45 protein-coding genes and 1 riboswitch (2 of these 46 running past the window's edge) are annotated in these 57,671 nt (G+C 47.2%); of the genes, 5 read left to right on the forward strand and 40 right to left on the reverse strand.

Annotated elements, in window-relative coordinates:
• The 13 genes from MKY98_RS18805 to MKY98_RS18865 form a co-directional block, all read right to left on the reverse strand.
• On the reverse strand, positions 1–557 hold the 5' portion of the coding sequence (locus tag MKY98_RS18805) for a DNA and RNA helicase (RefSeq protein ID WP_069012496.1). The gene continues 220 nt to the left of window position 1, outside the view; only the first 557 of its 777 coding nucleotides appear in the window; its start codon is at positions 555–557; the stop codon falls past the left edge of the window.
• A gap of 107 nt (positions 558–664) precedes the next feature.
• On the reverse strand, positions 665–1,243 hold the full coding sequence (locus MKY98_RS18810; protein ID WP_029515674.1) for an RDD family protein: 579 nt from the start codon (positions 1,241–1,243) through the stop codon (positions 665–667).
• A gap of 68 nt (positions 1,244–1,311) precedes the next feature.
• Positions 1,312–1,824 carry an RDD family protein gene (locus MKY98_RS18815; protein ID WP_029515675.1) on the reverse strand — a complete coding sequence of 171 codons (513 nt, stop codon included), beginning with the start codon at positions 1,822–1,824 and terminating at the stop codon, positions 1,312–1,314.
• Between the two features lie 62 nt (positions 1,825–1,886).
• Positions 1,887–4,538 (reverse strand): molecular chaperone, encoded by a 2,652-nt coding sequence (locus MKY98_RS18820; protein WP_029515676.1) that lies wholly within the window; start codon positions 4,536–4,538, stop codon positions 1,887–1,889.
• A gap of 31 nt (positions 4,539–4,569) precedes the next feature.
• On the reverse strand, positions 4,570–5,259 hold the full coding sequence (locus MKY98_RS18825; RefSeq protein WP_029515677.1) for a hypothetical protein: 690 nt from the start codon (positions 5,257–5,259) through the stop codon (positions 4,570–4,572).
• Positions 5,256–6,575, reverse strand: a complete 1,320-nt coding sequence (locus MKY98_RS18830) for a normocyte-binding protein (RefSeq protein WP_069012495.1) — start codon at positions 6,573–6,575, stop codon at positions 5,256–5,258. The genes MKY98_RS18825 and MKY98_RS18830 overlap by 4 nt, the downstream gene beginning before the upstream one ends.
• Positions 6,576–6,619: 44 nt before the next feature.
• Complete coding sequence (locus MKY98_RS18835; RefSeq protein ID WP_069012494.1) at positions 6,620–8,497, reverse strand: serine/threonine protein phosphatase; 1,878 nt, start codon at positions 8,495–8,497, stop codon at positions 6,620–6,622.
• A gap of 22 nt (positions 8,498–8,519) precedes the next feature.
• Positions 8,520–9,350 (reverse strand): PP2C family protein-serine/threonine phosphatase, encoded by an 831-nt coding sequence (locus tag MKY98_RS18840; RefSeq protein WP_069012542.1) that lies wholly within the window; start codon positions 9,348–9,350, stop codon positions 8,520–8,522.
• A gap of 35 nt (positions 9,351–9,385) precedes the next feature.
• Entirely contained in the window at positions 9,386–9,913 is a 528-nt protein-coding gene (locus tag MKY98_RS18845) for an FHA domain-containing protein (RefSeq protein WP_028542470.1), read from the reverse strand.
• 67 nt (positions 9,914–9,980) lie between these two features.
• The gene (locus tag MKY98_RS18850; RefSeq protein ID WP_069012493.1) at positions 9,981–10,529 is read right to left on the reverse strand and encodes an FHA domain-containing protein; all 549 of its coding nucleotides are present in this window, start codon (positions 10,527–10,529) and stop codon (positions 9,981–9,983) included.
• Between the two features lie 32 nt (positions 10,530–10,561).
• Positions 10,562–11,011, reverse strand: coding sequence for a J domain-containing protein (locus MKY98_RS18855; RefSeq protein WP_069012492.1), 450 nt, complete (start codon positions 11,009–11,011; stop codon positions 10,562–10,564).
• Between the two features lie 130 nt (positions 11,012–11,141).
• Positions 11,142–11,567, reverse strand: coding sequence for a hypothetical protein (locus tag MKY98_RS18860; protein ID WP_013311475.1), 426 nt, complete (start codon positions 11,565–11,567; stop codon positions 11,142–11,144).
• A 119-nt stretch (positions 11,568–11,686) separates the two neighbouring features.
• Entirely contained in the window at positions 11,687–13,855 is a 2,169-nt protein-coding gene (locus MKY98_RS18865; protein ID WP_023989860.1) for a hypothetical protein, read from the reverse strand.
• 638 nt (positions 13,856–14,493) lie between these two features.
• Here MKY98_RS18865 and MKY98_RS18870 point away from each other — a divergent pair.
• Entirely contained in the window at positions 14,494–16,581 is a 2,088-nt protein-coding gene (locus MKY98_RS18870; RefSeq protein WP_245231609.1) for a vWA domain-containing protein, read from the forward strand.
• A 43-nt stretch (positions 16,582–16,624) separates the two neighbouring features.
• Here the strand turns inward: MKY98_RS18870 and MKY98_RS18875 are convergent, their stop codons facing one another.
• The 15 genes from MKY98_RS18875 to gcvH all read right to left on the reverse strand — a co-directional run bounded on the left by MKY98_RS18875 (position 16,625) and on the right by gcvH (position 37,564).
• The gene (locus tag MKY98_RS18875; protein WP_029515684.1) at positions 16,625–17,536 is read right to left on the reverse strand and encodes a serine/threonine protein kinase; all 912 of its coding nucleotides are present in this window, start codon (positions 17,534–17,536) and stop codon (positions 16,625–16,627) included.
• 177 nt (positions 17,537–17,713) lie between these two features.
• Positions 17,714–18,967, reverse strand: coding sequence for an L-lactate MFS transporter (locus tag MKY98_RS18880; protein WP_069012491.1), 1,254 nt, complete (start codon positions 18,965–18,967; stop codon positions 17,714–17,716).
• 190 nt (positions 18,968–19,157) lie between these two features.
• On the reverse strand, positions 19,158–19,922 hold the full coding sequence (locus MKY98_RS18885; RefSeq protein ID WP_029515686.1) for a LytR/AlgR family response regulator transcription factor: 765 nt from the start codon (positions 19,920–19,922) through the stop codon (positions 19,158–19,160).
• Positions 19,919–21,580: a sensor histidine kinase gene (locus MKY98_RS18890; protein ID WP_176715758.1), complete on the reverse strand. Its 1,662-nt coding sequence runs from the start codon at positions 21,578–21,580 to the stop codon at positions 19,919–19,921. The genes MKY98_RS18885 and MKY98_RS18890 overlap by 4 nt, the downstream gene beginning before the upstream one ends.
• 42 nt (positions 21,581–21,622) lie before the next feature.
• The gene (locus tag MKY98_RS18895; protein ID WP_029515688.1) at positions 21,623–21,871 is read right to left on the reverse strand and encodes a hypothetical protein; all 249 of its coding nucleotides are present in this window, start codon (positions 21,869–21,871) and stop codon (positions 21,623–21,625) included.
• 189 nt (positions 21,872–22,060) lie between these two features.
• Positions 22,061–23,557, reverse strand: a complete 1,497-nt coding sequence (locus tag MKY98_RS18900) for a methyl-accepting chemotaxis protein (protein WP_029515689.1) — start codon at positions 23,555–23,557, stop codon at positions 22,061–22,063.
• A 284-nt stretch (positions 23,558–23,841) separates the two neighbouring features.
• Positions 23,842–24,483: a 50S ribosomal protein L25 gene (locus MKY98_RS18905; protein WP_029515690.1), complete on the reverse strand. Its 642-nt coding sequence runs from the start codon at positions 24,481–24,483 to the stop codon at positions 23,842–23,844.
• A gap of 232 nt (positions 24,484–24,715) precedes the next feature.
• Positions 24,716–27,250: a type I pullulanase gene (gene pulA, locus MKY98_RS18910; RefSeq protein ID WP_069012490.1), complete on the reverse strand. Its 2,535-nt coding sequence runs from the start codon at positions 27,248–27,250 to the stop codon at positions 24,716–24,718.
• 267 nt (positions 27,251–27,517) lie between these two features.
• A complete protein-coding gene (locus tag MKY98_RS18915; protein WP_069012489.1) occupies positions 27,518–29,173 on the reverse strand; it encodes an amino acid ABC transporter ATP-binding/permease protein in 1,656 nt (551 codons plus the stop codon).
• Positions 29,166–31,319 carry a DUF454 family protein gene (locus tag MKY98_RS18920; RefSeq protein ID WP_208332641.1) on the reverse strand — a complete coding sequence of 718 codons (2,154 nt, stop codon included), beginning with the start codon at positions 31,317–31,319 and terminating at the stop codon, positions 29,166–29,168. The genes MKY98_RS18915 and MKY98_RS18920 overlap by 8 nt, the downstream gene beginning before the upstream one ends.
• Positions 31,320–31,533: 214 nt before the next feature.
• Positions 31,534–32,679, reverse strand: a complete 1,146-nt coding sequence (locus MKY98_RS18925) for a mannitol-1-phosphate 5-dehydrogenase (RefSeq protein WP_069012488.1) — start codon at positions 32,677–32,679, stop codon at positions 31,534–31,536.
• Positions 32,676–33,110 carry a PTS sugar transporter subunit IIA gene (locus MKY98_RS18930; RefSeq protein WP_069012487.1) on the reverse strand — a complete coding sequence of 145 codons (435 nt, stop codon included), beginning with the start codon at positions 33,108–33,110 and terminating at the stop codon, positions 32,676–32,678. The genes MKY98_RS18925 and MKY98_RS18930 overlap by 4 nt, the downstream gene beginning before the upstream one ends.
• On the reverse strand, positions 33,107–35,185 hold the full coding sequence (locus tag MKY98_RS18935) for a BglG family transcription antiterminator (RefSeq protein ID WP_069012486.1): 2,079 nt from the start codon (positions 35,183–35,185) through the stop codon (positions 33,107–33,109). The genes MKY98_RS18930 and MKY98_RS18935 overlap by 4 nt, the downstream gene beginning before the upstream one ends.
• Positions 35,186–35,266: 81 nt before the next feature.
• On the reverse strand, positions 35,267–36,745 hold the full coding sequence (locus MKY98_RS18940; RefSeq protein WP_069012485.1) for a PTS mannitol transporter subunit IICB: 1,479 nt from the start codon (positions 36,743–36,745) through the stop codon (positions 35,267–35,269).
• 426 nt (positions 36,746–37,171) lie between these two features.
• Positions 37,172–37,564, reverse strand: a complete 393-nt coding sequence (gene gcvH / locus MKY98_RS18945) for a glycine cleavage system protein GcvH (RefSeq protein ID WP_069012484.1) — start codon at positions 37,562–37,564, stop codon at positions 37,172–37,174.
• Between the two features lie 392 nt (positions 37,565–37,956).
• A riboswitch (glycine riboswitch) is annotated at positions 37,957–38,056 on the forward strand.
• A 176-nt stretch (positions 38,057–38,232) separates the two neighbouring features.
• Between gcvH and gcvT the strand changes: the two genes are divergently transcribed.
• The 3 genes from gcvT (at position 38,233) to gcvPB (ending at position 42,307) form a co-directional block, all read left to right on the forward strand.
• Positions 38,233–39,333, forward strand: coding sequence for a glycine cleavage system aminomethyltransferase GcvT (gene gcvT / locus MKY98_RS18950; RefSeq protein ID WP_069012538.1), 1,101 nt, complete (start codon positions 38,233–38,235; stop codon positions 39,331–39,333).
• Between the two features lie 125 nt (positions 39,334–39,458).
• Positions 39,459–40,814 carry an aminomethyl-transferring glycine dehydrogenase subunit GcvPA gene (gcvPA, locus tag MKY98_RS18955; protein ID WP_029515700.1) on the forward strand — a complete coding sequence of 452 codons (1,356 nt, stop codon included), beginning with the start codon at positions 39,459–39,461 and terminating at the stop codon, positions 40,812–40,814.
• Complete coding sequence (gene gcvPB / locus MKY98_RS18960; protein WP_069012483.1) at positions 40,811–42,307, forward strand: aminomethyl-transferring glycine dehydrogenase subunit GcvPB; 1,497 nt, start codon at positions 40,811–40,813, stop codon at positions 42,305–42,307. The genes gcvPA and gcvPB overlap by 4 nt, the downstream gene beginning before the upstream one ends.
• Before the next feature lie 119 nt (positions 42,308–42,426).
• On the opposite strand, the gene ptsP is transcribed toward gcvPB, so the two are convergent.
• From ptsP to MKY98_RS19010, 10 genes are all read right to left on the reverse strand, one after another.
• Entirely contained in the window at positions 42,427–44,139 is a 1,713-nt protein-coding gene (gene ptsP, locus MKY98_RS18965) for a phosphoenolpyruvate--protein phosphotransferase (protein WP_029515702.1), read from the reverse strand.
• Positions 44,132–44,407: an HPr family phosphocarrier protein gene (locus tag MKY98_RS18970; RefSeq protein ID WP_013372579.1), complete on the reverse strand. Its 276-nt coding sequence runs from the start codon at positions 44,405–44,407 to the stop codon at positions 44,132–44,134. Before MKY98_RS18970 ends, ptsP begins: the two co-directional genes overlap by 8 nt.
• Before the next feature lie 110 nt (positions 44,408–44,517).
• On the reverse strand, positions 44,518–46,563 hold the full coding sequence (ptsG, locus tag MKY98_RS18975; RefSeq protein ID WP_069012482.1) for a glucose-specific PTS transporter subunit IIBC: 2,046 nt from the start codon (positions 46,561–46,563) through the stop codon (positions 44,518–44,520).
• 238 nt (positions 46,564–46,801) lie between these two features.
• Positions 46,802–47,677, reverse strand: a complete 876-nt coding sequence (glcT, locus tag MKY98_RS18980; protein WP_029515704.1) for a glucose PTS transporter transcription antiterminator GlcT — start codon at positions 47,675–47,677, stop codon at positions 46,802–46,804.
• 189 nt (positions 47,678–47,866) lie between these two features.
• Positions 47,867–49,402, reverse strand: coding sequence for a flotillin family protein (locus MKY98_RS18985; protein WP_069012481.1), 1,536 nt, complete (start codon positions 49,400–49,402; stop codon positions 47,867–47,869).
• Between the two features lie 48 nt (positions 49,403–49,450).
• Entirely contained in the window at positions 49,451–49,969 is a 519-nt protein-coding gene (locus MKY98_RS18990) for a protease (RefSeq protein WP_069012480.1), read from the reverse strand.
• A gap of 174 nt (positions 49,970–50,143) precedes the next feature.
• Positions 50,144–51,307, reverse strand: coding sequence for an iron-containing alcohol dehydrogenase (locus tag MKY98_RS18995; protein WP_069012479.1), 1,164 nt, complete (start codon positions 51,305–51,307; stop codon positions 50,144–50,146).
• 184 nt (positions 51,308–51,491) lie between these two features.
• Complete coding sequence (locus MKY98_RS19000) at positions 51,492–53,135, reverse strand: UDP-glucose--hexose-1-phosphate uridylyltransferase (protein WP_029515708.1); 1,644 nt, start codon at positions 53,133–53,135, stop codon at positions 51,492–51,494.
• A gap of 17 nt (positions 53,136–53,152) precedes the next feature.
• The gene (galE, locus tag MKY98_RS19005) at positions 53,153–54,142 is read right to left on the reverse strand and encodes a UDP-glucose 4-epimerase GalE (RefSeq protein ID WP_013311504.1); all 990 of its coding nucleotides are present in this window, start codon (positions 54,140–54,142) and stop codon (positions 53,153–53,155) included.
• Position 54,143: 1 nt separating this feature from the next.
• Positions 54,144–55,322: a galactokinase gene (locus MKY98_RS19010; protein ID WP_029515710.1), complete on the reverse strand. Its 1,179-nt coding sequence runs from the start codon at positions 55,320–55,322 to the stop codon at positions 54,144–54,146.
• Positions 55,323–55,541: 219 nt separating this feature from the next.
• Between MKY98_RS19010 and MKY98_RS19015 the strand changes: the two genes are divergently transcribed.
• Positions 55,542–56,408, forward strand: a complete 867-nt coding sequence (locus MKY98_RS19015; RefSeq protein WP_069012478.1) for an AraC family transcriptional regulator — start codon at positions 55,542–55,544, stop codon at positions 56,406–56,408.
• A gap of 126 nt (positions 56,409–56,534) precedes the next feature.
• Here MKY98_RS19015 and mgrA read toward each other — a convergent pair whose 3' ends face one another.
• Together mgrA and MKY98_RS19025 are read right to left on the reverse strand one after the other, a co-directional pair.
• Complete coding sequence (mgrA, locus tag MKY98_RS19020; protein WP_039272878.1) at positions 56,535–57,533, reverse strand: L-glyceraldehyde 3-phosphate reductase; 999 nt, start codon at positions 57,531–57,533, stop codon at positions 56,535–56,537.
• 84 nt (positions 57,534–57,617) lie between these two features.
• On the reverse strand, positions 57,618–57,671 hold the end of the coding sequence (locus MKY98_RS19025) for an NAD-dependent protein deacylase (protein WP_039272876.1). It continues 687 nt past the right edge of the window; the window shows 54 of its 741 coding nt (coding positions 688–741); the start codon falls outside the window, past its right edge; the stop codon is at positions 57,618–57,620.

Here is a 57,671-nt window from a genome sequence, read left to right on the forward strand (position 1 = left end):
GGATCTGATGCACCACTTTTAAGCAGCTCGGATGCGAAGTAGCGCATCGTCTCCGGGCGCAATGTACTCTGCTTCAAACCCGCAAAAGGAGCATGGATATCACTCCATGTATTGAATTCCGTTGCCATGTCGGCAAAATCCTGATAATCCGAGCGAAGCACGGCTCCCTCTTTGAGCTTGAATCGGCCCAGCTCCATCTCATCCAGACCGATTTCTGCCTCATCCTCCAGCACGATATCTGCATGATGGGCTGTGAAATCCGGGCGATCTGTTTGTTCCAAAAAGAGCAGCTTCAACACCGACAGCCGCCCTGTGGCCGCATACGACACTTCCTGCTCCTGCTCCAGCAGATACAATCTACCCTTGTGCTTCACGATGCCTCTACCAATGGTTAGCGTGTACTCCCCGACAGTTACGTTCATTCCTGTAATGATGCCATCCGAATAATCCTGATACCGGATATCGAGAAAGCTGCGGGGGTAGTCCCGCAGGTTCTCTAGCATCTCGGTTTTGAGAATACGGCCTTTCTCGAACTTCGGCACGATATGGGTTAACATGTGGTTTCCTCCTCTCCGTGCCGATTTCGGCACAAGTGTCGCCCGGCACCTCAGTAATGACATTGCGTAGCAACGTTATGCGCCAGCCGGGTCGCTCTGCGACGTCATTACTGCTCTTCTTTATTCAAGGGAACGGACAACCGATTCACACCGGGTGCAGGAGCCGGGACAGGCATCTCTGTCAGCGATGGATTTTGCTTAATATACTCAGAGTAGTCCAGCCAATTTTTGTTCACCACATAGGTACGAGCGATTTTGTCATGCAACGCCTGCTTTTTTTCAGTGAAAGCTGCCATGATATAGCCTACAAATATAGTGACTAAGCTAATGATTTTACCCCAGTAGCGGGCGTTGGCCCGTCCGAAAGATATTTTTTCATTATTTTCATCCGCAACGACAATCCCCGCAGCCAGCTTGCCGACCGTTCCTCTGCATTTTGATGATTCCATGATGGTGTGGTAAAGCCAATCCAATAAAAGAGGGCCAAAAATAATAATAGCTCCCAAAATTCTCACCGACACATCGTCTAAGTGTGAAACAAACTCCGAAAAATTCGGCATTTTTACGAACGCAGAGACAAACCCTATCGTCACAAACGGCAACGTATCAATCAAACGAATAGTCACAAATAAAATAGTATAATCTAGCAAATGGGCTAAAAATCTTTTCCAAAAACCAGCGTACATCCTACTGCTCCTCCTGTTTAAAGCCTGCTGTTCATCAGAATCTTTGAATCTGTGTGCCAACCTAAATGTTACATTCCAGCTCCGCGCCCAGCCTGCTCACGAAGGATATAATTCAGCTCGCGTTTGTCCACAACGTAGGTACGGGCAATCAGATCGTGGAGAGCCTGTTTTCTCGCCGTAAAGGCTGCCATAATAAAGCCGGCGAACAAAATGATGACTGATAGAAGCTTACTCCAGTAGCGGGCACTAGCACGTCCAAAGCTGAGCTTGTGATTAAACTCATCTACTACAACGATGCCGAGAGCCAGCTTGCCCACCGTGGCTTTGCATTTCGATGATTCCATAAGCGCATAATATAGCCATATAGCTCCCCAATTCAGCAAGGTCTGTCCTATTACTTTCATGGTAACAATAGAAGACGATCCGTCTGAGAGCAAAGAGCTTTCTGCCGGAGACGGTACCCAATCCCCTAAGGTCCGAATTACCATCCAGATCAATCCAAATATTAAAAATACAAACCATAGAATAAGGCCATCGATGATATAAGCCAAAGTTCGTTTCCAAAAACCTGCATACAGCACGTTATCCCCTCCAAGTGTTGTGTACTTTTCTAATTTCAGCATTTTGCAAAACCCTTAATTTACTATTTCGTGCCGTCAAAGAAATCCAGCTCGGAGAGATCATTCTCGAAGGCAAAAAAGCGTTTGGGTCCCAGATGCAGCAATTCATCTCGGCGAGTAATCGGCACTACATAAAAGCCCCAGCGGCTATCTCCGACAAAAACAAAATATTTCGTTTCCCCATTACGGATGGAGTCCGTATCATCCTGCGGGATATCCCGCCCGTACAGCACTGCAATTTCCTCATACGGCATGGGTTCAAAAGCTTCTGGCCGACTACGATACACATGGCGCTGACGCAGCTTGCCGCCGTCGGCCGTCAGGAAGAACTCCACCTCAGCCGCATGAGACGGCCGGGAAATAGAACCGCGTACCCGATTGCTTTCCAAACTCGCAATCAGCTCCTTCTCGCGTCCCGTATGCGTCCATGCGCTGACCGTGTACGGAATAGCCGGAATATGATTGGTAATGACAGGCTCAATCGTGCCCATTTTTTTAGCGTTCAGGTAACGGATAGCCCCGCGCAGACAGGCCATTTTCAACTCAGGTACCCGGCTGAGGTCCTCTGCCTTTTGACGAAACTCAATACTGCGCCCCGGTACAAATTCCTTGAGTGCTTCGCGAAATACGTCAATCCGGCAGGATTGCCCGGTTAGCTTGATAATCGAATAATCCTGCAAGCGTCCCTCCAGATAAAACTCATCCAGAAACTTGCGCACAATATTGTAGATGTCCGCCTTAAGAAGCTGCTGTATTTCCCGAATGTTAAACACCACATCAGGCAAACCATATTCATCACGAAACCGTCCGTTCTCGATGACTGAAACCAGCCAACGGTCCATCACTGCAATGTTCAGGTCGCTTTCAGCAGATAATACCTGCTCGGATTCGAAGCGGCTGCGCAAGATCCCCGTACGTAGAAAAAATTCCTTTTTCATATTTTCTGCCGCGCTCCACAACAGATGAAAATTACTCAGTACCCGCTGATATTCATCCCGTGTAGCATGCTCATACTGTTTGAACGCGGTAGGCAAGATGGCCTCTGCCTCTCGGTAGCGCTCCTCCAGTCCCGCATATACAGCATCTACACCAAACTCATCCACATGACGGTACAAATCTCCCGAAGGAATGCCGATCAGGGCATCAATATCGGTGTCAGGCAAACGCGTCTCGGCAGCATAATAACCTGCAAATACAATTTTCATAAACTGCATAATCCGATACGTCAGATTATTGCCGCCAAAGTTGGTATCCCCGTTTTCATATGTTGTGTGAATATCCAGCTTGTAAGCAATACGTCCGTCCTCAATTCGGAATCGGCAGGAAGACAAATCTGTCGTGCCTCCACCACAATCAATAACAAGTGCCTGGTACTCCTCACCGTCCGCAAAAGTCCCTCGTTCCATCTGGTCTGCCAGCGTGTTGTACAGCACAGCCAGCCCTTCGTCCAGCGCATCCTCCGCTTCAATCTGGTAATCAGGCAAAATATCACTAAACATCTCTATAAACTGGGGCTGCAGCTTTACCGGAGCAGAAAAGTGCAGGTTGCGGAACCGACACTTAAATTGCTGCTCGGCTGTAGCAATCACATAACGGATAAAAGCAGCTAAAATATCACTGCGGGAAGCGGTTGCTGTATTCCCCTCGGAATCCATTAATTCCTCAATTCTCTTATAATCGTTGACCCACCGCTTGATCCCCCGCAATACTGTTGCACGGCTTCCTGCCACGTCAGATCCACGTAGTGCATCCTCCCCAAATACATAAAGGATATGTTCTGGATTGGAGCAATCTGCGACGCGAATAGCAGTCGGCAATACTTCGATCCAGTCGCCTTCTGCCCCTTCTGGGCCGGGGAATGACACATAATTGATGGCGTTCAGCCTTACTGTGCTGCTCATACCTGTATCAGGAGCCGTAACGTAGGAGCTATCCAAATAAGCACCTGCTGTGGTGTTCGAGGTGCCAAAATCAATCGCAAGTACCGCATCTGTAGTTTCCGTGCCCCGAATGATCAGCTCTGCCACCGGAATCCGGTGACCTTGAAGCTTCAGCGGCAGCATTGGCTTATCTCCATAGTAGAGGTTATAAAAATATTCTGATTCCTGTCTTCGCAGAAACAGCAGGCTATAACTATGATTGGACGTCTCTCGCAGTTCAGCATCACGATGACGAGAAAGATAATATACGCCTGTTCGTGTCTCATCCTTCACCAAATTCAAAACACCGCACAGTTCTCCTGTTGCATTCACCAGCAGCACATTAGATGAGCTCAGCCAAGGCAAATCGGATTCAATCCGGTAGTTGTCCATGCGACCTGTGCGTACACCCTGATACAGCGTGATTTTGGCGGGAACCCGGATGCCGCTGCTCTCCTGCCGACGGTCGTTCCAGTTTCGCTGTAGTGCCGATTCCATGCGTTCAAAGCCGCCAGGATTTGGCCTTGTGATGAGTAAATGCTCTTCCGCGCTCCGAAAACGTAAAATCACGCGAATCAACTCTTCACGTGCCAGGCGATTGGCAAAGCCCTCGACCAGTCGTTCCTTATCGCATATTCCGCGTAACTGAAAGGTCGTCATTTGCTCCAATTCCGCCCGCGTGTATTTCGCCGTGAAGCGTATGCTTTTTCGATCGGTGAGCGGGTCTAGCAACCTGTATGTATAGGGTCCGTTCATCGTTCACATGTCCTTTCTTAGCCATTTAGCCTTAATAGAGGGCGATAGCGTCTATTTTCATCGTAGGATCTTCCTCCAAAATGCCGAAATGACTTGTCCAATACAATTCCGTCGTAAAACGTGCCGGAAGAAACAAATCCAGAATCAAATCCACTTTAATCCGTGACAATGGTGTCTCCTCTTGGCCGATATAGATGAGCAGTTCGTCTTTTTCCTCACAATTGGTGTAAATGATTGAGCGATGAAAGACGCGCCGCATCGTTTCTTTTAGCAAATGTACGGCTTCTCCCGTCTCATACAGGCGCAGCAATCCTTCAGCAATCACGTCCTGATCCTCACGGTTTAATTGTCCAAAGCCTTCCTTTACCTTCGGGCCAAAAATGCCCTCTGCAATATCACGCTGAACAAACCGGATATGGTACTCCCGCCGATTCATCCCTTGATACAAGTCCATTTCCGCCAGGAAATGCATCATAATATCAAATAGCGATTCTCTCAGCTCTAGATACTCTTCAGCATCCGGTGGAAACAGATCCCGAAAAATAGAATAAAAGCGGTAGTACGGATTGATTTCCACTACCTGCTCCAAATGGGAAGTATTCAACTCTGCCAGACTAAGCTCCATATACGGAGAGTAGCTGACAGCGGGTACGAAGCGGAATTTATCTACATCCAGCCCCTGTTCCCTCGCGCGCATGAGCAAATCCCAGACGTAATTCACACCCATTCTCCTTCACACTTGTACTCCGGAAAATACATCTGCACTTCTGATACTAGAAAGCTCATTAAATCGGATAAAATATAAGCAGGCGCAGTGGGCAAAACATCGTCAGAACCACGTCTGAACCCCAAACGCATGATCTGCTTGCCTTCCTCTGTCCGTACGTTATCGCTGACAAACGGATTTAACGGATACGTCTGGGTTTTGGTTAAAAGGTTGCTTACATCATTTCTCCCTGCACCTCCCCAGATGTCTACACGTTCCAGCTCAAGCCCCTGCGCTGCTTCAAACGAGTTTACGATGCGCATGATTTCCGCTTTGGCACGGACAATCACGGCCTGTTTTCCTGCATAGCGGCCCAAAAAGCTGTCCTGTCGCCGATTGGACAATAACGGATAAGTCTGACGACTAAGTCTCGTTGTAACAGGCTTCGTAACCTTCAACACATTCCATTCGCCAGACTTATCACGTGGTGTGACAATCGTCAGTTCCTCTTCTGTACGCTTGATATACCGGATATCGCCTTCAGTCCCGTCAATCAAGTAACCATGCTCAGGACCTGTTTTTCGCAAAGGTAGCACATGCTCATAATTCACACGATCCATAGCGGGTATAGGAAAGCCGCTGTTCTTTAGAGATAGCCTTTCAATGTTCCAAAGCGGAAAAACGTCACCCTTCTTAAAACCGTCGAATTCCTCCAATGAAATTGTAATTTCATGAATTTCTTCATGGGCGGCCGGCTCGCCGTCTCCACCAATCAATACACAGTCCACAAACTTATAAGCGTACGGGTGATTAATTGTTTTCCACGGCATGCCATTTTGCATAAACGTGTGATATAACTGCTCAATCTCTAAAATATAAGAACGGTTATGCTCCAGACGAAAACGAATCGGATAATTGCCGGTTTCCGTGACCAACATTCCTGAGAAAATTCGTTTGCTTCGCACCAGTGCTGAGATTCGTTCGGTCTCCATCTCAAGGAAAAGCGTAAACAGCGGCATCGATCCGCCTTCGCGTACCACCTCTGCCACATGGCTGATGTCAATCTGCTTTTCCTCCGTATCAGACGGTAACACAGGGTATAAAAATTCATGAATCGGGTCATAGTCCTCACGCGATGTCAATGACACGTACACATCAATCTTTTCTTCCGTATTCTCAATTTCCTCAAATACCCGCCGTTCTAGCTGGCGGGTCATTTCTTCCTGATATTCGACGAGGTTCATAAATACCCCCGCCATCATATTTTTCAGTAAACGTCTCTGCTCCAAATCGTCCATCTTGCTCAAACGGTCCTGTACCAGCTCTTTCACGACGTCTCACTCCTTTCGGCTCCAGCTTCATTGAACATAAAAACTTAACTTCCATTCGCAGCAGCCCGATCTTGGTTCTCTGAATCAGACGCTCCTTCTGCTTTAGAAGCGGAATCAGCAGTTCCTTGTTCTTTGCTGGTGCCCGCCTTGGCCGAAGAGGCATTTCCATCGCCCGTACCGCTATTTTTTGCCGCTGAAGAGACTTCCTTCTTCGCGGGTGTAGTTCCCGCTGAAGCCGTTGGCGTAGCCTTCGTTTGCGATTCTGCAGCAGGGGTTGCAGCGACGGAAGCTGAAGCATTACTCGCTGCGTCCCCTGCGTCCGTGTCGTTCAACGCTCCGTCAGACAATCCCAATCCAGCAGGAAGCTGACCGTTTTTCTGCTGCTCAGCGCTCTGCTTTTCCTCCGCCTTGGCTATGCTCCGCTCCAATGCCAGAACACTTTCGAGCTTATCGATCTCCTGATAAATTTCCTGTGCCCCGCTATAGGCATCAATGGCTCCTTCATAATCGAGATCCTTCATCATTCGATCTCCTTTAGCCTGAAGCTTGCCAGCTTGAATCTCCTTGAGCTGCTGCTGAATAGCAGTCAATTTATCGTTGGCCTCGGTAATTTTCTTCTCCAGTTCTTTTTGCGCAGACGTATAACCGGATTCCATCGCAGCCTTATTTGCTTTTTTGTACAGCTTGAGTGCATTCGTGTAATCGCCGCCCTGAAATTTCAAATCTCCGTCCTTCATCCAGCTCGCCGTCTCAGCATAGCTGTCCAGTTGGTCGATTTTATGCTCAATATCCTTCACATTGAAAGGCGGGTACAGACCAGCGCTTTTCCGTGCTTTCTCGTAGCTGGCTTCAGCTTTGGTAAAGTCCGCCTTTTCCACGTAGCCGTCTCCGTCCACCAGTAATTGAGATAGTTTCTGCTCGGCTGTATATAGTCGCTTATGAATCTTATCGTTAATTTTAACCGCCGCGTTTTTCGCTTCACTGTAGGACTTGAGTGCCTTCGCATAATCTCCTGCCCTGGCATAATCATCCGCGGCCTGAGCCGATTCGACCATCGTTTCCAGCGCAGCCGCCTTGTTCGCTGCCATACGCGCCAGTGTAATCCATGCTCCCCCTCCCACGATTACAAAGGCGAGCAACGCAATCAAAATCCGTTTGATCAGCTTACGGCGGTTTTTAGGCTTTTCCTGAAAAACTTTATTTACATAAATGGCCGCAGCCGTGTAATTGTTCACCGTCCGGTGCTGTTTGCTTAGCAGAACCTCTTCCAATGTGTCCGTCAGCATGGCCGGATCCTTCGCTTCCTCTAGCGCCCCCAGCATTTCCGCCAGCTCAACGTCCTCCCACATCCCGGATGTGGCGAGCAGGATTACATCTCCATCTGCAAGCTGGGTCTTTTTGGCGTAATGGGCATGAACTCCATTCGGATTTCCCAAGTATTCCAGCAGATTACCTCGTTCCTCATGTGTGCTGGTCGCTTCGTCTGGAATGCGTCCATCATCTGCCAATGACTGAGCCAGACTATGATCCTTGCTGCGAAAATTAAGCCTTCCATTGCGAAAATGATATAGCCGCACATTACCGCACGAAACGTACACCATTTTGTTGTAGTTGGTCACTACCATCAGCAGACTGGCTTTGAGCCGAACACGACGGCTTTCAAATTGCAGCCATTCCTGCGCTTCACGCAGATCTCTCATCAAGCGCCGCTTGGACATGGAAGGCTTCTCCATGAAGTTTTCAAGCACCGTTTTGACAACCATTTCTGCGCTGCGCAGCTCCTGATCCGAATCCAGACCGTCTGCGAGGACATAACAGGCCATGTCGTCCGTCTCCATGAATGCAAAATAGTCCCGGTTGTCTATGTAAGAGCCCGCTTCCGACACAAAGGCGGTACTAAAATCGCTGTTGTCCTTGCGCATCGCTACCCCCGTCTTTCTTGTTTCATCCTATCGCCAAAATAAGTACTGTTGCATTATCCTGACTTTTAAAGCCTTTATCATTAATGGCGTCGATCATGGCATCCGCTGTTTCCTGCGGTGTTCCACCCTTGCGCATAATCTCTTCCAATTCAATCTCCGTCAGCGCCTCCTGAATGCCATCGCTGCACAACAGCACATGATCGCCCGAATACAGACGAATCGGTGCACTCCCCAGTTCCATGCTCTCAAAGCCCTCATAGCCCAAGTAGTTGACCAGTTGATTGCGCACTGGACTCGTTTTGGCTTCCTCCGAGGTCATTTGTCCAGCAAGCACTCGTTCCTCCAGCAGTGTTTCTGCTGTATGCTTGGAATTGACTGTTTGGAAATGACCATTACGGTAAATCGTAATCAGGCTGTCACCCACCGCTCCGTAATGCAGCTGATATCCGCACACAATGACCGCAGCCAGCGTCGTTCCTCCACCCTGTCCATTCAAATTTTGCAAAATGCCGCGATTGCTTTGAGTTGCCGCCTCTGCAAAATATCCGTTCAAATTCGTTGCATCTTCCAGCTTGGCAAATGCCTTTGTAAAAGTCGTCACAGCCAAGGTACTGGACATACGTCCATTGGCCAGTCCACTAATACCGTCTGCGACAACAGCCAGCGTACCGACAGGTGTCGTCATACTGGAGAAATAATCATCCTGCTCGCTCCGGCTCCCGATCGTTTGACCATTTCCGATTTCAATTCCACTTACGGTACGGCTGCCGGAACTTCGCGTCAGTCGTATACGGATCATGAGAAGAACAGCGAATAGCACCGCAGCTCCACTTACAACAAAATAAGGCTGCATATCGTTACCTCCCTGCACCATTGCCCAATTCCATCCTAGTTTTCGTTATCCCACTCAAAATGGGCGCCACACAGCGGGATAAAGATAAATTTGCTGTGTCCCAGCTGAATCACGTCATAGGCAGCCAGCTCTGCTGGTGAATATACCGCCTCGTTATTGTGGTACGCTAAACCTGATGAATCGCCTGGCAGCAAGTAAAAGTTGCGTTTCTTCGGATCATACACAATGACCGCATGATTTCTGCGAGAAATCGTGTTGTCCCCGATAATGCGGACATGCATTTCCTCTGCGCGTCCGATAAAGTTCTTCTCTGCCATAATGCGATAGTCCTGACCCACCTGTGCTCCTTCGATGCATACCAGCCATCCAGTTACCGGATGAATACCCACCGTCTCACCCAAATACGGCATTGTTTTGTCATTATCTCCCGCGACGTTTGTTTTCGCTGCTGGCTCCGCGCTCTTGGGTGCAGCTATATTTACTACCGTGTTGCAATAAGGACACGTATTTCCGTGCTTTCGTGTACTGAACATGTGTCCGTTCGGGCATCTTGTCAAACTCATAGTCGGTTCCTTCCCCCATTGTCATGATTGTCTTTTCAGCGATCTGAGAATTTTGCAGCATCCTCATCTATTTAACGAGCACCCTCGTATTGGCAATATATAATAAGTCACCTGAGTAAATCCGGTATGGCTCACCGCTTTCCAACTTCTTGGTTACACTTTCGTTGGCAGACCGCAAGCCTGTACCATTACCGGAATCCACATCCTCTACAAACCAGTCGCTATTCACCCGGTTGAGTACCGCATGTTCCACACTTATCAGGGAGGCATAATCTGTACCTGCCAAATCAATATCCGCCTCCGAACGTGACGTCGTTTTGCCGATTAAGAGCGACGTTTCCCCTTCGATATACCATTCTTTAATGGACTCGCCCTCTTCATCAATCAACACCAGCTTGGCAATCCGCTGACGTTGTGCCCTTGACTTGGCCACAGGTACAACGGACACCAGGTTGCGCAGTATGTATACAAGCACGCCGATTCCAATACCTGTCGCGACCACGGTTTTCAAACCGCTGTAGCCTGTACGATTAAACACATAAAAGGCGATCGCCAGCATCAGCCCGAACATGGCAACATCTATGATGAAAACCCATCTGTTCTGCGCCGTTTTCACTGCTTGCTTCCCCCATTTCTATCCTGAAATCATCATTTTTTTCGAATACCAAAAAATTGGTTAAACATCGCTGAGGTATCCGTCGGATCACCGGATTTTTTCGTTTTTTTCCCTGGTGAGCCTTCCTTCGTTTTCGGATGAAAACCAAAAAATTGCTCAAAATCAGTTCCTATGTCAGCTGGATTGAATCCTTTGGCTGTCGTACGCGCACCACCGGAAGATGTATCCCCTCTCCCTCTCTCTTGCTGTTCCCCGCCAGCTCCCTCAGTTTTTCGGATGAGCTCGGCATCGTATGCCTGCCGCAATGCTTCGTCACGCAAGGTATTGTAAGCCTCGTGAATCAGCTTGAACTTGCGCGTTGCTTCCTCGCTTCCCTGGTTGGTATCAGGATGATACTTTTTGGCCAGTTTACGGTAAGCCTGCTTAATCTCTGCCTCCGAAGCATCCCGGCTGACACCGAGCAGCTCATAGTAGTTAGTCATTGTGTGATGTTCCCCTCTCCGAAAAAAATAAATATTAAGAGACCCGTAGGCCTCTTAATATTTATCCACCCTGCACTTATGTGCCGGGTGAGTGTGTGTTTAAGCTGCACTTAACGTGAAGACGTTAAGCTTAAACCGGATATCCGCCGTCGATTGTAGCCAGCTCGGTTTTGTCTTTCTTTTGTTTGATGTAGAGTGTAAATGCACCTACACCTTCTGTGTCGCCGAAGTGCTCGTTGTAGTCTACAACGAAAGCATTCGGGAAGTGGATTTTACGCACAACTTGATCAGCTGCGATAACTTCCAATGTTACTTTACGGTAGCTGTCTGCTTTTTCAGCAGGAACCAGAGACCACAAAGCCAGTTTCAGCGTGTCATCCGCGCTGTCACCGTCTACTGCTGTGATGATTTTACCGCTGATGCGCAGCGTGGAGCCTACGTCAGTGGAGCGTGCATTGGAATCGTCCGGTGTATCGGTGTCATAAATAACCGTTTGGATGTTATCCAAGCCCAGCTCAATTGTTTCTTGTCCTTCTACTTTCAATCTGAATCCCATGTGTGTTGCCTCCTTGAAATTAGGTAATATGATGGCGGAAGAAGCAGAGCTTCTTCGCGATTTATGTATAAAGGCGGTTCTGGAAAGAAACGCCTCTAACATCTTTCGTAGGGCTCGGATCATGATTTGACCGAGCTGGTTCCTTTAGTGATCATGACTTCCAGGTTCTTCACATTACCGTTGAAGACCAGGTCGATATGGCACATATTGCTTTTCTCATCAATAATGAAGCTCATATCGTCTCCGTCCTGAATGATCGAGTTAACAGATCCTCTGCTGCTCAGCCACTTGCTCTTCTGACTGCTCGGATTGTTACTGAAGAAACGGACGATATTCTCGTGTTTGAAGTCCCCTGTCTGGTAGCGCAAAATACGTTCAATATACGTGCTGACCAGCGTCTTGTAGATGGAGTCAAAACCGTCCTCGGACATCGCCATGCTTCTCGCCTTGTAGACGGTAATCCGGCGGATATCCTTATCCTGGATCTGTGCATTCTCCGACGAGAATACAAAGCCGAAGTTTTTACGGTTGATGGCATCCTTGATCGTGTTAGTGAAACCGGTGATCTCCTTGGCCATCGTCGTTACCGTGCGCAGACTGTTGTCTCCTGCTTCGATGTCGAAGCGTACGCCAGGGAAGTTCTTATTGACCGTTTTGAACGTCTCACGCAGGTATTCAGGACACTGATAGGAAGCAACCAAGCCGGCGGCAACGTAGGCTGCACCTACATAAACGCCCTCGATCCACAGCTTGAGAATATCCTCTTTCTCCTTAGAGAGCTGTACACCATCTTCGGTCTGTAGCATTTTGCTGTCGATAATGACACCCGATTTGTCCTTCGGAATAATCGTAAAGTTCGGTACACAAGGAATTGCAAATTCGCTATATTCTCTGCGAACGAGACTGGCGCATTTATCGACATATTTATCGATGCCTGCTGTTGCCATACTGTTGAAAGTCGTTTCTTCACCGGATTCAAAATTAAAGAACATTTGAATTTTGTAATCCTTCACGACTTGCAGCAACATCGAGAGCGATTCCATAGAATTTCCGCCCTGCTTAACGACCTTCTCGTTGCCCTTGAAGCGTTCACGTGAAACCTTTACCTTACCGGCTGCTTCCAGCTCGACGGATGGAACGATACCGAACCAGATCGTGTCGCTGAATTCATTCTTAGCATTCACAGTGTTCAGGTACGTTTCCAGGCGCGGAATATTGCTACTTTTTACCAGCATGTCCAGTTTGTTGTTCGCCACCAGCATTGTCGGCAGCATGCCTTTGCTCTTCGTTGCATATTGATCGAAGAACATTTTGACACCGAGAATTTTTTCCACAAGCGGCTTAACCGCCTTTACGAAATCGTCCTTGGCATTTTTATAGAACTCCAGATACGTGTTGTAGTTCTGAACCTCAACTGCTGTATCCACCTTGGTCTGAACAGCTGGCAGTGGCACAAACGTGCGAACTACCAAATCCTTCACATAATCAGAAGGCGTATCTGTGATAGAGTTATAATCTTCTTCGAATACTTGAGAGAGATCGCCAGTGCTGTTCTCATCCAACAACATCAGCTCAGTGCTGTCGCTCTTCGGCGCTTCAATAATTTTCAGTTCGCCGCTTTCCCCAATGGAGAGCATGCCCACCTGGATCAGTTCACCGGAGTTTTCCTCTTGCGCGCCACCGAGCAGAAGGCGGGTTTTGATGTCCTCAATTGCCAGTGGAAGCATAGCCATAACGTTGTTGTAGTTTTGACTCGCTTCCTCGAACATGCCATTCAGCTTGTCCCCCATGTCGAGTTTCTTCGGGTCACCATCATCCAGCTTGTCGTATTCACCGTACATATAGTGAATTTCTTTGCGGACTTGGCGAATATCATCCATGACCTTTTTCGGTGAAATCATATCCAGCAGATTTTCAAATTTGAAATCTACATTAGTGATTCCTTGACTCCGCTTGGTATCGATGAGCGTAAACAACATTTTCAGAAAGTCATTACTTTGATTTACACGAATTTCAGAAATGCTATCCTCATCAATTCCTTCTGGCTTTTTAAGGGTGTAGACGACTTTTTGATTGGCCGCGTTAAAAAACGAATACACGGTCGGCGAAAACTTATCCAAAAATTCGTCAAAGCTGCGCACCAGAAGGTGCTGATTAATTTCCTTGATCTTCTCATCGCTCAAGCTGTCAATACCCTTCACATCACCTACTATGGTGATCAGGTCCAGCTTTTCCGGGTTAATCTCTTCAAAAAGCATTGTCCGGTTGGTTTGATAAATGATTTCCATCGCTGTCGGCAAATGAATAAAGTATGAGTTATAGGTCCATTGCTCCATATACGGACACGGGATGTCCAATTTGAAACGGACGAATACTCATTTTTAGTTCTTTTGCCTCCTCCCCCCTACTTAACATTTAAATTCGTCAAAGGATTGAGCTTATACCACATTTACGGTACAGGCATGTAACCTCGAAAATCGGTCCGAAGCGTTATTCGGCTTTTAACGGCAAAGCATGCACATGAGATGTTTTTTCAAAATCAAAAGTCAGATAACACAGAAATTTCAAATTTATGATTTCGTATTCCTAACTTCAATCCCAATTTTTGCCGTTGATACGAGAGCTATCATACAAAGTACCCTTCAGTTTTGTCAATTTCTGTAGTCTCAGATTGAAATAGGGCATTTTGACTCATTTTATGCGTGAATACGTAATTTTCATGATATGTTAGACCTGTTTCTTCAGGGAAATATTCACAAATGGAACTTAATTACCGATAGAAGTCCATTGGATATTTCTGATAAGCGTAAAAGAATCAAATTCATGGCTAATGTGAGGGTTATCAGCTGTTTTGATCCTTTATCCCTTATATCCCAAGGATTAGGAGAGTTGATCCCCCATGTTGGCCTCGGCGATGGAGGAGCTTATGTTCAGAATAAGGAAACTAGGGATTATCATTTTCATGACTTTTGTACTATTTTTACAAATGGGCTTAAACGGGGTCATTTGCACTGTAAATCAGGCTAATGCAGCATCTTTAGGCGCTGTCCCGATCGAGGGTTATGATGCCGTTTTTGTATTGGATACCAGTTATTCCATGAGGGATACCGATCCTGAGGGCATTGCCGCGGAAGTCATCAATATGTTTATGGATTTGAGTGATGCAGACCGCACACGCGTCGGATTCGTTGCCTACAATCATAACGTGGTCGCCTCGAAACCACTAACTTCGATTGCCGTGGCAGCGCAAAAATCCCAGATCCAGCAGGAAATCAGAACACTTAACCGTTCCGGTTATACGGATTTGGGACTTGGGTTGCGCAAAGGCTCGGAGCTACTAGCGGCAGGAGCATCCCAAGGGCGTCAGCCTTTTATGATTCTATTGTCAGATGGAGAGACTGATTTTGGTGCCTCCTCTGGTTCCCGATCCAAAGGTGACTCCAATAACGATGTATCCTCTGTCATCAAATCTGCACAGACCAAAGGATATCCGGTGTACACGATTGGTCTGAACCATGATGGCACAGTGAACCGACAAGAACTCGAACGGATCGCTTCTCAAACGGGTGGAGCTTCTTTTATTACGAGTAGTGCCGAGGATCTGCCGGAAATTCTGAACCGTATTTTCGCCAGTCAAATTCGCTCCAAGCTCGTTCCAATTGCTGCAATTACGACCACTGGCGAGATGCAGGAATTAACTGTAACTCTACCTGATTCCAGTATGGAGGAAGCCAATCTGGTGCTTTTGTCGGAGCATCCCCTTCTGGAAACACAGCTATATTCCAATTCAGAAAATGTCCGCAGGTACAAGTCGAGCCGATATGCGATTTTAAAAATCGAGCATCCACAGGCAGGCAAAGTGAAGTTGAAACTACGGGGCATACGCGGGGATTTGGTGAAAATCAATTTACTTGGCAGCTACCGACTGGAAGCCGAAGCAACCATAGGAGGAAAGCAAGCATCAGCCACTCATGGCAACAAGCCTGTGCAGTTGCTGAAAGGTCAAGCCACACCGTTTCAAGCTCAGCTCCTGTTACCCGACAGTCAAAAGCTTACGGATGAAGCCGTATATACGTCTCTCCAAGCCCATATAATTGTTACTCCAAAGGGGGGCACAGCCAAAAAGGTGCCTATGACCTATAAGTCAGGAGCCTTCCATACCGAATATGCATTCCCTCAAACCGGGGATTATACATGGCAGCTATCTCTGGATAGTCCGCAATGGTACCGTAAGGGAACTGTACATAAAGTTCACGCGGCCAATGTAGCGCCACAGGTCTTAAAAGACCTGACGATTCACCTGGTGAAAGAAGACGGTGATTCCCGTCGAAGTGTATCGGATTTTATTGTTGACCCGAATCATGACAAGCTGAACTATAAGTTGGATTCAGAAGCCTTTGGGGATGCGATCCATGCTGAGATTAACGGTAATGATCTGCTGCTATCCGAGCTCCGCACAGGTGACTCTCAGCTAAAGATTACTGCCACCGATCCGGAAGGAGCATCCAGCAGCGCTACACTAACCGTTACCGTACAATCTCGGTATACAGCCATTAAATGGACAGTAGCCATCAGTATCGTGGTAGCCGCTCTTCTGTATTGGTTCTTGCGGCCGAAGCCGCAGTTTGCCGGAAGAATCGAAGGATATTTTCTCGCTACAGCAAGTGGGCAGGAGATTCCGGTAAAATCCTGGCCGCTCACCTCCTTTCCGGGTCGTAAGGTCAGCTTGCAGGAGTTGTTCCGTACGCTTGACGTTCACGAACCGTTGCCAGAAGCGGAACGGATCCTATTTTCCGCAGGTAAAAAAGGGAGCCTGATCGTGAAACATGATACACGCTGTGCCTTACAGCATGGAAAGATCAGATTAGCTCGCAACAAAAAAGCGGTCATGGAGTACAGTGACAAACTGTACATTACATTCGAGGATGGTGTCACTGAAATCGAGCTGCGATACAAAGCGATTAAACCAAATACTTCAGTGTACACCGACCATATCCAAGCTCCGACAGGATAATGTCGGTCACAACGTAAAAAAAGAGAAGCGCCGTCTCTTACGATTAACGAACCGTAAGAGTAGGGCGCTTCCCTTTTTTTATCCAATATTCCGCACGTAGTGCGGCTTTAAACCATCGAAGTGAGCGGCAGCGCTTGTTAGCCTGTACCTCCAGACCACGCCGAATGACATACGGCAGCAGAGAAAGTCCCGCATTTTCAATCTGAATCCGCTCAGCATGATCTGCAAATAATCGGCCTGGCACATCTGGCGGAGGTGTTCCTTTTCGGCAATAATACAGCGTAGCGGCCAAACTATAGATATCCGACACAGGTCCCTGCTGCGAACGATTAGAATAAAATTCCAGCGGAGAATAGCCCGCTGTGGTGAAAATCGGATGCTCTTTGCCTTCAAAATGCACAGCCGAACCAAAATCAATCAGCTTGACGTTGCCATTTTCCCCAATCATAATGTTGCCCGGCTTAATATCCCGATGAATAATTCCTTTGTCATGAATGTACTCCATGGCATCAATTAAAGGTAGCAGCGTATGGTACAAAAAAGTGGGGTCATACGTTGGCGCAGCCTCTTCTTTCATCATTCGATCCAAGGTCTTGCCTGCACAGTATTCCATGACCAGATAAGCAGTTCCATTTTCCTCAAAGTGATCTATATAACCGACAATTCCCGGATGACTTAACTCCTTCAACATTTGCCCTTCACGCAAAAAATAATGCATAAACTCCACATATTTGGATTGCATCGAAGCACCGCAAGTGACCGTTTTTCGATCCATCCCCCGCAAAGCCAGTGCATTCGGAAAAAATTCCTTCACAATGACTTTTTCTCGGTTGTCCAACAGCCTTGCCGTATACACGATGGCCAGCTCACTGCGGGACAAGGCGCTTCGAATTTGATATGTATTTCGCAGCTTCGTATTGCGGGCAAGCAGATTCCCGCTTGTATCCACGATCATGACTCGTCCTCCTGTCAGGTTCTTAGCTTATGTCTTTTGTATATATCGGCTTATTACATATCTTTTTATTATACCGTAAAATAGATTATTGGAAAAACAAATAACCTGCCATAATCTCCCTTAGAGAAATGATGACAGGTCTTTTGGCATTCATCTGGTTCTTTTTTCTCAAATCATTTAACCCAGTTTCGTTCCAGGCTTCATGCTGCGCACACTGTTCGTATTTTTCTTCCGTTCACTACGCAGTTTGCCTTTACCTTGTTCTGGAGTGCGAATGGTAAGGGCAATCAGGAACGATACGACGCACAGCACAGCAATTGTGGTAAAGGTCGGGATGAATCCGCCGAGCAAGGCTGCGATAAATGACCCCGCCAGCGCACCAAGGCCAAAGCCTTGATACACAATACCATAGTTTTTACTTTGATTTTTCAGTCCAAAGAAATCAGCTACGATGGCAGGAAAGACTGTAATGTTGCCGCCGAAGCAAAAAGCAATTCCTGCTACACAGGCAAAGAACAAACCATAATTCAGCGGTACCAAACTTAACACTGTAACTGCAGCCGCCGTTGCCAGCAACGCACCCGCTACTACTTTCAAACGACCTACTTTATCCGATAGCGCACCTAAAATGATCCGACCCGCCGTGTTGAAAATGGCGACCATAGCGACCGCATTAGCGGCTGTTGCTACATCCAGACCGGCCATCCGTACGCCGATATCTTTGACGACTCCAATCAGGTAGAGACCACTCATACAAGCGGTAAAGAACATGACGAACAGCAGGTATGCCTGCTTGGTGCGCAACATTTCTTTAACGGTGTAGTCCCGCTGTACGACCCCATTTTGTACCGAAGGCTTGTTCACGACTACAGCTTCTCTTACCAGGAAAGAACCACCCACAATCATGATCAGCACGATCATTCCCCAATATAAGAACGCTTGCGATACACCAACGGACTGAATCAACGAACCATTAATATACTTGAATATAAGACTGCCTGTTCCATATGCCCCAACCGAAATACCGGAAATAAGTCCTTTTTTCTCAGGAAACCATTTAATCAGATTAGAAAGTGATGTAATATATGCCGTTCCATCCGCAAAACCTACGACAATACCCGCCAAAATATATAGCAGGGATAACGAAGTTACCTGTGAACTGAGCATGAGCCCTGCTCCTAACACGACACCTGCACACAAAATCAAACGACGTAGTCCCCATTTATCCTGTAGTTTGCCTGCGAATAAGGTAGCAAACGCCAGTGCAAAACTGGTAATTGAAAATGTAATGGCAACCGAACTGAGGTTCCAGCCAAAGCGGTCCACCAACGGTTGATTAAATAAACTCCATGTGTAAATGGTTCCTAATCCCATTTGTACAATTATTGTTCCAAGTACGACAAGCCAACGATTTCCGCTGTTTGTTTTCATTTCAATCTCCTCTTTTCATTCCGGCTCTACAGCGTCAATTTGTGATTATGATAACCGGGAATCCAGTATACTTTGCGCCTGAGGAGGAGCAAGTCTGTAAGGATTCTCTCTACACGGGTTATTATAACCCTGCATGTCAGCCAGAAATCGTTTGAGGAATGAAATGCACATATAGCGGAATGAAATGCCTTTAAAGTCGCATAATTTGCCGAAATTCCTTGGCCTTGCTACGGCTTACTGGAATTTCAGCCTCTAGTCCACGCAAACGCAGGAGATACGTATGATTAAACCAAGGTACAATTTCACGGATCTGCGACAGATTAACTGTGTACGATCGGTGACAGCGGAAAAAGTCCTGCTGCGGCAACCGGCTATGAAATTCTGAAATGCTCATCGGCATCGTATATTCTTCGTGCCTAGTAAAGACACGGGTCACCTTTTCCTGCGCACACGCATAGTAAATATCGTTCGCATCCGTTACGATGATTTTGTCATTTTTCAGCAGATTAATACGACCTGGCGCAGCAACGGTGCTGGCTTCAGCAGCTCGGGGTTGCGCCGTCTGGACAGGCTCCTGTATTGGAACGTTCTGCTGCTCATAAGCATTTTCCAGCTTACGCAGCATAGATGCGATCCGTTTTTCATCATAGGGTTTGAGGATGTAGTCGAACGCCTCCAGTTCAAAAGCCTGCGCCGCATGTTCTTTATAGGCGGTCGTAAAAATAATATAGGGCTTTTTGGCAAATTTGCTAATGTTCTGTGCCAGCAGCATCCCGTCCAATGAAGGAATATTAATGTCCAGAAAGATCGCATCCGTCTCCTGATCTTGCAGAAACCGAAACACATCTAGCCCATCCTCGAAACTATCGGTCACCTCAATGTTGCTATGAGTCTGAATAAGATACTCCAGCTCTTCACGCGCCGGAAGTTCGTCTTCTACAATTATGGCCTTCATGACTTCTCCTTTGGTATGTCAAAATAAACTTCGGTGCCCGGCTCATGCTTCAGAATAATAACTCCTTCGCCGTACATAAGCTTGAGTCGTCTGTGCACATTGTACAAGCCGATCTGTTTAGCCGGAACCCGATCATGATACAGGTTATCCACAACATCATCGCGTATACCCACCCCGGTATCTGCCACAGAAATACGCACCTTTTCTCCACGATCCTTTACAGAAATGGTTACTGTACCTGCCCCCTTTTTCTTGAGGATTCCATGATTAATCGCATTCTCAACCAGGGGCTGGATAATAAGGCTTGGAATACGCACAGACACCTCATCCATTACATACTCTACCTGAAGCCGGTTGCCGAAGCGTGCTTTTTCAATTTCTACGTAATCAGACACCTGCTGAAGCTCCTTATGAATTTCAATCAAATCATCATTCAGCTCCAAATTATAGCGCAGATAACCCGATAAATTAATGATCAGCTCTCGTGCCTTATCCGGCTTGGTGCGTGTCGTCGAGGCAATGGCGTTCAGCGCGTTGAACAGAAAATGAGGATTGATCTTAGTCTGGAGTGCCTTTAACTCGGCCTTATTCGCCGCTTCCTTAATTTGCTCCACACGCGATACTTCCATTAACGTGGAAATGATTTGAGACAAGCCAATCGCCATCGTCTGCAACGGATACGTGATTTTATAAGCTTTGCGATAATAAATCTTCAACGTTCCGGTTACTTCTCCCCGCTCCTCTAACGGGATAATGAGCAGGGACTGGATTTGGGGTGTTTTATCGTCTGCAATATGATTGCGGATCGTGATTTTACCGCTGCGGATCGTCGATTTAGTCACATCGCTAATGATCTCATCTCCGATGTGATAACGCTCTTCGCCAAAACCGACATAGGCCAGCACATCTCTGGTATCCGTGATCGCCACCGCGTCTGCCTTAATATCTTCTTTTATGATCGAACAAATGGTATGCAAGGATTCGGCATTAATGGAGCGAAAATAAGGCAGCGTCTTGTTGGCAATATCCAGTGCCAGCTTGGCCTGTCTGGCCGCGATATTCTCCTTTTCCCCCTCCACACTCTGGATCAACAGAACGATTAAACCGATACTGACTTCTCCGATAATCATCGGTAGACCAATCTTGGAAACGATGTCCACTCCAAGGCTATGGGGTTGTGCCATCACCATAATGAGCAGCATCGTCAACGCTTCGCAGACCATACCTGCGGCGATACCGACCAGCCATCTCTTGGAACGATTGACCCGGCGGCCGATGTATCCTGACACCACACCTGCCAGAATACTCGTAATCAGACACGGAATCGAGGTCACTCCCCCGATATCAATCAGATAACGATGGATACCCGATATAATACCTGTAACGATCCCAACCCAGGGTCCAAACAAAATACCGCCTGCCATAATTGCTATGATTCGAACGTTAACAAGCGAACCTTCAACTTCAATCCCGGTGTAGGTGCCGAACAGTGCAAACATGCAAAAAATCAATGTTAGTATGGCCAGCTCTGCCGGAGAATGACTGTTCTTTTGCAAGGTTTCCTTAAACCGTGGGATACGTGTAATAAAAAATAAACAAATCAGCAACAATGCTGCGCGCTCAAATAGCTGCATCAGCATTTCCAACAAGGCATTCACATGCGTTCCTCCCAAATAAAAACGGATATGCCTACATAGTTGTTATCGTGTACGTCGTTCATACACACCATACCCAAGTATCATCAAGCCACATACGAATAAAATAATAACAAATATATTGTCAACAAAACTCGGCATATCAGGTTCTGACATAGAAATGCCCGAACTATTCAATTTAACAGGTACGGAATTCGCAGCCCATTGAATGACCGCTATAAAGCGCTCCATCGTATATATCACTCCGCTACCCAATAGGCTCAACACGCCGAATAACAAATATTTAAGCTCCATAAGAATTTATCCCCCCTTAGTTACAAAGCATTTAAACTGCCACAAATTATACCATCAACTTCCATCTAATTATAGCTTCTAGAAATCGCCTCTTCTTCATTTCCCTTCTTCAAACGCAGAAAAAAACCGGAGAGTACCGCTTGATAGCGATACTCCCCGGCTCTCTAGTCCGATGAAGAAGCTTGTCGGTTATTTGCTTTTGCTGATTTCGGTAGGACTGTTGTACTCCTTCTGATCATGTACCAGTTCTTTTAATTGGATAATCAACGCCTCTAGCTCACTAAACCCGGTCACCATATTGGAGGTTATATTTCGTTGTTCCTCTACTCCAGCCAAAATTTGTTCTGATGCTGCACTCGCCTGTTCCGTTACACTTGAAAATTCCGTCATCTCTTGAACAACCTGAGATGAATACTGCTGCATGCTATTCGTACTGTTTTCCACATCCACGGCCTGCATCAGCACTTTATTGGCGTTTTGCAGGATGTCTTCCAGTACAATTTCAGTCGAATGTGCCGATTCCATACTTTGCTGTAGCCTGTGCTGTCCCATGTCAAATTGGCTTACGACAGAATCCATCTGAGTTCTCAGTTGAGTCAAAATAGCTTCCATCGCCACCGAGGTGTTCCCTACCATTTCAGCCAAATTACGCACTTCGCCAGCTACGATGGCAAATCCTTTTCCATGCTCTCCCGCTCTGGCGGCCTCAATGGATGCATTCAAGGACAGCAAATTAGTTTGTTTCGAGATTTGAGTAATATCTTTAAGCATGGCAGACATGTTATCACTTTGTACTCTAAACTCGTCCAGTTCTTCTTTGGTACGACTCATGACTTGACCCAAATCCTTAATTTGAGACGTCAATGCAAGCAGTTGACTGCTCCCTCTGTCCCCGGCATTTTTCGTATCTTCGGAAAGCTGCTTCAGTTCTCGGGAATGATCAGCTACCTCTCGCACGTGCTGGTCAGATTGAGCCAAGTTATCCGTAACCTCGGTGATATTCGAAGCTTGCATTTCTACCCCTTTGGCAACCTCCTGAAATCCGATAGCGACTTCATTTGTCACGCTGCCCGTCGCATCTACTTGATTCCTGAATCGTTCTGTAAAGCTATGCAATCCAGCCACTGCTTGTCTAACTTGCTCAAACAGAAATTCAATTCGTTGCCTTGTAGCATCGATATCTTTATTTTGCTCTTCACTTTTCTTAAACTGCTTTTGATTTAACACCGATACCACTAACAGTAGCAAACCAATGAGTAAAACAATAATAAACTCATGCACATAGCGCAAAGAACCGGTAGCCGGGGGAATTGGGGGCGTACCGATTGTTATTTGCACAAATATATTACAGAGATTTAAGGTCATAGCTACCAGAAAATACCGGTAAGACGGATACAGCAAAAACAAAGAGCAAATTAATATGGTGGTCCCTACCTCGACGTTAGATAAGTTCAAAAATATACACATTAATACGCTAAAAAACGTAGTAATCCACGGAATAAGGCGGATTCCTTTCTTTTTCACATTCAGGATCGTTAAAACTGCCGCGACTACAAATCCTACACCATTAGATACCCACATCGAGGGATTAGATAATGCCGGGACGATGCCGCTCAAGGCCATAATCCAAAAAATAATGATCACCAATTTGTTTCTTTGCCACAACAATTCACTCGTTCTGTCCATGATTGTGTACGCGCTCCTTAGAATATATATTAGGTATTTATAAAATAAAAATGTAAATACCATACTTTATATATCGTCATATCAGAACACGTAGTGAATGAAAATCATGCAAACACTCCACATTCCCTTTAATCGTCAAATTACAACAGGACAACTCTTAAAGGGAAAGAGTATGTAATTGTAAATAAATGAATGCAAAGAATCGCCCCCCTGACAGGGAGCGATTTTGAATTCATTTTTGATGATCTTTGCAATTGGAAAAGGTTCATGTACCACTGATAATATTAGGATTCCTTGTTTTCAGAAGCCTCTTCAGCGCCTTCGGTTGCCGCTGCATCACCTTCCACAGCAGCATTTTCTACTTCAACTGCACGTGGAACGATAATAGAAGCAAGCAGTTCTTCTTCAGGGACGTGCAGTGTTACTCCTTTAGGGAGTTTCAAGTCGCTAGCGCTCAGCTTGTCACCAACATCCAGCGCGGATACATCCACCTCAATGGTAGATGGCAAATCAGCCGGAAGACCTTCGACCTCAACTTCCGTTTCCTGAACTTGCAGAATACCGCCTGTTTTTGTACCTGCAGGTGTACCCTGATAATCAATAGAAACACGCACGCGAAGCGGTTTGTTTTTGGAGATTTTCAGAAAGTCGGCATGCAACCATTGGTTATCACGCTGTTGATAATCTTTAATAATAACTGGAATGGTTTCTCCACCCTCTACTGTGAGGTTAAACACCTCTGAACGTCCGGTTTTGACTACTTTATTAAATTCCTTGGCATCGACATGTACAGGGGTTCCTTCAAGCTCAGAGCCGTAAACCACAGCTGGAATCCGTCCTTTTAACCTCAATCCACGAATGGCCGAACCCTTCTTCTCTGTTCTCGGCTGGGCGGTCAGTTGAATACTTCCTCCATTAGAACTCATGATATACAACCTCCTTCAGGTTACCTTACAAATGATTTTCCTCCAAGAATCTTGCCTGTTTACCAGTCGTACTACAGGATGTAAGCCAGCTAGCTGGCAAAACTAAACAAGTCCATAATTCTATTTTACCCCTTTTTTCTGAAACTGACACACGTTTGCATAAAAAAATAGCATTTCTCGAAATGATCGAAAAATGCTATTTTTGTGTATATACGCAACCAAGCACGCAAGTCTAACCGGCCCGATTATCATTTACCAGTAACAAATATTCTTCTCTGCCACTATGAATCAGTACCTGCATCACAGACTGGTTCTGGTCTATATCAATATATCGATCTGCCTCAACATCCTTGGCATCCCAGTGATTAAGCCGGACAATGTAGCCAATTCGCTGTATATCAGGAGCCACCTGAATACGCGCTATTGCACGACCGTCATCCAAATCCCGAAATTCGACATGTCCGTCGCGATGCCCAGTTCCCCATACCCATACGTTCCAGCCAGTGTATTGCCGATCCGTACGCTCGTAGATCAGTTCAATCGTACGAAATGGAGCGACTTCATTATCGTTTCCAAGCTGCACATCTGTCAAAGCCATGGCTGTACCTGCAATTTCTTGATCTGTTCCCTCATCCGAGTCTTCCAATTCGTTCTCCGCCTGACGATTAGCCTGATCTTGTTCAGTCAAAAAGGAGACTCGTGCAGGTTCTTCCTGATCATATAACACCATCATTGACCAGCGCGATACAGTTACACGATGGCCTACGACTTCATACCGTGTCTCATTACCAGCCCCGTGTGCGTCCACGACCACATGCCAACGATCCGATTCCGCAGGCAATACTATCGTCTGCTCCGTATCCGAGCCGTTATAAATCACCACAATATGATTCCAGGCATCGCCGTTAGCATGGTGCCTCAAAGCAAAGGCCACCACATGCCCACTGCTTTGCAGCACTTCCATGTGCTGCTCCACCAGCTCACGTTGGTCCATTCGGAATGCTGGGTGGCTGCGTCGCAAAGCAATTAAGCCTTGGTAGTAATCAAACACGGGGCGAAACCTCGCCTTGTTATCCCAATGAATGGCATTGACCACATCTGAGCTCCGGTAACTATTGTGGTCTCCATATTTGGAGCGCAACAGTTCATCCCCTGCATGAATAAAAGGAATACCTTGAGATGTGAGTACCATGCCGTTGGCCAACAGGGACTTGCGCACGGTTTCGTCCTCTAGCAGGTTATTTTCATCCAGTTCCCCATACGGATCTGCTTCGGCAACAGCATGTTCAGGTGTCCTCCCATCCTGTGGCTTCCCCTGCTCCCATTGTGGAAAACGACAGTGCTCCCGCAAATGTCTTACCGTCAAAATTTTATCCCACAGATTGAGATTATCGTGGGCAGTTACATAATTGACGGTCTCCGATGGCTGAGCTGTGAAATCATGAATAGCCCCAAAAGCACCTTTGAGCACCTGCTCCTCCTGATGTTCTGCCCCCGTGGCAAACCCGCTTCCAGTACCGTCGCTATCCCCCTTAATAGCAGAACGGTAGTTGTCGTTAAAAACAGCAAAGCCTTTGTCCCGTTGTGTTCCTTTTAGCGTAAGCAAGGGTTGTGGAGATTCTCCTCCCGTCCAAGGCTCACCATAGATCAGCAGATCCGGACGCACTTCAGAGCGAAGTTCTTGCGTAAGCTGCACCACGGTTGGTGTATCAATCAGACCCATCAGATCAAATCGAAAGCCGTCTATATGATATTCCTCTGCCCAATAGCGTAGTGAATCCTTGATATACTTGCGCACCATCGGACGTTCGGTTGCCACCTCATTGCCTACACCTGATCCATTGGTGAGCTGCCCTTGTTCATCCGTGCGGTAATAATATCCAGGTACAACAGGCTCAAATGGCCCCTGTTCCACCGAATACGTATGGTTGTATACAACGTCCATAATGACACCGATGCCGGCAGAATGCAAAGACTTTACCAGCAGTTTCAGCTCTCGTATACGTGCCTCTGGATCAGCCGGATTGGAAGAATAAGACCCCTCCGGCACATTATAATGCTGGGGATCATAGCCCCAGTTATATTCAGTATCTAATTCCGCAAAGTCATTCACCGTATGAAAATCAGCTACTGGAAGCAAATGAACATGTGTAATGCCCAGTTCCAGCAGATGATCCAGCCCGATACTGTTCCCCTCAGGATCCTTCAATCCCGTATACGTAAAGGCCTCAAACCGTCCCTGAGCAGCAGATAAGTCTTTTTTCCCTGTATTAAAATGGGTATCCATCGAAAAATCACGCACATGAACCTCATAGAGAATGGCATCCGTCGGCCGCTTAAGGGTAGGCCCCGCATCCAATTCCCATCCATCCGGGTTGGTTTGAGCCAAATCAATGATCGCTGTACGTTGCCCGTTGGCTGATACCGCTGTGGCATATGGATCGGCAGCATAATGAACAGTGTTGTCCGCCCACTCCAGCCTGTACATGTAATAATATTTGTTCCAGTCACCTTCCAGCTCTATAGACCATACCCCTTGATCATCACGGATCATGAGAAATTCCTGACCCCCGCCGTGCTCCTGAACGTTCCCCTCCTGATCGTACGCCCCCGCATCGCTATACAACGCTATATGGACCTGCTTCGCAGTCGGGGCCCATACCTTGAACTTGCTGCCCGCAGGCGTATAAGTAAGACCCAAATCATAGCCTTCATATATGGGATATTTTGTGTGCTCAAGCTCTTTAAGCTGATTGAAATCTGACATTTCTGTTCACCACCCATTTCTGTACATCGGCTTACAGCCTCTGTTCATCCATCATTTATGATGTTTATGACTTGTCAATATACCTCAGGATTTGCAAAATCCTCACCTCATAGGCTATCAAAATAAGACAAGCTTGAAAAGCTGGATGATTTAAATAAGGATGACGCTCCCATTTCAACACGCACACTCCATTTTATGACAAAACGATGAACAGGCTACAGCTTTCGCCTTCAAAGCATCACATTTATTTCCCAGCTTTCATCACGTTCAGGAGAGTCGGCGGTTATCCATTTGAAAAATTTCGTCAGCCATTCGCATAGTAGAGCTTCGATGCGAAACAAGGATGATCGTTTTGTCTTGCTGCTGTTCTTTTAACGATTTTAAAATAATCGCTTCGTTCAAACTGTCCAAATTGCTAGTTGGTTCGTCTAGCAGTAAGAGGGGCGCATCATGAACAAAGGCTCTGGCCAGCCCCAAGCGCTGGCGTTCACCACCAGACAGCCTGTCCCCCAACTCTCCGACCCGGCTGTCATATCCTTGAGGCAATGTCATAATAAAATCGTGTACTGATGCCTTACGGGCTGCTTCCACAACCTGTTGATGTGTAGCATCCGGCTTTCCAATTTTGATATTAGCTGCAATGGAATCGTCAAACAGGAATGTATGCTGATCGACATAGCTCTGTAAGCCTCTCAAATGTCGGGTTCCAATTTCCTTCAAATCGTGTCCGGATAGCAAAATTTCACCTTGCTGCGGGTCCCTAAATCGCATCAGCAACTTCAGCAGTGTAGACTTGCCAGAGCCGCTTTTACCCTGAATGCCTAAAATCCGCTTATGCGGTATCATGAGACTTACATCATTCAGCACCGTTTGACCATCGTATGAAAAAGTCACCTTGTCTACTCGTGCCCCAGTAAAGGCGACACTCATCCCGTCGATATTTTCCTCTACCTCCGGAGTTTCCTCCAATAGACTCAACACTCGTTCCCCGCTCGCCAGCGTTTGAAGCAAATTGTTGGACAGATTGCTCAGTGCGATGACCGGACCAAATGAACTAAACAGGGCAATGACAGAAATCAGCATACCTGTAAAGTCAACCTGACCATTAGACATACCGTACAATCCAGCCAGCAGCATCAAGAATGAGAATCCAACTACAGCCGCATCTGTGATGGCTCTTGTGATGCCTTCATGATGCTTTAAGTCCTTCTGCTTGGCATCCAACTGATCCGTACGACGGTTAATCTCATTCAAACGTTGTTCTCCTTGTCCATATTGCACAATTTCCTTCATCCCCCGTAAGCTGTCCAAAAAATAACTGCTCAGCTTGCCAAAGCTGCTGCGGTATTCCATCCCCTGACGCTTGCCCATACGTGACGTGAGCAGAGGAATAAATAAACCGACAGTTAGGTAAGCAAGCGCAGCAAGCCAGCCTAGCAGAGGCTCATAAGAACCGATAAAAAACACCATGAGCAGTGAGGTGATGATGCCAATCATAACAGGAGCTATCGTATGCGCATAAAATACTTCCAGCAACTCAATATCACTTGTAATGAGTGAGATCAGATTTCCCTTGTCCTTGCCTTCCAATTTGGCTGGAGCGAGTCTTCGCAGGGCTTGAAGCATCTTGTCACGTAGTACAGCCAGCAGCTTGAAAGCGAGATAGTGACCACTCATTTGCTCGCCATAACGGAATACCCCGCGCAGTACGGCGCAAACCACGATCGTTGTCAGCAAAAACGATAGGGTGTAGCCTGTCGTGATGCCCGTTGCTGTAAGCAGAGCCAGGGCTCCAAACACTATAATGCCAATAGCACAAACAAAACCAAGCACTCCTGTAACAATCGTGATGAGCAGCACAGGTAAAAGAGGTCCCGCCAGTACCAATAATTGGCCCATGATCCGTAATCCGTGTCTACGCATATACAGCCCCTCCTTTTCCAAACTGCTCTACCCGGTGTTGACTGAGATACATCTCCGCATAATGCCCCTGCTGGCTCAACAGCTCATGGTGCGTCCCGGATTCTGCCACCAAACCGTTTTGCAGCACATAGATACAGTCGGATTGGACTACGTTTTCCAGTCTGTGAGAGATAAGAATCACTGTTTTTTGACCTGCCAGCGCATGTATAACCTCCATAATGCCTTCCTCACTTTCACTGTCAATGTTAGAGGTGGCCTCGTCAAAAATGTAGACACGACTATCATGTAGCAATGCTCTGGCTAGTGCTAGCCGTTGGCGCTGTCCTCCTGACAGATTTGCTCCCTGCTCTTCCAGTTCTGCTTCCAGACCTCCTTCTGAGAGGATAAAATCATACAGCTTCACTTGTCGCAAAGCTTCCAGCATGTGTTGCTCATCCGCGTGCTCATTGCCCATTTTTAAATTTGCTTCCACGGTGCCTTTAAAAATATAGCTGTTAAAACCGATCCAGGTCATATGACGCATGCGGCTTTCTTCCGAAATATCGGTAAGCTCGGTTCCTCCAATCGTCAGGCTTCCTCGATACCCCTCGTGATGCCCAACAATCAATCCGGCTACCGTACTTTTACCAGAGCCTGATTCCCCAACAATGGATACAAAGCTGCCCTGGGGAATATCCATGGATACATTTCGTAAGGTATCTCTTTCGTCGTAGGCGAAACTCACCTGTTCCAGACGAATATCTGTGGTTTCTATGCTTTTTTGTCCTTGGATAAGGTCCTCTGTGCTCAACATTTGGAATATTTTGTCACTTGCAGCCATTCCGTTCATGGCGATATGAAAGTAAGAACCCAGAAGACGCAGAGGAATAAAAAATTCTGCCGACAGCAAAACAATGATGATTGCTCCTGCCAAGCCAATTCGTCCAGAAGAATATTCGCTTACCGCGACCAGTACACCCGCAGCGGCACCACCAAATGCGATAAGATCCATAATGGCCACGGAGTTAAGCTGCATAGTCAGCACTTTCATCGTCATTTTGCGAAAATCTTCAGCTGCTGTGTTCATTTCCTGATGTTTATCCTGGTCTGTTCCGTACATTTTGAGCGTAGTCAGACCTTGCACATTCTCCAAAAAGCTGTGGCCCAAATTGACGTAACTACCCCAATATTTCCGAAAAAGCTTTTTAGCCATCCTCATAATGACAATGATCGACACTGGAATTAAGGGAACGCAGATCAATAGTATAATGGCTGCTTTGAAGCTGACAAAAGAGAGGGTAATGAATAACGTTACGGGGGCAAGCAGACTGTAAAATAGCTGAGGCATATATCTACCGAAATAGGTTTCAAGCTGCTCTACCCCTTCTACAGCAACCTGAATAACCCCCGAGGTGGAGGTATGATCTGTATATGCGGGCCCTATCTTCAGCAACTTGCTGTAAATTTGCGAGCGCAGCGTTTTTTTAGCATTTACCGAAGCACGATAGGATAACATACTGGCTGCATAATTGCTCAGGCAGCGAACTGCAATAGCAGCAATAACAATGACCGTCATAGATAGAATCAGCTTGCGAGTCACTTGTCCTTCCCATGCCTGCTGCATAACAAAGGCCATAGACAACACAGCGGCTATACTCCCCAAAAGACCGATCCACTGCACAAGCACACCCCATACGATATATTTTCGAGAATGTTCCACTAGACCGAGCAGACGGCTGTCGACCATTTTAGACTTTTTTTTTGGAGTAGGTGCAGGTGAAGATGATGGTGTTATTTTTGCTGCAGCGTTTCTCACTGTTCCGATTCGGAATATAAAGTAATAATATTTAAAAAGGATGACCAAGACGATGAGCGTTTTGCCCCACACATTAGGGGTGAAAATAAAGCCTATAATCAGCATCGTTGACGCTAAGCCCAATGTCGTGATTTTCGTAGACAGCTTCAACGACCTTGTTTGAACAAAACTCTCTAGATGCTTTTGGTACAGAGAGGTATTCGAAAACCACTGGTGAATCCTTTCGGACCCCCGCATAAAGAAAAAGGTCGCGAGCAGCAGAAACGGTGTAGTCGGTAGCAACGGTAGCACTACACCAATAACTCCAAGCGCTAAAAATAAAAACCCTAAGGTAATATAGATCGGTTTCACTATAATCCTCCCTAATAGTTATAATAGTAATGGTTTCATTTTATAGATAATGATAATCATTATCAATATAAACAATTTAAGCAGGTTGTTATGTGATGTAAATCACGCATATAAAAATCCTCTTGAAGCACATCTCTACAGAACACGCTAGTGTTGATGTGGATGCTTTGTCTTCAAGAGGATTATCGAAATTTAATGTTAGTAATCCGTTGTTTTATGAATTTATAATATCATATTGCTCCAATATCTGCCGATGTAACGGGTGGTCTGCGGTTATGGAAGTATAACGCGTCAGCGCCACACCCAGCCCTTCGTTGCGGATCACCTGCTGAAGCTCGACTGCCTCGGGGTCTTCCGTAATATCAAATTTACAGGCAGCAGCCATTCCTAACGCCAGATGATCCGTCGGAATGCCATACTCCTGCGCTTGGAGCGCGGGACGTACAAGACGGTCATTGGGAGACAGCTTGCGTAATGGTGAACGTCCGACCCGAGTAACATCGTCTATTAGATTAGGGTTGCGGAAGCGATCCAAAATTTTAGAGATGTACTTCCTATGCTCCTCTTGATCCAAACCGAAGCGCTTCACAAGCACCGCTCCCGTTTCCTCCAGTGACCCTTGTATCGAATCCACCACCTTGCTATCCTTCATGGCCTCCTGAATGGTAGCATAACCTGCGGTATAACCAAGATAAGCTGCCACGCAATGTCCCGTATTTACCGTGAACAGCTTTCGTTCAATGTAAGGCTCTAGATCCTGCACGTACAGGATACCTTCGATTTCTTCATGCTCAGATGCCATTTGCGAACGATCCACCACCCACTCGTAAAAAGGCTCTACCTGCACATGTAACGGGTCCTCGTGTTGCTGGATCGGCACAATCCGGTCTACGGCAGCATTTGGAAAATACACCGAAGCCTCAGCCTTGGCACGGGTCGCCTCATCTAATAGCGCAAAAACATGCTCTTTCAGTTGCGCACTACCTCCGATTGCATTTTCACAGGCAATCACATGCAGCGGCCTCGCTCCTCTCTCTACCCGCCGCTTGATTCCTTCCGCAATACCTGCTGCTATGTGCTTGAGGATGCTGACCCCTACCGCGGTCGTTACCAGATCTGCGTGGTCTACTGCATCGGCTACAGCCGCTGCATCCTTGCCGTCAATCGCCGTCACATTCGTGACCAGCTCCGTATCCTTTGTATCATTGGCTAATTCTACGGTGTATTGTTTACGACGGCGTAACTCGGATACAAGGGTGTCGTTGACATCTGAAAAAACAACCTCATAGCCTGCACGCGACAGAATCAATCCGATAAAGCCGCGACCGATATTTCCTGCTCCAAAGTGGACGGCTCTCATAGCTCCAGCTCACTTTCGAACAGATCTATAATTTCCTGTGGGGTCACCGCATTGCGAAGTTTATCCATATTTTCTTCCTCCGCACACACCACAGCGATACTCGTCAAAATCTCCATATGATCGCCGCCTTGTGCTGCAATGCCGATTACCATGTATGCTTTTTCTCCCCCAAAATCTACGCCTTGCGGAAACTGGACGATGGAAATGCCTGTGGATTGAATAAGCGTCTTGGATTCCTTGGTGCCATGTGGAATAGCCAGCCCGTTCCCGATATAGGTGGACACGATCTCCTCGCGTTCCAGCATCTTGTCAATGTACTCACTTGAAATATGTCCTGCATCCAGCAGGATTTGTCCAGCCATACGAATCGCCTCATATTTGTCTTTGGCGGTTGCATTCATTTTTACTTTGTCTATCGTCATAATACTCACGGTAGGTTCCTCCCTGTCCCTAATTTACTGTGTAAAAATCCAGCTAGCTCACTCGATATATAATTGACAATATGATCCCTGCTACCGTGTTCCAGTAGCGTAACCATGTCTTCCTGCAAGAGTAATGCACTAATCTCGCTCAATACCTCCAAGCTTTCTCTCGGCAGCTCACGAGGTCCCAACATGAGCAGCACGCATTCTACCTGTTCGCCTGTATCCGCCAACAGCGGCTCTGCCAGCTTATACAAGGTAAGCGAAGGTTTGCGAATATAGTGGCTACGCGTATGAACTAAAGCAATGGAGGTATCAGAGATCACCTGACTACCTTGGCGCTCTCTTTCCATGAGTTGTGCAGCAACCGCAGAAGGCTCTGTAACATTCCCCCGCCCCGCCTCCAACATGCATATAGCCTCTACGGTCGCCGCCATATCCATCTCCTGATTTTCCAGCGGGTACACTTGAAATTGCTGTACAATGTGTACAATTTCATCGAGACTTTTCCGCAGACCGGTAAGCCACTCCATGTCCTGACCGGGCTGAACGACGTGTTCCTGCTGATGGTCATCAGGATGATTGAGTGTAATATGCTGGATAAATTGACGCAGGCGATCACTCTCCTCCTGCGTCAGCAGCGGGCTGATCTTAAGATAGCGATCTGGTTCAAGCGGTAGCTCTACTGTCGAAATGATCAGATCATAATCCTCCTTGGGGATCCGCGCCGCCTCGTACCATGAGGCCCTATCCACAATTTTGATCTGTGGCAGCTCTTTGGCGAGCCTTGTTGCCAGAAGTCTGGATGAACCAATGCCGCTCGTGCAGACTACGATGGCCCGCACCTCCCGCCGCAATTGTCGCAGCCGCTCCAGCGAAGCGCCGAAATGCATGACGAGAAATCCGATCTCTTCATCAGGGACTTTCATTTCTGTCATGTCCGCCGCAGCCTTTTTCACTGAGTCGAATAAGCTGCTGTAATCCTTGCGGATTTGCTGAAGGAGGGGATTACGAATCGACTTGCCTTCCTTCAAACGTTTGAATACCGGAGCCATATGGGCAATCAGTCCTTCACGCAGAACACGGTCCTCTTCCAATGGCGTGCCTGTTTCTTCCTCCACACGACGAATCAACTCATGAACCGACTCCAGCAGTACAAGATCATCGAGCGGCAGCAGCCGGGTAGAATGATCCTCGGCATCACGGAACAGCAGCCTGAAATAAGATCGTTCCGGGTCCGGAAAGTTAATATCCAGCGCCGCTGACAATTCTGCGCATATGCGTTCTACCATAGCTGTACGCAGCATGATATTCTCATCCGAATCTGTTTTTAAATAGGAGAGAAGAGGATCCATAACATACCCGAGTCGTAGACGTGCCAGCGAAACGCAAATCTGAATCAGCAACTCCATATATTTGCTTTCCACCATGTTTTCCAGCCACTTTTCATGGGGCTGCCAGAGGGCCTTTTCCACGATCAGCAAGTTCCCTCTGCCAATCATCTCCAGCAATTTGTCGGAGACACGAGTCACAGAACGAACCTCTCCCTGGCTGGAAAACAGATCAGATTCATCCAAATGTTCGAGGGCCAGCTCGGAAATCGCCCGTCTTTTGTCTATCTCCCGTCCGGTAATCTCGACACCATATCCCCGTCTGCGGACAAGCACGAGCCCTCGATCTCCGATCCAGTCTTGTAATTCGTCCAGATCATGACTGACCGTAGTTACCGTGACTTTCAGATCTGAAGCCAGCGCCAGCAGCTTGATCGGCTCCCGTGTATCCAGCAGCATGCAGAGAACCACGATCTTTCTCTCCTCAGCCGAATATTCGTCTGGATTCGTATACAGCAATTGCTTTCGCAGGCATACAAGCTGAGCTGGGTCTGCATCTATACAGATACCAATCCCTGACTTTTTCTCCAGCTTCACCTCATGAGTTGCCAGCCAATGCTCGACTGCGCCCAGTTCCCGATGAACCGTCCTTGTGCTGACATTGATCTTCGTGGCAATTTCCCCGGCAGTAACCTCTTTGGACTGCTCCAGAAGATATTCCACGATGTCACGTTGTCGTTTCGTAATATTCATAAGCGCATACCGTTCCTTCCCAAGCTCATCCCTCCAGCAGGAGACGTACACTGCATACAGTCCGCCTGACTATGACGGGGATTAAGAATCGGATTTCAGACGTTCAACCAGCGCTTCGTATTCAGGACTCTTCAGAAAATTGTCAATGGAAATGTGTTCAGCATTCGGGACTACTGTTTTAGCCCGGTCTGTCAACGTTTTTTGCGTAATGACAATATCCGCATCCTGTGGAATTTCACTGATTGCCGTATTCGTAACTGTTACGCCTACGCCCGCCTGCTTCATTTTTTTGCGTAAAATCGAGGCACCCATCGCGCTTGAACCCATACCTGCATCACAGGAAAAGACAATCTTGTTCACTTCGGATTTATCCTTGAGCGTTCGATCTGCGACAATCTCGGCAGCACGATCAGATTCGTGGTTATCTTCCATTACAGTGGCGTTAGCACTGGCACTCTTGCTTTGACTTTTCATATCTTTCAGGCGAGATGCAGCTTCCTCCAGCCCCTCTTCTTGTTGCTTACCTGTCTTGAGTAACACTGCTGCAACAGCAAAGGATACGACCGCAGCAGCGATCACCCCGCTCAGCATTGGCAAATATCCACCTTTTGGCGTCATTAGAAAATAGGCGATGATACTACCCGGTGAAGGAGCAGCAACCAGTCCGGCACCTGTCAACATGAAACAGAAGGTTCCCACAACACCGCCAGCTATAGCTGCAAGAATCAGAATCGGCTTCATCAAAATATAAGGGAAATAAATTTCATGAATCCCGCCGAAAAAATGAATGATGACTGCGCCAGGAGCTGACGACTTCGCAGAGCCTTTACCGAACAGACAGTAGGCCAGCAAAATACCAAGCCCCGGCCCAGGGTTGGATTCCAGCATGAACAGTACGGATTTGCCTGTTCTTGCAGCTTCCTCCAACGCAATCGGACTCAATACTCCGTGATTCAGCGCGTTGTTTAAAAATAATACTTTTCCGGGCTCAATAATGAGGTTGACAAGCGGCAATAGCCCCGCGTTCACGAGGAACTGTACCCCTGCCGACAACACTTGACTGATCATTTGTACAACCGGGCCGATCGCCACATGGGCAAGCAGTGCTAGAATGGCACCGATAATCCCGGCCGAAAAATTATTGACCAGCATTTCAAAGCCTGATCTGACTTTGCCTTCAATGGCCTTGTCGAACTTCTTCAATATCCACGCAGCCAGCGGACCAGCTACCATCGCGCCCAGGAACATCGGGATATCGGCTCCTACTATGACACCCATCGTCATGATGGCACCGATCACACCTCCACGCTGTCCGTGAATCATCGTGCCCCCTGTATAACCAATCAGCAGCGGCAACAAATAATTTTTCATCGGATCAACCAACTGTGCAAAACCTTCGTTCGGGAACCATCCGGTCGGAATAAAGAGTGCCGTAATCAACCCCCACGCAATAAAGGCTCCCATATTGGGCATAACCATACCGCTAAGAAAACGGCCAAAACGCTGTACGGCGACACGAGTGCCTCCTTTTGAACTTGGCTTTGCGTCCAATGTACTCATATTCAAATCCTCCTTGTAGGTAAGCATCACTACCTTTTCTTAAAATTCATACTAAATGACAGCGCTATCTTCATCAACGAAATGAAAACGTACTTTCGTCATGAACGTTGATGACAACATTTAAATTTAAATTATCCAGGAAGATATTATACCTGCATAATTCTTCTTAATATGACCTGTAGCTATAGAAATTAGTCGAAAAACCGCGCTGGATTATGTATGATTCCTATATGGGGACAACCCACTATATCAGAACAACACACGTAATTACGTTTTCAAAAAAAGACAAAAAAATAGCCGCTACGTCAAATCATAGCGACTATTTTATACAAAAATCGAGCAAACTAACGATGCTCTTATTCAATTAAAAATCAATATAAAATTCCGAATAACACGCTATTATTTCATGCTGCATTGCTCTATTTATTACTCCGAAATCAACTGCTCATACTGATCCGCCGACAGTAGTTTGCCCAATGATTCCTCCACATCTTTATCCATCTCTACTTCTACCATCCAACCTTTGTCATATGGAGATTCATTCACTAGCTCAGGTGTACCTTCCAGCGCTTCATTCACTTTTAATATGGTTCCCGTCACCGGAGCAAAAAGGTCGGATACCGTCTTCACCGATTCAATCGTACCGATCTCCGCTCCCTGCTCAATCGTTACTCCCGCCTCAGGTAATTCTACAAAAACAATATCACCCAGTTGGTGCTGTGCAAAGTCTGTAATACCAATCCGCACCGTTCCATTCTCTGTCCGCTGAACCCACTCATGTTCGTCTGTATACCAAAGTTGCTGCTTCACTTCACCCATTCTGTTCCCCTCACTTCCATATGAATAAAATCGCATTTGCTCACCTGTATTAGACAGGTTAAGATTATGACAATACGAACACTCATGTCAATAATACTAACAAAAATACTTCATATCACCTCCTATAGCGCTCTATATAAAAATATAATAATTTATAACAAACGCTTACATATCCTTATTTATATATTAAATGTTTTTTCTATTGTTTTTGATGACATTTTTATTGACATTTTGAATGAATTTGCGTATTAATGGGTTATAGCAAATACTTTGGGAAACACCCGACAACTGCAAACGCGGATGAACGCAGAGGGAGAGACTGCCAAAAAGATTCGCATAGCTGTTGCCGCTTGTGAGACAGTTGTGCACGCGAATCGGATCAAGTTGTTATCTGCAAAGCCAGGTAATATACTGCTGATCCCGAAGGTAGCGCCGAAGGAGTAAGCCTGCATTGCAGGTGAATCTCTCAGGCAAAAGGACCTCTGCCGGACGCATCTCTGGAGAGCATTCGCTATTGGAGCGGATCACCCAAGAGGAAACCCGGTACATACCGGGGTAACTTTCTGGTATCAAGGACAGAGCTGAAAAAAGAGTATAGACTGCTGTCTATACGTTTTTTTCGGCCTGTCTTTTTTGTTTTGCCGATCACACCGGATAGGAGTGGAAACATGACTAATTTGCGAAAAACACCGCTATATTCGTCCTACGGGACGCAGTCTGGGGTTCGTTGTATTGACTTTGGCGGCTGGGAGCTCCCCGTTCAGTTTAGCGGTATCCAAAAGGAGCATGAGGCCGTCCGGCAACGTGCGGGTTTATTCGATGTATCGCATATGGGTGAGTTTTTGGTTGAAGGCAAAGAGGCCGAAGCTTTTCTACAAAGGGTGACCACGAATGATGTCAGCCAGTTGGAACCAGGTCAGGCACAATATTCACTCCTGTGTTACCCCGATGGAGGTGTAGTAGACGACCTGCTTATTTACTGCAAAGGACCGGAGCGCTACATGCTCGTTGTGAACGCCTCCAACATTGATAAGGATTGGGATTGGTTACTTCGTCATGTGCCTGCATCCGTTCACATGGAGAATGTGTCTGATGCAATAGCATTGCTGGCATTGCAGGGACCGGAAGCAGCACGTATTGCCGCAGCCGTGGCAGATACGGATATTACGAATCTGGCATCTTTCCACTTTCATGAGAACGTGCCATTGTTCGGAGCAAAAGCACTCGTCTCACGAACCGGATATACGGGCGAAGACGGTTTTGAATTTTATGTACCTGCTGCGGAAGCACCCGCCGTATGGGAGGGTTTGCTTCGTTCCGGTGAGTCGTATGGGCTGATTCCCGCTGGACTTGGTGCTCGGGATACACTACGCTTTGAGGCTCGGTTGCCGCTGTACGGACAGGAGCTATCTGCCACGATTTCACCACTTGAAGCCGGTCTAGGGTACTTCGTCAAGCTGAATAAAGGAGATTTTATCGGTAGAGAAGCACTGCAACGTCAGAAAGATCAAGGGATTCCTCGTAAATTGATCGGGCTGGAAATGATTGATCGCGGCATCCCACGCGCCCATTATCCGGTATTCGCAGAAGGACAACGCATCGGTGAGGTCACAACGGGGACTCAGTCGCCCACCTTGAAGCGTAATCTGGGCCTCGCCTTGGTGGACAGTCGTTTTAGTGCCCTCTCCACACCGCTGGAGGTTGAGATTCGTGGCAAACGCCTGCGTGCCGAGGTAGTGGCAGCACCCTTTTATAAACGCCCGCGCTAATCTTAAACTCTCTTCATTCCAATAAAGCAAACATGTCAGATATGAACTTCCGGGTTTTTCAGCTCACACTTTTTTATTAGCTAATTACGATTTAAAATTTTGCTTTTCGAAAGGAGCCAGAACCTATGAAGCAGCATCGTTATCTCCCTATGACTGAACAAGATCAAACCGAAATGCTGCGTGTGGTGGGTGTATCATCCATTGATGATTTATTCAGTGACATTCCAGAGGCCATTCGATATCAAGGGGAACTCCCTCTTTCTTCTCGACTCGATGAGAAAGCCTTAACCCGCCACTTGGCCGAGCTGGCTGGACACAACGCCAATACAGACACACATGCCAGCTTTCTTGGCGCAGGAATTTATGATCATCATATTCCGTCGGTCATCCAGCACATCACTTCACGCTCGGAATTCTATACAGCCTACACCCCCTATCAGCCGGAAGTAAGCCAAGGCGAGCTACAAGCCATTTTCGAATTTCAGTCGTATATTTGCGAATTGACGGGCATGGCTGTAGCTAATGCCAGCATGTACGACGGAGCGACTGCACTGGCGGAAGCGGGCTCACTGTCCGCCGCAGCTACCCGCCGTAAACAGCTTATCGTATCGAGGTCCGTCCATCCAGAGGCACGTCAGGTATTGGCAACCTATGCACGCGGATTGAATTTGGACATCGTGGAGATCGGCTGTTCGGACGGTGTAACGGATGCTGATGCGTTAGCGGCGGCCGTATCGGAACAGACCGCGGCTGTTTTGGTCCAAAGCCCCAACTTTTTCGGAGCCGTGGAAAATCTACAGCCGATGGCTGACCTCATCCATGCACACAAAGGTCTTTTGGTCGTCAGTGCCAACCCACTGGCACTTGGCTTGCTGGAGACACCCGGCAAACAGGGCGCGGATATTGTGGTAGGAGACGCGCAGCCACTTGGCATCTCCTCTTCTCTCGGCGGTCCGACCTGTGGATACTTTGCCGTTTCTCAGGCACATATGCGCCGTATCCCCGGCCGTATTGTGGGTCAGACCACTGATCGCAATGGTAAACGCGGCTTCGTGCTGACCTTGCAAGCGCGCGAACAGCATATCCGCCGCGAAAAGGCCACCTCTAACATTTGTTCCAATCAAGCGTTGCTAGCTTTATCTGCATCTGTATACTTGTCTGTTATGGGTAGACAGGGGATCAAGGAAGTAGCCGAGCTAAATTTGCATAAAAGCCGGTATGCTTTAGAGCAATTGCTGAGCTTGAAGGGCGTAACTGCCTCGTTTAACGCACCGACCTTTAACGAGTTTGCCCTGAGACTGCCTGAGGGTACAGATATGAGCAGACTCCAGGCCGAGCTGCTAGCTGCTGGATTTATCGCTGGCTACGATTTGGGCCGGGACTATGAGGAACTTGCTGGTCACATGTTGATTGCCGTGACGGAGCAAAGAACCAAAGAAGAGATTGACCAATTTGTGCACACCTTGGGGGGATTGCTATGACACATACCGGACAGGATCAGAAACAAGAGCTGTTAAAGGAACACGATCAAGCGCTCATTTTTGAATTGAGCCGTCCGGGTCGCATCGCCTATTCCCTTCCCGAGTGCGACGTTCCCCGTCGCCCGGTGGCAGAGCTTTTGCCAGACTATACGCTGCGCAGCGAACCTGCAGCATTACCCGAGGTATCCGAAGTAGACGTTATTCGGCATTATACCGCCTTGTCCCGGCGCAATTTTGGCGTGGACAATGGATTTTATCCGCTCGGCTCCTGTACGATGAAATACAATCCGAAGGTGAATGAGGATGTCGCCCGATATACAGGCTTCGCCAAAATCCATCCATATCAGCCCGAGGAGAGCATCCAGGGTGCCATGGAGTTGCTGCATACGCTCCAAAATGATTTGGCTGCGTTAACTGGCATGGATGCCGTCACGCTTCAGCCCGCCGCGGGCGCCCATGGCGAATGGACCGGGCTGATGATGATTCGCTCATACCACGAAGCACGTAGTGAGCGACGTACCAAGGTGCTCGTGCCGGATTCGTCGCACGGAACGAACCCCGCCAGTGCAACCGTCGCAGGCTTCGAAACAGTCACCCTTCCTTCCACCCCTGAGGGGCTAGTGGATCTGGATGCGCTGCGTCAAGCCGTAGGCAACGACACTGCTGCGCTCATGCTGACCAACCCGAACACGCTTGGGCTGTTCGAGAAGCAAATCACTGACATTGCTGCCATCGTGCATGACGCGGGGGGTCTGCTCTACTATGACGGGGCGAACTCCAACGCCATCATGGGGATTACCCGTCCCGGAGATATGGGCTTCGATGTAGTGCATCTCAATTTGCACAAAACGATGAGTACCCCGCATGGTGGCGGTGGCCCCGGCGCTGGGCCTGTCGGCGTAAAGCAACGGCTCATCCCTTATTTGCCCAAGCCGCTTGTCGCACGGGATCCACAGGGGGTGTACCACTGGGACCGGGAACAGGGAGATTCTATTGGACGGGTTAAAGCCTTTTACGGGAACTTCGGTATTCTCGTCCGTGCCTATGCCTATATCCGTAGCTACGGTCCTGATGGCTTAAAGCGTGTATCGGAATGTGCTGTACTCAATGCCAATTACATGATGCATCGGCTCGCTCCATATTTTGATCTGCCCTACCCTGGACATTGCAAACACGAATTCGTGATGTCAGGGCGAGGCTTGAAAAAATTTGGAGTGCGCACGCTTGATGTAGCCAAACGTCTGCTTGATTTCGGCTACCATCCACCTACAATTTACTTCCCGCTGAATGTAGAGGAGTGCATCATGATCGAGCCCACGGAAACAGAAAGTAAGGAAACACTTGATGCTTTTGTCGACACTATGATTCATATTGCGCGGGAAGCAGAAGAGAACCCTGAGCTGGTGCTCAATGCACCATATACTACTCCAGTCACACGATTGGACGAAACTACTGCAGCCCGCAAACCTGTACTGAATTGCTCATGCAGTTGAAAACAAATTCTACTTAAAGGATGCAAAAAAGCCGGTATCTAATTAGATACCGGCTGCTGTATGTACACAGCAATTTTTTGTTGGAAAAAGATATAACCTTTGAAATGTAATACCCTTCCTTAGCCTTCGATGCTTTGAACCAATTCAACAACCTGTTCTGCTGTTTGCATGTCCAGAGCTTTTGTAGCCAGTTTTTCCATGTCCGCACGGGACAACTTGGAAATTTGACTACGTGCTGGCAGAATGGAAGTGGCGCTCATACTGAACTCATCAAGTCCGAGACCCAGCAGCAACGGAATTGCTGTTGTATCTCCTGCCATTTCGCCACACATACCAACCCAACGTCCTTCACGGTGAGCGGCATCAATAACCATTTTCACCAGACGCAGAATGGATGGATTGTATGGTTGATACAGGTAAGAAACCCGCTCGTTCATGCGATCCGCTGCCATTGTGTATTGAATCAGATCGTTTGTACCGATACTGAAGAAATCTACTTCTTTTGCGAATTGGTCAGCCAATACCGCTGTAGAAGGAATTTCTACCATGATGCCCAGTTGAATTTCTTCGGATACGGATACACCCTCAGCTACCAATTTTTCCTTTTCTTCCAACAAAACAGCTTTAGCTTCACGGAATTCGTTCAGCGTAGCAATCATTGGGAACATGATGCGCAAGTTACCATGCACACTCGCACGCAACAAAGCACGCAATTGAGTGCGGAAAATATCCTGGCGATCCAGACACAGGCGAATAGCACGGAATCCGAGGAACGGATTCATTTCTTTCGGCAGGTCCAGATAAGGAAGTTCTTTGTCACCACCGATATCCAAAGTACGGACTACAACCGGTTTACCTTCCATTCTTTCCAGAACAGTTTTGTACGCTGTATACTGTACTTCTTCGGATGGAAGCTTATCGCGTCCCATGTACAAGAACTCCGTACGGTACAAGCCAACGCCTTCACCACCGTTGTCCAGGACACCAGCTACATCATTAGGCGTACCAATATTGGCTGCCAGTTCGACATGGACACCATCGACAGAAACCGTAGCTTCGCCGCGCAGCTTGCGCCACTCTTCGCGTTGCTTGTCGTATGCCACTTGTTTAGCACGGTATTCTGCAACAATCTCTTCGGTAGGGTTCACGAATACGTGACCATCCAAACCATCAACGATAATCAAATCGCCGCTTTTAGCTTGAGACAATATATTTTTCGTTCCCACAACTGCAGGAATTTCAAGTGAGCGAGCCATAATAGCCGAATGCGAAGTACGTCCGCCGATATTCGTTGCAAAACCTTTAACAAATTCACGGTTCAGCTGAGCTGTGTCGGAAGGTGTCAAATCTTCTGCAAGCACAATCGTTTCTTCGGCAATTTCTGCAGGACTAACAAAATGAACACCAAGCAGGTGATTCAGGATCCGCTTGGTTACATCACGCATGTCCGATGCGCGTTCTTGCAAATAGGCACTTTTCATGTTTTCAAACATGGAAATGAACTGTGTAGCTACTTCATTCAAAGCATAGTCAGCATTAAGCTGCTCGTCTCTGATTTTAGCTTTAACCGGATCGATCAATTCAGGGTCATTCAAAATGAGCAGGTGAGATGCAAAAATTTCTGCTTTTTTCTCTCCCAGTTCCTTAAGCGTTTTCTCCTTAATCGATTCCAATTCGGTTTGAGATTGTGCCAAAGCCGCATCCAATCTTGCGATTTCAGCTTCAACATCACCAACCGCGCGTCTCTCTACAGCGTAATTCGGATGCTCCAAGATAAACGCCCGGGCAATGGCTATGCCTGCCGAAGCGGCAATCCCAGAAATCTTAAGCATGAACTTCGCCCAGCCCTTCGTTGACGATTACATTTTCAAGAGCTTTCAGTGCTTCGGCAGCTTCAGCGCCTTCGCAGATAATGTTAATAGTATCGCCTTGTTCCAGACCCAGAGACAATACACCCAGAATGGATTTCAAAGTTACTTTTTTACCGTTAGCTTCGGCAAAAGATTCAGCACCGCTGAATTTGTTAGCTGTATTTACCAGCGCAGTTGCAGGACGTGCATGGATACCGTCTTCATCCGTAATTCTAAAAGTTGTTTGCATAATTTGTTCCTCCCACTTTCCTAAAGATAATATTTGTTTACACGCAGTATACCGAATAATTGATCAGACGGCCTAAGCCGCCTAATCAACTAATCCGAAACACATAGAGTTTATTTTATCGTAATTATACCATCTTCGCCAGCCTTCAATACTCCAGTTTTGTTTAAAGTTACCGAAGAACCTTCAGGAAGGTTAGTAAAAATGACAGGTGAGATGATGGATTTAGCGTTTGCCTTCACGTATTCCAGGTCTACTTTCATAATAGGCTGGCCAGCTGACACAAGATCGCCTTCGTTCACCAAAACGTCAAATCCTTGACCTTTAAGCTTCACTGTATTCACCCCGATATGAACAAGCACTTCTTTACCGCCATCGGATTGGATACCAACCGCATGCTTGCTCGGGAATACATTGAATACTTTGCCGTAAACAGGGGACACAATCGTTCCATCATTTGGCACGACCGCAAAGCCGTCACCTGTCATACGTTCTGCAAATACCGGATCGGGAACCGTCGAGATATCAACCAATTCGCCGTTAACAGGCATTACAATATCTTCTACAATAATGGTTTGTTGTTCTTCTCCAGCTTCCTTCTCCTCTTGTGGAGCAGGTTGCGCCGGAGCTGGTGCAGGTGTACGTCCAGCCATGATATCAGCCATTTGAGTTTTAATGGTGTCGGAACGTGTACCGAAAATTGCCTGTACATTGTTACCGACTTCAAGGACACCCGATGCGCCAAGTTGTTTCAAACGAGCTTTGTCAACGTTCGATTTCTCATTAACCTCGATCCGAAGACGTGTGATACAAGCATCCAGATGCTTGATATTCGATGAACCGCCGAAAGCTGCCAAAATGTTGTGTGGGAGCTCGTCACTACTACCAGTTGCTGCGCCATCCACATTTTCTGTGGCTTCTTCACGCCCTGGTGTTTTCAAGTTGAATTTCCGTATGATGAATCGGAATCCGAAGTAATAAATAACTGCCAAAATCAGACCGACGATGATTACATACCACCAAGGCGTACGGGTTGGAATAATCCCGAAAATCAGGAAGTCAATAAATCCGCCTGAGAAGGTCATACCGATTTTGACATGTAAAATTTGCATGGTCATAAATGACAGACCTGCGAATATACAGTGTACTGCAAACAGCAGTGGAGCTACGAACAGGAAGGAAAATTCCAGTGGCTCCGTAATACCTGTCAAGAACGAAGTCAATGCTGCTGAACCCATAATACCTGCTACATATTTTTTGTGTTCTGGTCTTGCTTCATGGTACATCGCAAGCGCTGCTGCTGGCAAACCGAACATCATGAATGGGAATTTACCCACTTGGAACGTACTTGCTGTCAAAGCCACTCCGTCGCGAAGCTGGCTGAAGAAGATCTGCTGGTCACCGTGAACAGTTTGACCTGCTTTGTTAACATATTCACCAAACTCAAACCAGAACGGTGAATACCAAATGTGATGCAAACCAAATGGAATCAGCGCGCGTTCGATAACCCCGAACAGGAACGCCGACAAAGTCGGGTTGGAATACACCATAAAGTGAGATACTGCGTTAAGTCCTTGTTGAACTGGAGGCCAGATCAGAACCAGTGCTAGTCCGACAATAAGTGAGGATACCGCCGTTGCAATTGGAACGAAACGCTTACCCGCGAAAAAGCCCAGATACGAAGGAAGCTCAATTTTGAAAAAGCGGTTGTACATGGCTGCGGCCAGTATACCGATGATTATCCCGCCGAACACCCCGGTTTGAAGCGTTGGAATTCCCAACACGTTCGCATAACCCGGTATTTTTTGAGCAATCAGACCAGGTGTGACACCCACGGCTGTACCCAGAGTAATGTTCATAACGAGGTAACCGATGATGGCAGCCAGACCTGCTACACCTTCACCGCCCGCCAGACCGACGGCTACGCCGACTGCGAACAACAGTGCCAGATTATCAAAAACGATTTGTCCGGCATTCATCATGATCGTCGCAACCGATTGAACCCAGCCCGCATTTAATGCCGGAATATACTGGAGAAAATCAGGATTGACCAGCATGTTACCGATACCCAATAAAAGCCCCGCAGCTGGCAAAATCGCTACAGGAAGCATTAATGCTTTACCGACACGCTGTAAAACGCCGAAAAGCTTTTTAAACATACCTTCCACATCCTTCTCTGAAATTTAGAACAGAGGCAAAACAACAAAAAAGGCATGAGCCGATTTAAGTATGTTTGAAAACAACCTTGGGATATAGCTTACCCCAGTAGGCTGTAAACAATCATAACTTAAAACAACTCATGCCTGATCGAATCAGTAACACGTTAAATGTTCAGTTGTTGTCTTCCTCATTGCAAAATTGATTATAGCACCCCACTAAATGCGAGGCAATACTTTTTTATTCCGGTTTTATCACTTTTTGTTGCTCCCCCTGCTCTTTGCGTTGGGACAACCGCTGCAGATGCATTGTCAAATAACTAACCTCAGCCGGATAAACAGGTTTACGTAGCCTTTTCTCCATAATCTTCGTCAGTTTCCAGGACAGCATATACATTTCTGGATATTCTTCATTCAAAAGCTTGTCCAATCGATAAATCTCCTGCACAATCTCTCCCCGGCGCACACGTTCAATCGCAAACCTCAGATGAGTCAGCAGTCGAGAATAATCAAGGGATTGGAGAGGAATTCGATAATCCAGTGTCGTCTCGACAACCTGAACCATATCAGCAATCAGACGAGAATCCTTCCTAACCTCGGAAATATGCTGGTTTGTCATGGCGCTATAAATATGCAGGGCCACGAATCCGATTTCATCTTCTCCCAGATCTACATTCATCTTATCCCTGATTAAAGCAACAGCCTGCTCAGCCATCTTGTATTCCTGAGGATATATTTCCCTAGTCTCATACAAAAACGGATTATGAATCGTAATTCCCTGTTTATGACGGTTGATGGAAAAAGCGATATGGTCAGTTAAAGCAATCAGAATGTGCTCATTTAGAGGCTTCTTTGCTTGAAGCTGAACAAGATGAAGCACCTCACCGATGACCTCGATGAGCTTTTCATCCAGCTCAGGAAGCAACCGTTTGTATTGCTCCTGTTCTTCATGGCTTTTTAATATAAATAATTTTTCAACTGAATCCAACGGCATAAGATCGCCGGGTCTGCGATTGAAACCGATTCCTTTTCCAATCACGACAACCTCATCATGCTCGGGGTGCATTCCTATAATCACATTGTTATTCAGCGCTTTGGCCACTTTTAGGCTGCTCACATCCGCACCTCTTTTATCAGAACCTTGATCCTAAGAATTATAGCATGAAGCTCAGAGGAATCCACGTTAAAGTACCAAATATTCGGCTAAAGGTCAATAAAAAGAAAACGCTTTTCATCACATTGCCGGAAAATGCTGTGATGAAAAGCGGTCTTTTGGTTAGGGATAGAAGCTCCCAAAGACTTATCGTTATTCTTTATCTGTTAGTGCTGCCTCCACCGAGGCTGGAAGAGGCTGCTTGTTCGCTTCACCGGAGGACGGCACGGAATGAAGGCCTTTTTTCCCAGTGGTAAGCCCCTTGATTAACTGTTCCACATCAATACCGGATACACTCTTCAGCATCTCGGGCGCCGTAGCCATCAGTTCGGTGACATAATTACTGACACGCGCTGCTCCTTCTCCTTTTCCTGTATCAACTACGGTGAGTTTATCAATGGACGCAATCGGTTCGGCAATACGTCCAGCCAGATCAGGCAACATTTTTACGATAATATCAAGCACGGCAGCCTCTCCAAACTTCTGGAACGCCTCCGCCAGTTTTTCCTTGGCCTCCGCTTCTGCAAGTCCACGCAAACGGATGACATCTGCGTCTGCCGTACCTTTGGCGCGTTCGGCATCCGCTTCTGCTTGCCCGTTTAGACGTTTTTGTTCAGCTGACGCTTTAGCCTGTGTCTCAATCGAGTATTGCAGTGATTCAGCCTCACGCATTTTACGCGATTTATCTGCTTCCGCCGCTTGTTCGACCGCATACCGATCGGCTTCTGCCTTCTTTTTCACTTCCGCATCATATTGCTTTTCACGTACCTGTATTTCCTTGGATTGAAGGTCAATTTCCCGTTCTTTGCGCACCAGCTCGACCTTCATCTGCTCCTCGACGGCAGTCTGCTTGGCACGGGCCTCCTGGATGTGATAAGCCTGATCGGCTTCTGCCTTCGCTGTATCCTGTTCTTTTTTAAACGAAGCCACTTTCAGTTCTTTCTCTTTGGCTGCCTCGGCAATGTTGGTATCTCGCAGCAGTTCGGCCTTCTGGCCTTCCTGTTCCGCACGCGCCTTCTGAATCCGGGCATCCCGCACAGCTTCGGCTTCCGCAATCTCAGCATCCCGTTTCACAGCGGCAATTCTCGGCTTACCAAGCGCATCCAGATATCCGTGCTTATCACGCACATCTTTGATGGTGAATGAAACAATTTGCAAGCCCATTTTTTTTAGATCACGAGCAGCCACGCCCTGTACTTCCTGCGCAAACCGATCCCGATTACGATAAACTTCCTCCACTGTCATCGAGCCGAGGATTGCGCGTAAATGCCCTTCCAGCACTTCCTGAGCCTCTCCCCTAAGAGCCTCCAGTGGCTTCCCGATGAACTGTTCGGCTGCTGTAGCCACATCTTCAATAGAACTGCCGACCTTGATGATCGCCACACCATCCGCAATCACGGGAACTCCTTGCTCCGTATACACTTCCGGTGTGGTTACGTCCAGTTTATGGGATAACAGAGAGATGAATTCGGACTGCTGGAAAATAGGCCAAATGAAGGCCCCCCCGCCGCGTACAATTTTAATTTTACGTCCAGAGTCATCCTCGGAAATATTTTTATTTCCCAGAAAAGAACCCGTCACAATCATTCCTTCATCCGGCCCTACCGTTTTGTAGCGGGCCCAAAAGGCGATCCCTAATATGACAATAACGATAACAACAATCCCAGGGACCAGCACAATATCTTGCAAATTTGACACTCCCGATCACGCTCCCTTCAAGTTAAGCGAATGCGCCGTCTAGGTGTCCAGGTACGCTACGCGGACGACGCCCTCTGCGACCTCAACCACGACGATACGGGTTCCCGCAGCAAGCGGTTTGTGATCGAAGCTCGATGCTGTATGTATGGTGTTGCCTGCACCCAAGCGGATCATAACCTCCCCGTAACCAACCTCAGGAACAGGAATGGTGACCTCACCAATCCGGCCATTCAGCTCACGCATGGAGAAGCCGCTGGAAACCTCCGAATTCGTCATGGGTTTGATAAACGCAAAGAACACGAGTATTCCGATGACAAACGAAATCCCTAAAGCAAGCACGACGACCCATCCCGTGCTCAGCCCGGTATACTTTGTCAGCAGTACTCCAGCTCCGCCAAAAGCGGTCATGGCTCCAAGTAAAACGACAGGTCTGAACCAATCAAGGCCCGGCAGCTCCAATGCACCATCCAGCCAACTACCGAGTACATCCCCGATCAGCACACTGACCACGGTAAAGATAGCGCCCCCTGCCAATAGCCACCAAAATATGATTTCCATTCGACTCCTCCTTCCATGTACCTTTTCAGTCTGGTTTCCAGTCTATAACTATGTTTACGTATTCAATCTTAAAAAGTTTCAAAATTTTCCTCCAATATCCCAAATCAAACCCAAAAAAGCACGTTCGTACGTCTAATGACGCACAAACGTGCTTTAAATGATACAAATGTCGTTTTACAGGGATGCTTTGTAAATTTCGACTACATCTTCGCGATTGAGCTTGTTAAAGCCACCAAAAGATCCGAATTTCACAGCTTTATCAGCCATAACATCGATTTTGGACGCATCAATCTCGTAATCAGCCAGACGGCTTGGTGCACCAATCGAGTTCCAGAAATCACGCAACGCCTGAATACCTTCCAGCGCCACTTCCTCATCACTCTTGCCTTCTGGGTTTACATGGAACACATTGACCGCCAATTGTTTGAAGCGTTCAGGCTTCACATGCAGATTGTGTTTCATCCAGTTCGGGAACAGAATAGCCAGTCCTCCACCATGTGGAATATCATAAACAGCAGACACCGCATGCTCGATATTGTGAGTAGCCCAGTCACCTGTTAGCCCCATGTTCAGGAAGCCGTTCAGCGCCATCGTACCACAATACATAATTGTTTCACGCAGCTCGTAGTTTTCCAGATCGTTGACCAGACCTGGAGCCGCGTCCATTACCGTACGCAAAATCGTTTCGCACCAGCCAAGTTGGACCGGAGTATTGGATTCCAGATGGAAATAATGCTCCAGCGTGTGTGACATCATATCTACGATTCCGTAAACCGTTTGATTTTGCGGCAGTGAGTATGTGTTCACTGGATCAAGAATAGAAAACGCAGGGAACGCAAATACGCTGCCCCAGCCCAATTTTTCCTGTGTTTTTTCATTTGTAATAACAGAACCCGCATTCATTTCAGAACCAGTGGCTGCCATAGTTAAAACCGTACCTAATGGCAATGCTGCCTGTGGTGCCGCTTTACGCTCTGCAAAATCCCACATGTCGCCATCATATTTTGCACCAACAGCAATGGCTTTGGAACAATCCAGCACACTACCGCCTCCTACAGCCAGAACGAGGTCGATTTGATGTGTTTTACACAATTCCACGCCTTTATGTACTGTAGATAAGCGAGGATTCGGTTCCACACCAGCCAGTTCCGTTACCTCTGCACCGATTTCACCAAGCAAACCTATTACATTATCATACAAGCCGCTGCGCTTAATGCTGCCGCCGCCATATACAAGCAATACACGTTTACCATATTTAGGAACTTCACGCTTGAGAGCCTCCAATTGTCCTTTACCGAAGATCAATTGTGTAGGATTATAAAATTCGAATGCTTTCATCGCAAACGCTCGCCTCCAATAGTTCTAAAGTTTAATATTAAGAAACTACTCTATTATAACCTTTTCGGTTACAGGAAACAAATCTGCTTTGTTTTCAGAAAAAAACCACACTCCTTGAGGAGCATGGTTCCATGTCATATCTTGGGAGGGTTCTCGTAGTATAGTATGTGCTTCGCAAGCAATTTTATTCTCCCAAAGTATATCCCAATTGTTTCATAAAACGACCAAAGGCCTGCTGTCCGGACGGATTCCGTTTATATACTCCTGCATGCTCTAAAATTTCACTGAATTTCAGTCCAACCTCATTTTGTATGGTACGAACAGCCGTCTCCTTGTCAGGCAAACGACCGAACCGAGTGTTTAACTGGTAAATCCAGTCTGCATGCTTAAACAGCGGATGTCCTTCTTGCTGTACAGCCACAGCCAGTTTGTCATCCCCACACAAAATATCTGCAATTCCATCCAGTTCATCCTTGAGCCGCCCCGGTAATATGGCAAGTCCCATAACTTCGATCAGACCGATATTTTCCTTCTTGATGTGATGCATCTCGCGGTGAGGATGAAAAATACCTTCCGGGTACTCTTCACTCGTTCGGTTGTTGCGCAGTACGAGATCCATCTGATACCTGCCTTCGGAATCACGGCGCACAATCGGCGTCACAGTATTATGCGGAATCGTTTCCCCCTCTTGCTCTGTATGAGAGAGGACATCAGCTACAGGATCACTATAAGCTTTCCAGGCTTCAAAAGCAGCATTTCCCGCTTCCAACAGCGCCTCGGCATCTGTTGACGTAAAACGGATGACCGACATCGGCCAATTTACAATCCCTGCTGTAACCTGCGGGAACGCTTCATTATGGTATACGCCGTCCACACCCGCTTTTTCAATTGGGAATGTATGACGACCACCCTGAAAATGATCATGGGTCAGAATCGATCCGCCGACAATCGGCAGATCCGCATTGGAGCCAATAAAATAATGCGGAAACGCTTTCGTAAAGGCCAGTAATCGGCGCAGTGTATCCTTCGTGAGCTTCATCGGTACATGATTATGATGGAACACGATGCAATGCTCGTTGTAATACACATAGGGTGAATATTGAAAAAACCACGGTTCCCCATTCAATTCCACCGGAATGATACGCAAATTTTGACGGGACGGATGATTTACTCTTCCTGCATATCCAACGTTTTCACGGCATAATTGACACTTGGGATAAACAGGCGGCGGCAAAAGCTTCGCCATCGCAATTTCCTTGGGACTTTTTTCTGGCTTGGACAAATTAATCGTAATTTCCATATCTCCGTAAGATGTCGACTGATTCCAGTACACATTGCTGGCAACCCGATCCATTCGGATGTAGTTCGAATCGATAGATAATTGATAAAAAGCATCAGTCGCCGCCTCTATGCCACGTTCAGCCTCCGTTTGATGAAAGTCACGGATGACTTCAGATGGTCTCGCCATCAGTAGGCCCATAATTTTGGAATCCAGCAAATCACGATACGTATCTGTGTTTTCGGGGATAAGGCCTATGGCAAAACCATAATCTATCAATACATTAAGCACAGGCTGGAGGGCTTCAGGGGCCATAATGCCCCCTACATCCCTACCTGAATAAGGCTCGGAAAAACCAAACTGATCCAATAACAAATTACGGCTGTAATCTGTGTCTTGCGGACCGACCAAGCCCTTATTTTGTGCGAATGCAACCAGTTGCTCCACCGCATATAGAGCCGACTGCTGTACAGTTTCGTCGATGTCATGGGCCAGATGCCGGGAATGTTCCCGGCCTTGGCCTTTATCTGCAGATTGGCGCTCGCTCATATGTCATCGTCTCCCGTCTATTCGTCGCCGTAGCCGTGAGGGTGCGACTGATGCCATCCCCATGCTCCGCTAATAATATCCTCCAGTTGGGTACGCGCTGGACTCCAGCCCAACACCGAACGAGCCTTGTCAGAAGATGCAACCAATATCGCTGGATCGCCTGCGCGGCGAGGTTCTGTCACAACTGGAATCTCGAGCCCGGTGACCTTGCGTGCTGTCTCAATTACTTCTTTCACAGAGAAGCCCTGTCCGTTGCCCAGATTGAACACGTTGCTGTCATTGCCTTCGCGCAAATAATTTACTGCACGCACATGAGCATCCGCCAGATCACTTACGTGAATGTAATCCCGAACACATGTGCCGTCAGGTGTCGCATAGTCCTCACCAAACACAGCGATGTGTGGACGCTGTTTCAAGGCTGTCTGGAGCACCAATGGGATCAGATGACTTTCTGGTCGGTGATCTTCGCCGATCTTGCCGCTCTCATGCGCACCAGCCGCATTAAAATACCGTAAAGACACATATTTGATGCCTAAAACTTTATCAAACCACGACATCATGCGCTCCATCATCAGCTTTGTTTCACCATACACGTTGGTTGGCTCTGTACGGTCACCCTCTTCAATCGGTACCTTTTCCGGTTCGCCGTAGGTAGCCGCAGTAGAGGAAAATACAATTCGGCGCACTCCGGCATCTTTCATCGCCTCCAACAAGCTCAGCGTGCCAAATACATTGTTGTCGTAATATTTACCAGGATTTTGCATACTTTCTCCAACCAGCGAGTTGGCTGCAAAATGGATAACTGCATCGATACTATTTTCAGAGAACAGTTTGGACAGTAATTCTTTATCCCTCAAATCCCCTTCATACAACTTGCCCCCAAGCAACGCTGCTTTGTGCCCGGTTTGCAAATTATCCAGCACCACAACTTCTTCTCCCAGATCCAACAATTCTGCTACGGTATGTGAACCGATATATCCAGCTCCACCTGTTACTAAAATGGCCATGTTATTCGTCCTCCTTCAGTTCTTTAACTCCGTCTCCTGCCTTGCATACATAAAAGCTGGCTTCCAGCCCTGTGCGGGTCTGATAAGCTTCGCCGACTTCCTTCACAAAACGTTCAACATCGTCCTCATGAACCAACGAAACCGTACACCCTCCAAATCCAGCTCCCGTCATACGAGCACCCAACGTGCCAGGAATGCGTCGGGCTTCTTCAACCATGACGTCCAGCTCCGTGCAGCTGACCTCATACAAATCGCGTAATGAATCATGAGAAGCATTCATTAACTGACCAAAAGCTGCAAGTTCATTCGCCGCGAGAGCATCGACAGAGGCCAATACACGAGCGTTTTCCTCCACCACATGCTGTGCCCGCCGACGCACTGTTTCGTCCGTGATGTGGTGCTGAAGCTCTCCGAAACGCGTCTCATCCAGCTGAGCGAGGTATTCCAGTGACGGCTCCTGCTGCTGCAAAATGGACAGTGCTTCGGCACATTGGCTACGACGCTCGTTATAGGCCGAGTCCACCAAACCGCGACGCTTATTTGTATTGCCGATCACCAACTTATAATCTCCCGTACGGAATGGAACTTTGCGGTAATCCAACGTATCGCACATCAGTAGAATTGCATGATCAGCTGCTCCGTTCGCTACAGCGAACTGGTCCATAATGCCGCAATTGACACCAACGTAATTGTTTTCTGCTCGCTGGGACAACAAAGCGATTTCGACCGTATCTGTTTTCTGTTTTTCAATAGTGAGGAACGCGTATCCTGTAACAACCTCAATGGAGGCTGAAGAGGATAATCCAGCACCGTTCGGTATTTCTCCGTGATAGAGCAGGTCATATCCCTTAGACGGATAAACTCCCTTATCAGCTAGCTCTACCAACACGCCCACCGGATAGTCCACCCACTCATCCGTTTTGTTTTTACCTATTTCTCCGCGGGAGATAGATACTTCATACGACAGGTTTGTCGAAGCAAAATGAATCTCATCATCATTACGCGCACGAAGGATCAGCGTCGTTCCAAATTCCAGCGCAGCCGGGAGTACATAACCACCATTATAGTCGATATGCTCTCCAATCAGATTGACACGTCCAGGTGCATGAAATATCCGCAGTTCATTGCTGCTTTCACCATATTTTTTAATAAAATGTTTCTTTAATTCAGTAGAGTTCATATCCGCATCCACCTCGTATACCGTTAGTAAAGGCCACCTGATTTCCCTGTAACATCTTAATCAGGTTGACATCTCTTATGATTTCAGTATAAATGAAAGCGTCACACAATGTAATGCATCCATGTGTTTAAGCTATGGATAAATGTGACTTGGATATGTACAATGTAAGTATACCGCATACGCTAAACTATTCACAAATGCAGGAAGGATGACCCTATTTTGCAAACGCATTCATATAGTTATGCTGTCGCCTCTAATCCAGTGTTTTATGAAAATAGCCCACTGCATGTGCTTTTTGCAGGAGAGAGCCAAACCAAATCCGGTCATGCCGTAGGGCCGAAAATCTATGATTACTATCTGCTCCACTTTGTAGAATCGGGCAAAGGCATCTTCCGAACGGAACAGCACACATATCAGCTTGAAGTAAACGATTTTTTCCTTATCCATCCTGGTCAGCTGGTGAGCTATACCTCTGATGAAGAGGAACCGTGGCGTTATCGTTGGTCTGCGTTTACTGGACACCATACTGAGCAGGTGGTGCAGGAGGCAGGGTTGCGTGTTCACCAGCCTGTCTTCCATGCTTCCGATCAAAGTCCAATCCCCGGTTATTTGAAGCAAATGCAATTGGCCTTTTATAGCAGAAAATCTAGTTCTCATTTATCAGCCTTGGGCTATTTGTATCTGATTATGGGGGAAGCAGGCAATTACCTGAGCGACTGGACTGATCCGTCCGGGGCGGATTCACAAATTCAACGTACAGTCAAGCAGATGGTGCAATATATGTCCACTCAGTACGCACATCCCGTTTCCATTGAGCAAATGTCTGAAGGACTTGGTTATAACCGTGCGTATTTGTCACGGATATTCAAAAAGGAAACGGGCATCTCCCCCGTCACCTATCTGCTTAAGCTAAGAATTGACAAATCACGTCAACTGCTGCGTGAGCGTCCTGAACTATCGGTAGAGCAAGTGGCCGCTTCGGTCGGACTAACTGATGCCTTATATTTCTCACGTCAATTCAAGCGCTTCTGTGGTCAGTCTCCAACCGAGTACCGAAGCAAGGTTAAGCAGTATCCACAGTCGTAAAACAGACTTAAACAGCCCGCATCCTTTAAACGGATACGGGCTGTTAATTTATATTGTATAAGAGAACACGAAATTAGGCCGATGACTACAAATTAACTTTCGCCATTAGGCTGTGCCGCCGCCCTGTCAGTTCCCGGCATTCAGAATCGAATCAATCCGATCCAGTTCCTCCTGAGAAAAGTCCAGATTGGATAAAGTAGCAACATTTTCTTCAATTTGGCTTACACGGCTTGCCCCAATCAAGACAGAGGTCAGACGTTCGCCGCGCAGAGCCCAGGCCAGCGAGAATTGAGCCAAACTTTGTCCGCGTGCAGCAGCCATCTGATTCAGGGCGCGTACCTTGCGAAGTGTCTCTGGCGTCACATGGTTCTCATTCAGGAAAACCGATGTACTCGCTGCACGTGAATCCTCAGGAATTCCGTTCAAATATTTATTGGTCAGCAATCCCTGCGCCAGCGGGCAAAAGGCAATGCTGCCTACCCCGTTTTCGTCCAGTACATCTTGTAATCCATTTTCAATCCAGCGGTCAAGCAAGGAGTATTTCGGCTGATGAATCAGAAGCGGTGTTCCCAGTTCCTTCAGAATGCGAGCTGCTTCCGCTGTTTGCTCCGCACTATAATTGGACACACCCACATACAGCGCTTTGCCAGAACGTACGATATGATCCAGTGCTCCCATCGTTTCTTCCAGCGGCGTATCAGGATCAAATCGGTGAGAGTAGAATATATCGACATAGTCCAGCCCCATCCGCTTCAGGCTCTGATCCAGACTAGATATCATATACTTGCGAGATCCCCAGTCTCCATAAGGCCCTGCCCACATATTGTAGCCCGCTTTGGTGGAGATGACCAACTCATCCCGGTACGGTTTCATATCACTGGCTAAAACTTGTCCAAAAAATTCCTCAGCTGATCCCGCAGGAGGGCCATAGTTATTAGCTAAATCAAAATGCGTAATTCCCAGATCAAAGGAGCGGGTAATCATGCTACGGCCATTCTCCGCGTTGTTAATCCCGCCAAAATTGTGCCACAAGCCCAGCGAAATAGCGGGCAGTTTTAGACCTGATCTCCCTGTACGGTTATATTTCATACTTTCATAACGATCTTCGCCAGCTAAATAAACCATGCTATCCCAGCCTCTCTCGAAACATTGTAATGTCCATCACAACATCATCATAGCGCTTTTATCCAGGCGTTGACAAGAAAACGATTACAAACCTAATTGATGAGCAAGTTTTTCCATAACTTTACCGATTGGATCAGT

The sequence above is a fragment of the Paenibacillus sp. FSL M8-0228 genome, from assembly GCF_038007385.1.
In the GTDB taxonomy this organism is placed as follows: domain Bacteria; phylum Bacillota; class Bacilli; order Paenibacillales; family Paenibacillaceae; genus Paenibacillus; species Paenibacillus polymyxa_D.

What these genes read in the sequence shown, in the direction of transcription:
- MKY98_RS18990 (WP_069012480.1), bottom strand. Translation starts at nt 49,969, where the DNA reads ATGGAAATCATATTTTGGTGGCTATTGGCAGGGGGCGCTATCTTTACC.
- MKY98_RS19010 (WP_029515710.1), bottom strand. Translation starts at nt 55,322, where the DNA reads ATGAACTCTACTGAATTAAAGAAACATTTTATTAAAAAATATGGTGAA.
- MKY98_RS18880 (WP_069012491.1), bottom strand. Translation starts at nt 18,967, where the DNA reads ATGAAAACAAACAGCGGAAATCGTTGGCTTGTCGTACTTGGAACAATA.
- ptsG (WP_069012482.1), bottom strand. Translation starts at nt 46,563, where the DNA reads ATGTTTAAAAAGCTTTTCGGCGTTTTACAGCGTGTCGGTAAAGCATTA.
- MKY98_RS18900 (WP_029515689.1), bottom strand. Translation starts at nt 23,557, where the DNA reads ATGGACAGAACGAGTGAATTGTTGTGGCAAAGAAACAAATTGGTGATC.
- gcvH (WP_069012484.1), bottom strand. Translation starts at nt 37,564, where the DNA reads ATGGGTGAAGTGAAGCAGCAACTTTGGTATACAGACGAACATGAGTGG.
- MKY98_RS18905 (WP_029515690.1), bottom strand. Translation starts at nt 24,483, where the DNA reads ATGAGTTCTAATGGAGGAAGTATTCAACTGACCGCCCAGCCGAGAACA.
- MKY98_RS18810 (WP_029515674.1), bottom strand. Translation starts at nt 1,243, where the DNA reads ATGTACGCTGGTTTTTGGAAAAGATTTTTAGCCCATTTGCTAGATTAT.
- MKY98_RS18855 (WP_069012492.1), bottom strand. Translation starts at nt 11,011, where the DNA reads ATGACTAACTACTATGAGCTGCTCGGTGTCAGCCGGGATGCTTCGGAG.
- MKY98_RS18970 (WP_013372579.1), bottom strand. Translation starts at nt 44,407, where the DNA reads ATGCAAACAACTTTTAGAATTACGGATGAAGACGGTATCCATGCACGT.
- MKY98_RS18875 (WP_029515684.1), bottom strand. Translation starts at nt 17,536, where the DNA reads ATGATCGTGGATACAAGCGGGAATCTGCTTGCCCGCAATACGAAGCTG.
- MKY98_RS18865 (WP_023989860.1), bottom strand. Translation starts at nt 13,855, where the DNA reads ATGGAAATCATTTATCAAACCAACCGGACAATGCTTTTTGAAGAGATT.
- MKY98_RS18845 (WP_028542470.1), bottom strand. Translation starts at nt 9,913, where the DNA reads ATGAGTTTGACAAGATGCCCGAACGGACACATGTTCAGTACACGAAAG.
- MKY98_RS18885 (WP_029515686.1), bottom strand. Translation starts at nt 19,922, where the DNA reads ATGAAGGCCATAATTGTAGAAGACGAACTTCCGGCGCGTGAAGAGCTG.
- MKY98_RS18915 (WP_069012489.1), bottom strand. Translation starts at nt 29,173, where the DNA reads ATGCGTAGACACGGATTACGGATCATGGGCCAATTATTGGTACTGGCG.
- gcvT (WP_069012538.1), top strand. Translation starts at nt 38,233, where the DNA reads ATGACTAATTTGCGAAAAACACCGCTATATTCGTCCTACGGGACGCAG.
- pulA (WP_069012490.1), bottom strand. Translation starts at nt 27,250, where the DNA reads ATGTCAGATTTCAATCAGCTTAAAGAGCTTGAGCACACAAAATATCCC.
- MKY98_RS18935 (WP_069012486.1), bottom strand. Translation starts at nt 35,185, where the DNA reads ATGAATATTACGAAACGACAACGTGACATCGTGGAATATCTTCTGGAG.
- MKY98_RS18870 (WP_245231609.1), top strand. Translation starts at nt 14,494, where the DNA reads ATGTTCAGAATAAGGAAACTAGGGATTATCATTTTCATGACTTTTGTA.
- MKY98_RS18925 (WP_069012488.1), bottom strand. Translation starts at nt 32,679, where the DNA reads ATGAGAGCCGTCCACTTTGGAGCAGGAAATATCGGTCGCGGCTTTATC.
- mgrA (WP_039272878.1), bottom strand. Translation starts at nt 57,533, where the DNA reads ATGGTTTATTTAGCTGGCGAAGATCGTTATGAAAGTATGAAATATAAC.
- MKY98_RS18860 (WP_013311475.1), bottom strand. Translation starts at nt 11,567, where the DNA reads ATGGGATTCAGATTGAAAGTAGAAGGACAAGAAACAATTGAGCTGGGC.
- gcvPB (WP_069012483.1), top strand. Translation starts at nt 40,811, where the DNA reads ATGACACATACCGGACAGGATCAGAAACAAGAGCTGTTAAAGGAACAC.
- MKY98_RS18895 (WP_029515688.1), bottom strand. Translation starts at nt 21,871, where the DNA reads ATGGAGCTTAAATATTTGTTATTCGGCGTGTTGAGCCTATTGGGTAGC.
- MKY98_RS18995 (WP_069012479.1), bottom strand. Translation starts at nt 51,307, where the DNA reads ATGAAAGCATTCGAATTTTATAATCCTACACAATTGATCTTCGGTAAA.
- MKY98_RS18840 (WP_069012542.1), bottom strand. Translation starts at nt 9,350, where the DNA reads ATGCAGCCTTATTTTGTTGTAAGTGGAGCTGCGGTGCTATTCGCTGTT.
- MKY98_RS19000 (WP_029515708.1), bottom strand. Translation starts at nt 53,135, where the DNA reads ATGAGCGAGCGCCAATCTGCAGATAAAGGCCAAGGCCGGGAACATTCC.
- MKY98_RS18940 (WP_069012485.1), bottom strand. Translation starts at nt 36,745, where the DNA reads ATGAGTACATTGGACGCAAAGCCAAGTTCAAAAGGAGGCACTCGTGTC.
- gcvPA (WP_029515700.1), top strand. Translation starts at nt 39,459, where the DNA reads ATGAAGCAGCATCGTTATCTCCCTATGACTGAACAAGATCAAACCGAA.
- MKY98_RS18835 (WP_069012494.1), bottom strand. Translation starts at nt 8,497, where the DNA reads ATGCGCAAGGACAACAGCGATTTTAGTACCGCCTTTGTGTCGGAAGCG.
- ptsP (WP_029515702.1), bottom strand. Translation starts at nt 44,139, where the DNA reads ATGCTTAAGATTTCTGGGATTGCCGCTTCGGCAGGCATAGCCATTGCC.
- galE (WP_013311504.1), bottom strand. Translation starts at nt 54,142, where the DNA reads ATGGCCATTTTAGTAACAGGTGGAGCTGGATATATCGGTTCACATACC.
- MKY98_RS18820 (WP_029515676.1), bottom strand. Translation starts at nt 4,538, where the DNA reads ATGAACGGACCCTATACATACAGGTTGCTAGACCCGCTCACCGATCGA.